We start from the raw sequence: 56,964 nt of genomic DNA, 5'->3' as shown, positions 1-56,964 counted from the left end.
CCAGGTAGGCCCAACCGGCGACGGCGAAACCGCCGATGGCGAGGTTCGCGGGCAGCAGCGAGATGAGGATGACGAGCACCATCACGCCCATCACGAACTCCGCCGGGTGCCACCCGGAATCGACGTAGTCCCGCACCCATCGACGCTGCGGGCCCTTGTCGCGGGGCGGCAGGAACTTCTCCTCGCCGGCCGCGAGACCGGCCTGGGCGCGATTGCGGCGCTCGTTGAGCTCGGCGCGAGCCGCGGCCTTCGCCTCTTTCGTGTTCGCCACCAGCGGGCGGCGGCGTGCCGCCTCCTGCTCCGCCCTGGACGGAGTCGCGCGTCCCTTGCCCGGCGCCGGCGTCTCCGGGGCGTCGTCGTTCGTCGGAGGGGAGACAGGGGTAGTGGCCACGAGGTTCCTCGGTTCGGTGAAGGCGGATCACCTTAAGATTACTCGCATGACATCTCCTGCCCACCCCGGTGACCAGAATCCGTCCGACTCCCGCGAGCCCGCGCTGCTCGAGGCGGCATCGACGGGCCTGCCCGCGGCGCTGAGCGATCTCGGCCGTCTCGTCCGCATCCCGGGCATGGCCTGGCCCGCGTTCGACCAGACCCAGCTCGAGCGCAGTGCCGAGGCCGTCGCGGCCCTCGCCACCGACACCGGGGTGTTCGACGACGTCCGGATCCTCCGCGCGGACATCCCCGGCACGGACGAGAAGGGCCAGCCCGCCGTCCTCGCGACGCGCGCCGCCCGCAACGGCAAGCCCAGGATCCTCCTGTACGCGCACCACGATGTGCAGCCTCCCGGCGACGACGAGCTGTGGGAGACCCCGCCGTTCGAGCCCACGGTCAGGGACGGCCGCATGTACGGCCGAGGCGCCGCGGACGACAAGGCCGGGATCATGGCGCACATCGCTGCCATCCGCGCGCTCGCAGAGGTGCGGGGCGACGATCTCGATCTGGGCATCGCCATGTTCATCGAGGGCGAAGAGGAGTACGGATCGCGCTCGTTCGCGCAGTTCCTCTCCGACAACAAGGACGCATTGCGCGCCGACGCGATCGTGGTCGCGGACTCCGGCAACTGGGACTCTGTCACTCCCGGCCTGACCGTGTCGTTGCGGGGCAACGCGCGGTTCACCGTGCGCGTGCGCACCCTCGACCATGCGTCCCACTCCGGGATGTTCGGGGGAGCGGTTCCCGACGCGATGATGACGACCGTCAAGATGCTCTCCACGCTCTGGAACGACGACGGGTCGGTCGCGGTGGAGGGCATGACCGAGCGCGACGCGCCCACGCCCGAGTACGGCGAGGAGACGCTGCGCGACGAGGCCGGACTGCTGCCGGGCACGACGCCGATCGGCGGCGGGACGATCCTCAGCCGCATCTGGAACAAGCCGTCGGTCACGGTCATCGGGATCGACGCGACGAGCGTCTCAGCGGCGTCGAACACGCTGCTGCCCGAGGCGACCGTCGTCATCAGCGCCAGGGTGGCGCCGGGGCAGTCCGCGGACGATGCGTACGCGGCGCTCGAGGCGCACCTGCGCGCGCACGCCCCGTTCGGCGCGGAGCTGACGTTCTCCGACGTCGACCTCGGCGACGGCTTCCTCGTCGACACCAGCGGATGGGCGGTGTCGCTGACCCGCGACGCGATGCGCGACGGGTACGGCGTGGCCCCGATCGACCTCGGCGTGGGGGGATCCATCCCCTTCATCTCCGATCTCGTGCGCGAGTTCCCCGCAGCCCAGATCCTCGTGACCGGGGTCGAGGATCCGCATTCGAGGGCCCACAGCCCGAACGAATCGCTGCATCTCGACACCTTCCGCCACGCGGTGGCGACCGAGGCCCTGCTGCTCTCTCGGATGAACGACACCAGCATCTGAGCCCGATCGTCCGGCCGGAGGGTAAAATCGAGATACCAGCCGTGTGATCACGGCCCGTCACAAGGAGCGACATGAGCGACACCACACTGACTGCAGCAGAGTCCACCCAGGCGCACGGCGTGAAGCTGACCGACGCCGCCGCGATCAAGGTGAAGAACCTCCTCGAGCAGGAAGGCCGCGACGACCTCCGTCTGCGCGTCGCCGTCCAGCCCGGCGGGTGCTCCGGCCTGATCTACCAGCTGTACTTCGACGAGCGCTATCTCGAGGGCGACGAGACCGTCGACTTCGACGGCGTCGAGGTCATCATCGACAACATGAGCGTCCCGTACCTCGACGGCGCATCGATCGACTTCAAGGACACGATCTCGGAGCAGGGCTTCACGATCGACAACCCGAACGCCGCCGGCAGCTGCGCCTGTGGAGACAGCTTCCACTGACCCCGTCCCCCTCGTGGCAACCTGCGTGGTTGGCATGAATCAGGTGTGAGGTTGCCCTAGACTTGGGTGTGCCCTGTCCGCAATCTGAAAGGTGCATCGTGCCCTCGAAACGCCGCCTTCGTTGGGCCGCTCTTCCCCTGGGAGTAGTGGCAGCCGTGGCCCTGGCGGGATGTACTGCCACCGAGCTGAACGGCTACCTGCCGGGCTTCGTGGAGGGTGAGCCTGCGGCCACCAACCAGACCGAGCGCGTCTCGTCGCTCTGGGTCAACTCGTGGATCGTCCTGCTCGCCGTCGGTGTGATCACCTGGGGCCTCATGGCCTGGGCCGCGATCGCCTACCGTCGCCGCAAGGGACAGACCGGTCTTCCGGTCCAGATGCGCTACAACATGCCGATCGAGATCTTCTACACGATCGTCCCGCTCATCCTGGTCCTCGGCATGTTCTTCTTCACCGCTCGGGACCAGACGGCGATCGAGGCGAAGTGGGATGAGCCCGACGTCGAGATCACCGCGATCGCGAAGCAGTGGGCATGGGACTTCCAGTACGACGGCGAGGAGGAGGACAACTCCGACGCCGTCTGGACCATGGGCATCCAGGCGCAGCCCGACGCCGCCGGCAACATCGACCAGGCGCAGCTGCCCACCCTCGTCCTCCCGGTTGATCAGAAGGTCACGATCAACCTGCAGTCGCGCGATGTCATCCACTCGTTCTGGATCATCGACTTCCTGTACAAGAAGGACATGTACATCGGGAAGGACAACTCCTGGTCGTTCATCCCGACCCGTGTCGGCGAGTACGCCGGCAAGTGCGCCGAGCTCTGCGGTGAATACCACTCGATGATGCTCTTCAACGTGAAGGTCGTCGAGCAGGACGAGTACGACGCGTACCTGCAGACGCTCGAAGAAGAGGGCAACACCGGTGACATCACCGATGCCTATGACCGTCTGGGCAACTACCCGGGCACCACTGCACCGACCGACTCCGAGGAAGGAGAGGAGTAAGCCATGTCGACCACTGAAGCACCCCGCACCGACGAGGCCCCCCGCTCCCGACCCACCGATCTGCCCGCCCGCCAGGCCGCTCTGATGAGCTCCTCGCGAGTGGAGCAGAAGGGCAACATCGTCGTCAAGTGGATCACCTCCACCGACCACAAGACGATCGGGTACATGTACCTCATCGCGTCGGTGCTGTTCTTCCTCCTCGGTGGTGTGATGGCTCTCGTCATCCGCGCGGAGCTGTTCGCTCCCGGGATGCAGATCATCCCGACGAAGGAGCAGTACAACCAGCTCTTCACGATGCACGGCACGATCATGCTGCTGATGTTCGCGACGCCGCTCTTCGCCGGCTTCGCGAACGCGATCCTGCCGCTGCAGCTCGGAGCCCCCGACGTCGCCTTCCCGCGTCTGAACGCGTTCGCCTTCTGGCTGTTCCTCTTCGGCTCCACGATCGCCGTCGCCGGCTTCCTCACCCCGCAGGGTGCGGCCTCGTTCGGCTGGTTCGCCTATCAGCCCCTTGCGAGCGCGTCGTTCTCGCCCGGTGCGGGTGGAAACCTGTGGATGGTCGGCCTCGGAATCTCGGGCTTCGGCACGATTCTCGGTGCGGTGAACTTCATCACGACGGTCATCACGATGCGCGCGCCCGGCATGACCATGTGGCGCATGCCGATCTTCTCGTGGAACACGCTCATCACGAGCCTCCTGATCCTGATGGCCTTCCCGGTGCTGGCGGCAGCGATCTTCGCCGCGGCCGCCGACCGAATCCTCGGCGCTCACATCTACGACCCGGCCAACGGCGGCGTCCTGCTCTGGCAGCACCTGTTCTGGTTCTTCGGTCACCCCGAGGTGTACATCATCGCCCTGCCGTTCTTCGGCATCGTCTCCGAGATCTTCCCGGTGTTCAGCCGCAAGCCGATCTTCGGATACAAGACGCTGGTCTACGCGACGATCGCGATCGCGGCGCTGTCCGTGGCGGTGTGGGCTCACCACATGTACGTGACCGGATCGGTCCTGCTGCCCTTCTTCGCCCTGATGACGATGCTCATCGCGGTTCCGACGGGTGTGAAGATCTTCAACTGGATCGGCACGCTGTGGCGAGGCTCCGTGACGTTCGAGACCCCGATGGTGTTCGCCCTCGGATTCCTGGTCTCCTTCGTGTTCGGTGGTCTGACCGGTGTCATCCTCGCGGCACCGCCTCTCGACTTCGCGCTGTCGGACTCGTACTTCGTCGTCGCGCACTTCCACTACGTGGTCTTCGGAACCGTGGTGTTCGCGATGTTCGCGGGCTTCTACTTCTGGTGGCCGAAGTGGACGGGACGCATGCTCAACGAGCGCCTCGGCTACGTCCACTTCTGGCTGCTGTTCATCGGCTTCCACATGACCTTCCTCATTCAGCACTGGCTGGGCGTCGACGGCATGGTGCGCCGATACGCGGACTACTCGGCAGCCGACGGGTGGACCTGGCAGAACCAGGTCTCCACGATCGGTGCGATCATCCTCGGCGCGTCGATGCTGCCGTTCTTCCTCAACGTGTGGATCACGGCTCGCAAGGCTCCGAAGGTCACGGTCAACGACCCCTGGGGTTACGGTGCATCGCTCGAGTGGGCGACCTCCTGCCCGCCGCCGCGGCACAACTTCACGTCGATCCCGCGCATCCGCAGCGAGCGTCCGGCATTCGACCTGAACCACCCGGAGGCGGCCGAGTTCACGCCCGCCGCGCCCGGCGAGCGAGAGGGCCACTGAGCCATGCGCGACAACGTCATCCTCTGGTGGGTCCTGACCGCCTTCTTCGCCCTGGTCGGCGTCGTCTACACCGGCTGGCACATCCTCGCCACGCCGTCGGACAACTTCGCTGAGCGCATCGAGTGGGTCGGAACGGTCGCGCTGTTCTTCGCGACCTTCATGGGGGCGATGATCGCCTTCTACCTCGACCGCACTCACAAGGCGCAGAACGGCGAGCTGCCCGAAGACATCCTGACCAGTGACATCGACGACGGAGATCCCGAGCTCGGCGAGTTCAGCCCGTGGTCCTGGTGGCCCCTGGTCCTCGCGGGGTCCGCAGCCGTGTTCGTGGTCGGGCTCGCCGTCGGTCACTTCCTGCTCCCGATCGGCCTGGCGATCTTCGTGGTCGCGATCGTCGGCTGGGTGTACGAGTACTACCGCGGTAACTTCGCACGCTGACCTGACAACGGAAGGGCCCCTGGGATGCATCCCAGGGGCCCTTCCTGTTCCGCGGGTGCGGGGGTGGAGCTCTGCGGACGCAGAGACCGCCCCGAGGCCTGCGGAGGCCCCAAGACGGGCGGAGGGTCAGAGCTCCACGGTCATCTGGATGCGACGGCCGTAGCGGTCGAGGTCGAGGCGTGCCTCTGTGTCGACGAGAGCGCGCTGGAACGACGTCTCGGGAATGCTCTCCAGAAAGCCGCAGCTCGCATAGAACGGCGCATTCCACGGGATCTCGGCGTACGTCCGCAGCGAGACCCGCGTGTAGCCACGTTCGCGTGCTTCCGCCAAGGCCGCCTCGACGAGCCGTCGACCGTGGCCCCGCCGTCCCGCGGAGGGCAGGACGGAAAGCTGCTCGAGGTGTGCGTGCCCTTCCGCGTCCAGGACGTGGACGAAGCCGACGGGAGAGGAATCATCTGGCGAGGAGCTGTCGGAGTCCTCGAGCACGAGGACGAAACCGGGCGCCGCGAGTCTCGACGCCCCGTCGGCGGCGGCGGGCCAGTGCGTCGCACCGATCCTGTCGATCAGAAGCGCATCGGCGTGGGCCTCGACGGCCTGCAGCGCTTCGGCATCGTCAGCGACCGCCGCACGGATGACGGCGCTCATACGCGCTGCTCCGCGACTGCCGCGATCGCCTCGATCTCGACCAGCTGGTCGTCGTAGCCGAGCACGGTGACGCCCAGCAGGGTGCTCGGTACGTCGTGGTCGCCGAACGCCTCATGGATGACGTCCCAGGCGGCCACCAGATCTCTCTGTGACGACGAGGCGACGAGCACCCGGGTGCTGATCACGTCGGTCAGCGCAGCCCCGCTCGCATCGAGCGCTGCCTTCAGAGTCTGCATGCAGCGGGCGGCCTGCGCGGCGTAGTCCCCGGGAGCGGTGGTGCTGCCGTCGTCTTCGAGAGGGCAGGCGCCGGCGAGGAAGATCAGCCGGGAGCCGGCGGGAGCTGTGGCCGCGTACGCGTAGGGTGCAGCGGCCAGGTCGGTGGAACGGATGAGATGGACTGCTGAGCTCATGGTTCGATCCTTCCATGACGACGTGAGAGGATCCCGGACATGAAGGAGGCCCTGTCCGAGAACGGACAGGGCCTCCTTCATGGGAGCGGCGATCTTACTCGCCGTCCTCCGACTTCTTCTTCGTGCGGGGCTTCTTCACCGGCTCGGTCGAGATGACCGAGCTGGGCGTGTTGGCCGTTTCGTCGACGTGCGTCTCGCTCGAGCTGAGCGGCGCATCAGGGGCGCCGGCACGCTCGTGGGCGCCCTGGATCTCGGCGGCCTCGGTCTCCTCGTTGTGAGCCTCGACGTGGTGCTGGTGAGCATCCGCAGCCTCGACCTCGGCCTGCGTGAGCGGGGCGAGACGGTCTTCGAAGAACCAGCGGGAGATCGACGAACGCATGTTCTCGGTCCACGAGATGCGGCCCTTCGCGTTCGGGCGGACGACGAGCGGCTCGTAACCGTCGACGTCGATGAGCTTCCAGCGGTCGTACTTGTCGACCGGCTGGTGCACCTCGATGAACTCGCCGCCGGGGAGGCGGACGATGCGGCCCGACTCGAAGCCGTGGAGGACGATCTCGCGGTCCTTCTTCTGCAGCGCCAGCGCGATGCGCTTGGCGACGAAGTACCCGAGCACCGGTCCGACGAACAGCAGAGCCTGGAGCGTGTGGATCACACCCTCCATCGTGAGCATGAAGTGCGTCGCGATGAGGTCGGACGAGGCAGCAGCCCAGAGCACCGCGTAGAAGATGACGCCGGCCACGCCGATGGCGGTGCGGGTCGCCGCGTTGCGGGGACGCTGAGCGATGTGGTGCTCGCGCTTGTCGCCGGTGATCCACGCCTCGATGAAGGGGTAGACGGCCACGAGAACGATGAACAGACCGAGCACGATCACCGGGAGCAGGATTCCGAACGACCACGTGTGGTCGAGGAACACGACGTCGAGGTTCGACGGCGCCAATCGCAGCGCGCCGTCCGCGAAGCCGATGTACCAGTCGGGCTGGGTACCGGCGGACACGGGGGAGGGGTCGTAGGGACCGTAGTTCCAGATCGGGTTGATCTGGAAGAACGTCGCGATCAGCACGATCGTGCCGAACACGATGAACAGGTATCCGCCCATCTTCGACATGTAGACCGGCATCATCGGGTAGCCCACGACGTTGTCGTTCGTGCGGCCGGGGCCGGCGAACTGCGTGTGCTTGTTCACGATCATGAGCATCAGGTGCACCGCGATCAGTCCGATGACCAGGAGCGGGAGCAGCAGGATGTGCAGCGTGTAGAGGCGGCCCACGATGTCGGTGCCGGGGAACTCGCCGCCGAACAGCAGGAACGAGATCCAGGTGCCGACGAGCGGGAAGCCCTTGATCATGCCGTCGATGATGCGCAGGCCGTTGCCCGACAGCAGGTCGTCAGGCAGCGAGTAGCCGGTGAAGCCCTCGGCCATCGCGAGGATGAAGAGGACGAATCCGATCACCCAGTTGAGTTCACGCGGCTTGCGGAACGCTCCGGTGAAGAAGACGCGCAGCATGTGCACGCCGATTCCTGCGACGAAGACGAGAGCTGCCCAGTGGTGGATCTGGCGGACCAGGAGACCACCGCGGAGGTCGAACGAGATGTGCAGCGACGACTCGAGGGCCGCAGACATCTCGATACCGCGCATCGGGGCGTACGCACCGGTGTAGTGGGTCTCGACCATGGAGGCCTGGAAGAAGAACGTCAGGAAGGTTCCGGACAGGAACACGACCACGAAGCTCCACAGCGCGATCTCGCCGAGCATGAACGACCAGTGGTCGGGGAAGATCTTGCGTCCGAGCTCCTTGACGAGTCCGGAGATGCTGGTGCGCTCATCGATGTAGTTCGACGCGGCGCCGACGAATCGGCCGCCGAGGGGCGCCTTGTTGTCCTTGTCCTCTTTGGACAGCGTTGCGGTGCTCAATGGCGCTCCCAGAAGCTCGGGCCGACGGGCTCGGTGAAGTCACTGCGTGCGACGAGGTAGCCCTCGTCGTCGACGGTGATGGGCAGCTGCGGCAGCGGGCGTGCGGCCGGGCCGAAGATGACCTTGGCGTGATCGGTCACGTCGAACTGCGACTGGTGGCAGGGGCACAGCAGGTGGTGCGTCTGCTGCTCGTACAGAGCGACAGGGCAGCCGACGTGGGTGCAGACCTTGGAGTACGCGACGATGCCGTCGTACGACCAGTCCTTGCGGTCCTCGGCCTCGGTGAGCTGCTCGGGACGGAGGCGCATCATCAGCACGATCGCCTTCGCCTTCTCCTCGAGGTAGCCGTCGTGGTGGCTGAGGTCTGCGAGGTCTTCAGGGATCACGTGGAACGCGGAGCCGATGGTGACGTCGGCAGCACGGATCGGCGTGCCGTCGGGGTCGCGCACCAGCCGCTGACCCTTCTCCCACATCGTCTGCTTGAGCAGCACGACCGGGTCGCCCGCGGTGGGGTCATCGGGGGTGCTGTGCGGAGCGAGACCGCGGAAGAGCGTCACGCCCGGGATGATCGAGGCGACGATCGCGGCGAACAGCGAGTTGCGGATCATCGTGCGGCGTCCGAACCCGGACTCCTCGTTCGCCGTGGCGAACGCCTCGACGACGGCCTCACGCGTCGAGTCCTTGCCCCGGGTGGGGTGGCGGTGCTCGATGTGCTCTTTGTCGCTCATCAGCGCCTTGGACCAGTGGATCGCGCCGATTCCGATGGACAGCAGTGCGAGCGCGATGCCGAGACCGATGAAGAGGTTGTTCTGTCGGATGTCGATGAGCGCGCCGCTCTCGATGGGGAAGAGCATGTAGGCGGCGACCGCCCAGATGCTTCCGGCCAGCGAGAGGTAGAACAGCGTGTAGACCGTGCGCTCCGCAGTCTTCTCAGTGCGCGGGTCCTTGTCGGTCATCCGCTCGCGGTGCGGCGGAAGACCGGGGTTCTGCACGGGATCGCTGACTGCGACACCCAGCCCCGGAGAGGGCTGGTAGGCCCTATCGAGAGCCTGCGAGTCGTCGTCGTGTGCCATGGTGCTCCTCGTACGTTCCTCTTCGATGATTAAGCGTCAGTTGGACTTCGCCGTGATCCACACGGTGATCGCGACGAGTGCGCCGATCCCGAAGATCCAGACGAACAGGCCCTCGGAGACGGGGCCGAGCGAACCGAGCGAGAACCCGCCGATCTGCACCGACTGCTGCTGGTAGAGCAGCGCCGAGATGATGTCGCGCTTGTCCTCGTCCGACAGGTTCATGTCGCCGAAGACAGGCATGTTCTGGGGACCGGTGACCATGGCCGCGTACATGTGCAGTGCGCTGGTCTCGGTCAGGGCGGGGGCGTACTTGCCCTCGGTGAGCGCTCCACCGGCTGCGGCGACGTTGTGGCACATGGCGCAGTTGACACGGAAGAGCTCGGCACCGTTGGCGACGTCGCCGCCGCCGTCGAGGAGGTGATCCTCCGGGAAGGTGGGGCCGGGGGCGGACTCCTGCACGAACGACGAGATCGCGAGGATCTGGTCTTCGGTGAACTGCGGCTCCTTCTGCGGCGCCTGCGGTCCCTGCATCTGCAGCGGCATGCGTCCGGTGGACATCTGGAACTCGACCGCCAGCTCGCCCACTCCGTACAGGCTGGGCCCGTTGGGCGTTCCCTGCAGGTCGAGACCGTGGCAGGTGGCGCAGTTCGCCGTGAACAGCTTCTCGCCGTCGTCGACGGTGAGCGTGCTGGACGCTGCGGTCTGCGTGTCGGTCGCGGCGAAGGCCGCCGACGTTCCGGCGTACACCGCACCGGTGATCATCAGGCCTGCGCCGATGAGTGCTGCGGCAGCCAGGGGACTGCGACGGCCGTTCGAACGGCGCTTCTTCTCTCGTGCCATCTCGGGGATCAGCTCCGCTCTTATTTCAGGAAGTAGATAACGACGAACAGCACGATCCAGACGACGTCGACGAAGTGCCAGTAGTAGGAGACGACGATCGAGGACGTCGCCTCCTTGTGCCGGAAGTTCTTGACGGCGTACGCGCGTCCGATGACGAGCAGGAAGGCGATGAGTCCGCCGGTGACGTGAAGGGCGTGGAAGCCCGTCGTCAGGTAGAACGCGGAGGCGTAGGAGTCCGCGCTGATGGGCATGCCCTCGGCGACGAGGGTGGCGTACTCCCACACCTGGCCGGAGACGAAGATCGCGCCGAGCGCGAAGGTGAGGAAGAACCACTCGACCATGCCCCAGCCGAACAGGCGGCGTCGGCCGGCACCGTTCTTCTGGCCCTTGCCGAGCTTGTACGGCTGCAGGTCTTCAGCAGCGAACACGCCCATCTGGCAGGTGAAGGACGAGAGCACCAGGATGGCCGTGTTCACGAAGGCGAACGGCACGTTCAGCAGCTCGGTGCGGTCGGCCCACAGCTCGGGGGAGGTGCTGCGGAGCGTGAAGTAGATCGCGAAGAGTCCCGCGAAGAACATCACCTCGCTGCCGAGCCACACAATGGTGCCGACAGCTACCGGGTTGGGGCGCTTGATCGTTCTTGCCGCCGGGGCATACGTCGCTGAGGTCGTCACCCTTCCATTATGGCCGATCCCGGGGCATGATTCTCGCATCGGGACCCTCGGATTCGCTGCCATCAGACTTAGGCGACCCTAAGAAGTCGCTGCGAATAGTCGGTGAATCCGCGGAAAAGGGCGTCCGTGGACGGCATCCGGTCATCCGTCTGGCGGTCTGCACGTTTTCCCGCGCCGATAGGATCGCACACATGGCTGATTCCGTGACCTGGTCCGACGTGCTCACCACCCTTCTGGAGCGCCGGGACCTCAGCGTCTGGGAGTCCACCTGGGCCATGCGCCAGATCATGCGGGGAGACGTGACCGAGGCGCAGCTCGCCGGGTTCCTCGTCGCGCTGCGGGCCAAGGGCGAGACGATCGACGAGATCGTCGGGTTCCGCGACGCCATCCTCGAAGCCGCCGTGCCTCTGCCGGTGTCGCCGGATGTCCTCGACATCGTGGGAACCGGCGGCGACCGCGTCGGCACGGTGAACGTGTCGACGACCGCCGCCGTGATCATCGGAGCGACGGGGGTGCCCGTCGTCAAGCACGGCAACCGTGCCGCGAGCTCGTCGTCCGGCTCATCCGACGTGCTGAGCGCACTCGGACTCGAACTCACGCTCGATCCGGCCGCCGTGTCGTCGATCCTCGATCGCACGGGCATCACCTTCGCCTGGGCCGGCGCCTTCCACCCGGGGTTCAAGCACGCGGCGAAGGTCCGCAGCGAGCTCGGGGTGCCCACCGTGTTCAACATGCTCGGGCCGCTCTGCAACCCCGCCCGTGCCGAGGCCAACGCCGTCGGCGTCGCGCAGCTCGAGCGCGTCCCGCTGATCACCGGCGTCTTCCGCACCCGAGGAGCGACGGCCCTGGTGTTCCGTGGCGACGACGGCCTCGATGAGCTGACGACGACCGGTCACAGCCGCATCTGGGAGGTCACCCGCGGTGACATCCACGAGCACGACCTCGACCCGCGCGACCTCGGCATCCCGATCGCCGACCTCTCGGATCTCCTCGGAGGGACCCCTGATCACAACGCCGCGATCCTCCGTCGCACTCTCGAGGGGGAGACCGGACCCGTGCGCGACATCGTGCTGCTCAATGCGGCGGCCGGCATCGTCGCCTTCGAGCTCTCGCAGGATGCTGCCCAGGTGCAGCGGCCCATCCTGGAGCGCCTGCGTGAGGGATACGAGAGCGCCGCACAGGCGATCGACGACGGCCGCGCCCTCGCGAAGCTCGACCAGTGGATCGGCGTGAGTCGCGAGCTGGCATCGGCATAGGTCCGAGATGGATCCCGTCGCAGCGCTGCTCGAGATCGCGTCTCTGCTCGAGCGCGAGCGCGCGTCGAGGTATCGGGCGAAGGCGTTCAGAGTGGCGGCCGCGGCTCTGCAGCAGCTTCCGGAAGACGTCAGGGCCGACCCCACCCGGCTCCGTGCCGCGAAGGGGATCGGCGACTCGACCTTCGGTGTGATCCGACAGGCGCAGGGCGGCGAGGTGCCGGACTACCTCGTCGAGCTCCGGGGCGAGGTCGAGCCCGAGCGCACGTCGGCACTGAGAGCACGGCTGCGGGGAGATCTGCACGCCCACACGGACTGGTCGGACGGCACGACGCCGATCCCGGTGATGGCCGCGGCCGCGCGAGCGCTGGGTCACGAGTATCAGGCCATCACCGATCATTCGCCGCGCCTGCGCGTCGCCCGCGGACTCTCGGCCGAGCGGCTGCGGGAGCAGATGCCGCTCGTGCGGGCCGAGTCCGGTGACGGCTTCACCCTGCTGACGGGCATCGAGGTCGACATCCTCGACGACGGCGCCCTCGATCAGGAGGAGCAGCTGCTGGGCGAACTGGACATCGTGGTCGCATCCGTCCACTCGAAGCTGCGGATGGACAGGCGGCCGATGACGGCGCGCATGCTCGCCGCGGTGGCGCATCCGCGCGTCAACGTGCTCGGACACTGCACCGGTCGCCTCGTCCAGGGCGAGCGCGGCACCCGCGCGGAGTCGCAGTTCGACGCCGAGGCGGTGTTCGCCGCCTGCGCCGAGAACGGTGTGGCCGTGGAGATCAATTCGCGTCCGGAGCGCCAGGATCCGCCGGACGAGCTGATCGCGATCGCGCTGGAGGCGGGCTGTCTCTTCTCCATCGACTCCGATGCGCATGCGCCGGGTCAGCTCTCGCTGCTCGATCACGGCGCGGAGCGTGCCGAACGGGCGGGCGTGCCCGCCGCGCGCATCATCACGACGTGGGGACTGGAACGGCTTCTCGCCTGGGCGCGGTGACCCGCCGTCAGCCCTGGCGGTCGATGCCGGCGATCGCCGTGATCGCCCTCGTCATCGACGACCCCAGGTTCCATCTCTCCGCGACGGCCGTCGCGGCGTCGACCTCGGCCGGGTCGAGGGGGCGCAGCGCATCGCCGGGTGCCTCGATGTCGAGATCGGGCGCGACGGCGACCACGGTCGGCGCGACGTCGAGGTAGTCCGTCGCGGCCAGGATCTTCGCGCGGACGCCCGCGCTCATCCCTTCTCCGGCAGCGGCGGCCGCACGGATGCCGTCGAGGTCGGCGTGGGCCTGCAGCAGCGTCGCCGCCGTCTTCTCGCCGACTCCGGTCACACCCGGAAGACCGTCGGAGGCGTCGCCGCGCATCGTCGCGAAGTCCGCGTACTGAGAGGGGAGCACGCCGTACTTCGCCACCACCACGGCATCCGTCACGATCTCGAGGTTGCTCATGCCCCGAGCGGTGTAGATGACGCGCACATCTCTGTCGTCGTCGACCAGCTGGAACAGATCCCTGTCTCCGGTCACGATGTCCACGGGCATCGTCGCGTGCGTGGCGAGCGTGCCGATCACGTCGTCGGCCTCGTGCTCGGCGACGCCGATGATCGGGATGCCGAGCAGCCGGAGGGTCTCGCGGATCAGAGGGATCTGCGCTTCGAGCGGATCGGGCACCTCTTCGACGTCCGGGCCGGCGGGGACGACCTCCACGACCCGGTGCGACTTGTAGCTCGGGATCAGATCGACCCGCCACTGCGGACGCCAGTCGTCGTCCCAGCAGGCGACCACGTGCGTGGGCTCGTACAGGGTCACCAGCTTCGCGATGATGTCGAGCAGCCCGCGCACGGCGTTGATGGGGGAGCCGTCGGGCGCCGTCACCTTGTCGGGGACACCGTAGAAAGCGCGGAAGTAGAGGCTGGCGGTGTCGAGCAGGAGCAGCTTGTCGGCGCGTGGCATGCACACAGTCTGTCAGCGCACTCTCTGCGGCGATATCTCGTCCGTCATATCCTCCCGGGATCTGATAGCCTTGACTGTCACTCGTGGCGTGCCTGTGCATGCCCGGGTGGCAGAAACCCACACCATCGCTGCAGAGCTCGAAGTCGGCCGTGCGCGGCCGGAGCCTTCAGCCCGAGTCTCCATTCACAAGGACAACCCACTACATGACTACCGCAACGACCGCCCCGGCCACCAAGCAGGTCGCCATCAACGACATCGGATCTGCTGAGGACTTCCTGGCCGCGGTCGAGAAGACCCTGAAGTTCTTCAACGACGGCGACATCATCGAAGGCACGATCGTCAAGATCGACCGCGATGAGGTTCTGCTCGACGTCGGATACAAGACCGAGGGTGTCATCCCCTCGCGCGAGCTCTCGATCAAGCACGACGTCGACCCGAACGAGGTCGTCAAGGTCGGCGACGAGGTCGAGGCCCTGGTTCTCCAGAAGGAGGACAAGGAAGGCCGTCTGATCCTCTCCAAGAAGCGTGCTCAGTACGAGCGTGCGTGGGGAGACGTCGAGAAGATCAAGGAGAACGACGGCGTCGTCACCGGTACGGTCATCGAGGTCGTCAAGGGTGGACTCATCGTCGACATCGGCCTCCGTGGCTTCCTGCCGGCCTCGCTCATCGAGCTGCGCCGCGTCCGCGACCTGACGCCGTACCTCGGCCAGGAGATCGAGGCCAAGATCCTCGAGCTCGACAAGAACCGCAACAACGTCGTCCTCAGCCGCCGCGCGCTGCTGGAGCAGACGCAGTCGGAGTCGCGCACCACGTTCCTGAACAACCTCCACAAGGGCCAGGTCCGCAAGGGTGTCGTGTCGTCGATCGTCAACTTCGGTGCGTTCGTCGACCTGGGTGGCGTGGACGGCCTCGTGCACGTCTCCGAGCTGTCCTGGAAGCACATCGAGCACGCCTCCGAGGTCGTCGAGGTGGGCCAGGAGGTCACCGTCGAGATCCTCGAGGTCGACCTCGACCGCGAGCGCGTCTCCCTGTCGCTGAAGGCGACGCAGGAGGACCCGTGGCAGGTCTTCGCCCGCACCCACGCGATCGGTCAGGTCACGCCGGGTAAGGTCACCAAGCTCGTTCCGTTCGGTGCGTTCGTTCGCGTCGCAGACGGCATCGAGGGCCTCGTCCACATCTCCGAGCTCTCCAGCAAGCACGTCGAGCTGGCCGAGCAGGTCGTGTCGGTCGGCGAAGAGGTCTTCGTCAAGGTCATCGACATCGACCTCGAGCGCCGCCGCATCTCGCTGTCGCTGAAGCAGGCGAACGAGGCCGTCGACGTCAACGGCACCGAGTTCGACCCGGCTCTGTACGGCATGCTCGCCGAGTACGACGAGGCCGGCGAGTACAAGTACCCGGAGGGCTTCGACCCCGAGACCGGTGCGTGGAAGGAAGGCTTCGACACGCAGCGCGAGGCATGGGAGCAGGAGTACGCTGCAGCCCAGTCCCGCTGGGAGGCCCACAAGGCTCAGGTTGCCAAGGCAGCCGAGGCCGAGGCAGCAGCCGGCGACGACTTCGGTGGCCAGGTCTTCTCGAGCGAGGCCGCAGGCGCGGGCACGCTGGCAGACGACGAGGCCCTCGCGGCACTCCGCGAGAAGCTGTCGGGCGGCAACGCTTAAGCATCACGCTCTGGAACGGGCCGTCATCCTTCGGGATGGCGGCCCGTTCCGCGTCTACGGCCGCTTCTGCTGTTCCGTGACGGCACATTACGTCGGCATTCGTCACAGTTCCGCGAGTTGGACAGCATGGGGCTATGACCTCCCTGCTCTCCGCGCCATCCACGGCACGCGTCCCGGCGATCGCCGGCACCGCCCAGCCCGTGCGCCTGCACGGCGTGGAGCGGAGCTTCCCGGTCGCCCGTGGTCGACGAGACGTTCTGCGCGGCGTCGACGTCGACGTCGCCGCCGGCGAGATCGTCGCGATCGTCGGTCCCTCGGGATGCGGAAAGTCCACGCTCCTGCGTCTGGTCGGCGGGCTGGACGCACCCACGAGCGGCAGCATCCTTCTCGATGAGACCGGTGTCGCCGATGTCGACGAGCGCACCGCGATCGCCTTCCAGGAGCCCCGGCTCCTGCCGTGGCGCACGATCGCGCAGAACGTCGAGCTCGGTCTTCCCCGCGGCATCGCCCGGCGCGAAGGCCGTGCACGCGTGCGCGAGCTGCTCGACCTGGTCGGTCTCGAGCAGGCGGCCGACCAGCGGCCGCGCGAGGTGTCCGGAGGCATGGCGCAGCGCGCCTCGCTCGCCCGTGCGCTCGCGCGCAACCCGGGAGTGCTGCTCCTCGACGAGCCGTTCGGCGCGCTGGACGCGCTCACGCGACTGCGGATGCACGATCTGCTGCTGAAGATCCATGCCGCCGAGCCCACCACGATCCTCCTCGTCACGCATGATGTCGAGGAAGCCCTCTATCTCGCCGATCGAGTGCTGCTGCTGCGCACGCTGAGCGGCGATGCGGAGACCGACGCGCCCTCCGTCGCGCGCACCCTCAGCGTGCCGGGGATCCGTCCCCGCGACCGGGCCGATCAGGGCCTCGCGAACCTCCGCGCCGACCTCCTCGAAGGACTCGGCGTCGACACCCATCACCGCACCGCACCCGAGGAGAACCGATGAGCACCATCACCCGCAGAATCATCCCCGCGATCGCCGTCGCCGGAACGATGATGCTCGTCGCCACCGGCTGTGTGGCCGGGGAGAACGCCACCGCGTCCGACACCTCGAAGGGTGACGCCGTCGCCTCCGGGGAGTGGTCGTCCGACACGCTGTCGATCGACTTCGCCACGTACAACCCGCTGAGCCTCGTGATCCGCGACCAGGGCATCCTCGAAGACATCCTGGGAGACGACGTCGACGTCGAGTGGGTGCAGTCCGCCGGCTCGAACAAGGCGAACGAGCTGCTGCGCTCCGGATCGATCGATGTGGGATCGACCGCCGGCTCCGCCGCGCTCCTCGCCCGTGCGAACGGCTCGCCGATCCGGGTCATCGACATCTTCTCGCAGCCCGAGTGGTCGGCGATCGTCGTCGGCCCCGACAGCGGCATCACCTCGGTCGAGGACCTCGCGGGCAAGTCGGTGGCGGCGACCAAGGGAACGGACCCCTACTTCTTCCTGCTGCAGTCGCTGGAAGAGGCCGGCCTCTCGGTCGATGACGTCGAGGTCCAGAACCTTCAGCATGCCGACGGACGTGCTGCCCTCGACGGCGGCTCCGTCGACGCCTGGGCAGGGCTCGACCCCATCATGGCCGCGGCCGAGGTCGAGTCGGGTGACCAGCTCATCTACCGCAACGTCGACTTCAACACCTACGGATTCCTCAACGCCACCGAAGACTTCATCGAGAACCACGCCGATCTCGCTCAGGCCGTGGTCGACGCGTACGAGCAGGCGCGCGAGTGGGCTCTCGAGAATCCCGACGAGACGGCTGCGCTGCTCGCCGAGGTCGCCGGCATCGACCCCGAGGTCGCGAAGACCGTCATCACCGAGCGCTCCAACCTCGATGTGAGCGGCATCCCGGGAGGCGACCAGATCGCGGTGCTCGAGAAGATCGCCCCGGTGCTCGTCGACTCCGGTGACGTGCAGGGCGGCAAGGACTCCGTCGACAAGGCGCTCGACTCGATCGTCGACGCCACGTTCGCGGAGAAGGCGGTCGGGGGCGAGTGATCCTTCCCGACCAGCGCGTGGTGGTGCCCGCGGACGCGCAGGATGCTCTCGACGCCGCTCGCGGAGTTCGGCGACGCCCTGAGGTGGGCGCACGGCAGGCCTGGGACCGTCCCGCAGTGCGCGTCATCGGCGGGTTCCTGCTGCCCGCACTGATCGTCGTCGCCTGGCAGGTGGTGACGACGACAGGTCTCGTCGCCCCCTACCTGCTCCCGTCTCCCGGCTCCGTGTTCTCGGCGGGCGTCGAGCTCGCGGAGCGCGGGGTGCTGGGCACCCACATCGCGATCTCCGTGCAGCGCGTGCTGCTCGGCTTCGCGATCGGATCCGTGATCGGACTCGCGGTCGCGGGGATCGTCGGGCTCTCGAAGATCGGCGACGTGCTGCTCAGCCCCACGCTCTCGGCCGTCCGCGCGGTCCCGTCGCTGGCCTGGGTGCCCCTCCTGATCCTCTGGATGCAGATCGGCGAGGAGTCCAAGGTGACCCTGATCGCCATCGGCGCGTTCTTCCCGGTCTACACGACCGTCGCCTCCGCTCTCCGCCACGTGGACCCTCAGCTCGTCGAGGCGGGACGCTCGTTCAGCCTCCGCGGATGGTCGCTGTTCCGCACCGTGCAGCTGCCTGCCGTCGTTCCCTCGGTCGTCGCCGGCCTTCGACTCGCACTCGCTCAGGCCTGGCTGTTCCTCGTCGCCGCCGAGCTGATCGCCTCGTCGATGGGCCTCGGATTCCTGCTCACGGACTCGCAGAACAGCGGACGCGTCGACAGGATCATCCTGTCGATCGTGCTGCTCGCGCTGCTCGGCACGATCACCAACGCTCTTCTCGTGCTCGTCGAGAAGTACCTGCTCCGACGGTGGGTGTGACGTGACAGAAGCACGTCTGCAGGAGACCCGCACGTATCCGGCGCGCGCCGGCTTCGCCGCGACCGCGAACGTCACCGCCGAGGCGTACGCGCGGGCGGCGTCGGATCCGACCCTCTTCTGGGAGCAGGCGGCCGAGCGCCTCGACTGGGCCGAGCCCTGGCACACCGCCCACGAATGGGATCCGCCTGCCGGTGACGCCGTACCCGCCGCGCGGTGGTTCGTCGGCGGACGCCTGAACGTCGCGTACAACTGCGTCGATCGACATGTCGACGCCGGGCGCGGTGACAGGGTCGCCCTGTATTTCGAGGGCGAGCCGGGCGACCGCGTCGCCGTGACGTACTCCGACCTGCAGGACAGGGTCTCGCGCGCGGCCAACGCGCTCATCGCACTCGGCATCCGGCCGGGCGACCGTGTGGTGATCTACCTCCCGGTGCTGATCGAGACGGTCGTGATCACCCTCGCGTGCGCGCGCATCGGAGCCGTGCACTCACTGGTGTTCGGTGGGTTCTCCGCCGAGGCGGTGCGATTCCGGCTCGCCGACACCGGAGCCACGCTGCTGGTGACGAGCGACGGCCAGTTCCGCCGCGGCGCCGCCACCGAGGTCAAGTCGACGGCCGACATCGCGGCCGCGGATCTTCCCGACCTCGAGCACGTCCTGGTGCTCCGGCGTACAGGGCAGGACGTTCCCTGGACCGAGGGACGCGACGTCTGGTGGCACGACGTCGTCGACACCGCCTCGTCCCGGCATGAGCCCCAGGCGTTCGATGCCGAGCATCCGCTCTTCATCATCTACACGTCCGGAACCACCGGGAAGCCGAAGGGGCTCGTCCACACATCCGGTGGGTACCTCACGCAGGCGAGCTGGGCGCACTGGGCGCATTTCGACGCGAAACCCGACGACGTGCACTGGTGCACGGCGGATCTCGCCTGGGTGACCGCCCACACGTACGAGATCTACGGCCCGCTCTCGAACGGACTGACGCAGGTCATCTACGAGGGGACGCCGGACACGCCCGACCGCGAGCGCCACCTCGAGATCATCGAGCGCTACGGCGTCACCGTCTACTACACCGCGCCCACGCTCATCCGCACCTTCATGACCTGGTTCGGCGCAGAGCTGCCGACGGGGCACGACCTGTCGACCCTGCGTCTGCTCGGAACGGTCGGTGAGGCGATCAACCCCGAAGCCTGGATCTGGTTCCGTCGTAATTTCGGGCGTGACGAGCTCCCGGTGATCGACACCTGGTGGCAGTCCGAGACCGGAGCCGCGATGATCGCGCCGCTTCCGGGAGTGACGACGCTCAAGCCCGGGTCCGCATCGGTGCCGCTGCCCGGTATCGACGCGACCGTGGTCGACGCGAACGGCGATGAGGTCGCGCCCGGAAGATCCGGAACCCTCGTGGTGCGGCGTCCGTGGCCGGGAATGGCGCGCACCGTGTGGGGCGACCCGCAGCGCTACCGCGATGCGTACTGGTCGGCGTACGCCGGACACGGTGAGCACGGCGGATACTACGTCGCCGGCGATGGGGCGACGCGCGATGCCGACGGCCACATCTGGATCCTCGGCCGCCTCGACGACGTCGTGAATGTGTCCGGCCACAGGCTCTCGACGATCGAGATCGAATCGGCGCTCGTGGCGCACGACACGGTGGGGGAGGCCGGCACCGCGGGCGTCGCAGACCCGGTCACCGGGCAGGCCGTCGTCGCATTCGTCACCGCGTCAGGACGTGCAGAGGTCTCGACTTCGCAGCTGCGACGACAGGTCGCCACCGCGATCGGCCCGGTCGCGAAGCCGAGGCACATCGTCGTGGTGCCCGACCTGCCCAAGACCCGCTCCGGCAAGATCATGCGACGCCTGCTCGCACAGCTGTGGGAGGCCGAGCAGGATCGTCGCGCCGGTCGCACGCCCGCACCGCTGGGCGACACGACCTCGCTGCAGAACCCCTGGGCCGTCGACGACATCGCCGCCGTGCTCGAGACCGCCGAACTGAGGACATCATGACGCAAGAACACCGCTTCGGGTTCCGAACGAGAGCTCTCCATGCCGGCGGTACACCGGACGCGGCGACGGGCGCCCGCGCGGTGCCGATCTACCAGACGACGTCCTTCGTGTTCGAGGATGCGACGGATGCCGGCAACCTCTTCGCGCTGCAGAAGTACGGCAACATCTACTCGCGGATCGGCAACCCCACCGTCGCCGCGCTCGAGGAACGGCTGGCATCGCTCGAGGGCGGGATCGGCGCGGTCGCGACCGCGTCGGGCATGAGCGCCGAGTTCATCACGTTCGCCGCGCTCGTCGGAGCGGGTGACCACGTCGTCGCCTCGGCGCAGCTCTACGGCGGTACCGTGACCCAGCTCGACGTGACGCTGCGTCGGTTCGGCGTCGAGACCACGTTCGTCGCGTCCACGGATCCGGACGATTACGCGGCGGCTATCCGCCCTGAGACGAAGGTCGTCTACGTCGAGATGATCGGCAATCCGTCCGGTGAGATCGCCGACATCGAGGGCCTCGCGGAGGTCGCACATGCCGCCGGCGTGCCGCTCGTCGTCGACGCGACACTGGCCACGCCGTATCTCGCGCGTCCGCTCGAGCACGGCGCCGACATCGTCATCCACTCGGTGACGAAGTTCCTCGGCGGTCACGGGACGACGCTCGGCGGCGTCGTGATCGAGAAGGGCACGTTCGACTGGGGCAACGGGCGCTTCCCGCAGATGACGGAGCCCGTCGAGTCGTACGGCGGGATCGCGTGGTGGGGCAACTTCGGCGAGTACGGGTTCCTCACCAAGCTCCGCACCGAGCAGCTGCGTGATATCGGGCCGGCGCTGAGTCCGCAGTCCGCCTTCAACCTGCTGCAGGGTGTCGAGACTCTTCCGCAGCGCATCGACGCCCATCTCGCCAACGCGCGCGTCGTCGCGGACTGGCTGGCGTCTGACCCCCGCGTGGCCTACGTGACCTGGGCGGGGCTCGAGGGCCACCCGCATCACGCGCGCGCCGCGAAGTACCTGCCGCTCGGGCCGGGGTCGGTCTTCGCCTTCGGAGTCAAGGCCGAAGACGGCCGCGCGGCGGGGGAGACGCTGATCGAGAACCTGCAGCTCGCCTCGCACCTCGCGAACATCGGTGACGCGCGCACGCTCGTCATCCACCCGGCATCCACCACGCATCGTCAGCTCTCCGAATCGCAGCTCGTGGCGGCGGGAGTGCGCCCCGACCTCATCCGGATCTCGGTGGGCCTCGAAGACGCGGACGACATCATCTGGGACCTGGACCAGGCACTCAGCACGGCGACGGGAGCGAACCGATGAGCGACACGAACGTCGCCGGGGCAGACGCCTGCGCTCTCCCCGCGCCTCAGGAGGCTGCAGCATGCGCGCTTCCCGGAGCCGCCCCGCTGCACCCTGAGCGTACGGGTGAAGGGCCGAGCCAGCAGCAGCGATTCGGCATCCTCCGACGCGCGAAGTCCGTCGCGATCGTCGGCGCATCGAACAACCCGGCCCGCGCGTCGTACTTCGTCGCGACCTATCTGCTCTCGAGCACCGCATACGACGTCTACCTCGTCAATCCGCGGGAGTCGTCCATCCTCGGGCAGCCCGTCTATGCGTCGCTCGCCGACCTTCCCGTCGTCCCCGACATCGTCGACGTGTTCCGTCGGCACGAGGATCTTCCCGGCGTCGCGCAGGAGGCGATCGATCTCGGAGCGCAGACGCTGTGGCTGCAGCTGGGGTCATGGAACGAGGAGGCCGCGGCTCTCGCGGAGGCGGCAGGGCTCTCGGTGGTGATGGATCGCTGCATCAAGATCGAGCACGCGCGGTTCCACGGCGGACTGCACCTCGCCGGCTTCGACACGGGCGTGATCAGCTCCCGGCGTCAGCTTCTCGGACGCTGAGCACGGCCGGGGCGAAGCCTAGACTGGCCGCATGGCTCTCATCGCGCTCACGGGCGGCATCGCCTCCGGGAAGTCGACCATCGCACGACGACTGGCGGAGAGCGGAGCAGTCGTCGTCGACGCCGATCGGATCGTCCGCGACGTGCAGGCACCGGGGACTCCGGTGCTCGCAGCCATCGCCGAGACGTTCGGTGCAGAGGTCATCGCCGCTGACGGCTCGCTCGATCGCGCCGCTCTCGGTGCGAAGGTCTTCGGGGACGCCGATCACCTCGCGCAGCTGAACGCGATCGTGCATCCTGCGGTCCGCGCCGAGTCCCAGCGTCGGTTCGACGAGGCGATGTCCGCCGACCCCGAGGCGGTCGTCGTGTACGACGTCCCGCTCCTGGTCGAAGCGCGGGTCGACGATCCGTGGGACCTGATCGTCGTCGCGCACGCGCCTGTGGAGGAGCGCAGGCGTCGGCTCGTGGAGATCCGCGGGATGGCGGAGCGGGCCGCGCAGGAGCGGATCGACGCCCAGGTCTCCGATGAGCGCCGCCTGGCGATCGCCGACGTGGTCATCGACACGTCCGGATCGCTGGAGCAGACGCTCGCGCAGACGGATGATCTCTGGGAGCGGATCAGCACGTCGTGACCTTCACCGGTCACGCACCCGGATCACTCGTATACCGACGCCTGATCATCGGTCTGTTCTTCGCGGGCATCGCGACGTTCGCGCAGCTCTATTCACCGCAGGCCGTGCTGCCGCAGCTGGCGAGCGATCTCGGGATCTCGCCGGCCAGCGCCGCGCTGAGCGTGTCGGCGGCGACGCTCGGGCTGGCGGCCGCCGTCATCCCCTGGTCGATGGTGGCCGATCGCATCGGCCGGGTGCAGGCGATGGCGATCGGCGTGCTCACGGCGACGGTGCTGGGGCTCCTGGCCCCGCTCAGTGCAGGGATGGAGATGCTCCTGACGCTGCGCCTGCTCGAAGGAGTCGCGCTCGGGGCTGTCCCTGCGGTCGCGCTCGCGTACCTGAGTGAAGAGGTCAGCCCGCGGAACGCCGCCGCCGCAGCGGGCAGCTATATCGCGGGAACGACGGTGGGCGGGCTCGCGGGTCGGGTCGTGTCGGGCATCGTGGGGGAGCAGGTGCAGTGGCGCGCGGGCATGTGGACGGTCGCGGGGCTGTGCGCGGTGGCGGCCGTGCTGTTCCTGTGGCTGACCCCGAAGGCGCGGGGATTCGTGCCCGGACGGTTCCGTGACGACGCCGGACCGGGGATGCTCACGCGCCTGCTGGCGCCGCTCCGCTCGGGAGGTCAGCTCGCACTGTACGCCCAGGGCTTCCTGCTCATGGGAGCGTTCGTGGCCGTGTACAACTATCTCGGATTCCACCTCGCCGAGCCGCCCTTCGAGCTGCCGGCCTGGGTGGTCACTCTGCTCTTCCTCGCCTACCTCGCCGGCACCGTCTCGTCGCCCTGGGCCGGTTCTCTGGCCTCGCGATTCGGGCGATACCCCGTGCTGCTGGGCGCGATCGCCGTGATGGCCGCGGGAGCGGCCGCGATGCTCGCTCAGGCCACTCCGATCGTGCTGATCGGGCTGCTTCTCTTCACCGGGGGCTTCTTCGGGGCGCACGCGGTGGCATCGGGGTGGGCGCCGGTGGCGGCAGGCCCCGACAGCAGAGCGCAGGCCTCGTCGCTCTACTACTTCGGCTACTACGCGGGATCGAGCCTGTTCGGCTGGGCGCTCGGCATCGTGTTCGGCGAGGCGGACTGGGTGTGGTTCATCGTCGCTGTCCTCGTGATGTGTGCTCTCGCGGCGGCTGTGGCCGTCGTGAGGCTGCGTGCATCGGCGGGCACCCGTTCCACCTGAGCGGCGCTCCTCACGCCCGGAGTTCTTCGGCGGACGACGGAGCCGTCCGATCGCGGCGCCGCCGCGCGCGTCGCCGAAGGATCACGACGATCGCGACGGCGAGTCCGATGAGCAGCAGCGCGGCGACGACCGGCACGACGATCGCCGCGGCGGCGAGGGCGAAGGAGGCGCCGTCCTCGGCGCTGCTCAGCACCGGAGCCGCCAGCCCGCCGGTCGTCGCGTTCGCGGCCACGCGAGCCGTCGCCTTGATGACATGCACCACCAGTGCGATCACGACGCCGGTCACCACGGGAACCCAGGTGTTGTCGGTGAAGAACGCCGCGGGATCGTCGACGGCGATCGTCTGGGCGCCCGAGCCCGCCCCGAACGCGATGCCGCCCGACGCGGGACGCAGGATGCTCTGGATGACGTCGTTCACGGAGTCGACCGCGGGGATCTTGTCGGCGACGATCTCGAGGGCGAGCAGGCCGCCGAGGATCCACAGGGCGATGTCGCCCGACAACCAGGACCAGGAGGCGGGCAGCGTCACCGCGGGGAGTATGCGGTCGGCGAGGCCGAGGAGGAACAGCGGCATCCACGCATTCAGGCCCGCCGAGGCCGCGAGGCTGGTGCCGATGATGAACTCGATCACGCCCCCACTCTAGGGGCACGTTCGACGCGCGACCCCGGTGTCGGTGGCCCGGCATACGCTGGAGGTATGCAACCCACGCGCAGCGTCCGCCCCTTCGAGGTCATCAGCGAGTACGCGCCGGCCGGCGACCAGCCGAAGGCGATCGCCGAGCTCGCCTCGCGCATCAACGCCGGTGAGACCGACGTGGTGCTTCTGGGTGCCACCGGTACCGGAAAGTCGGCCACGACCGCCTGGCTGGTCGAGCAGGTGCAGCGCCCGACACTCGTGCTCGCCCACAACAAGACGCTCGCCGCGCAGCTCGCCAACGAGTTCCGCGAGCTGATGCCGAACAACGCGGTCGAGTACTTCGTCTCGTACTACGACTACTACCAGCCCGAGGCCTACGTCCCGCAGACCGACACCTTCATCGAGAAGGACTCGTCGATCAACTCCGAGGTCGAGCGACTGCGGCACTCGACCACGAACTCGCTGCTCAGCCGGCGAGATGTGATCGTGGTCTCGACCGTGTCGTGCATCTACGGACTCGGGGCGCCGGAGGAGTACCTGCGCGCGATGGTCGCGCTGCAGGTGGGCGAGCGCTACGACCGGGATGCACTGATCCGTCAGTTCATCGCCATGCAGTACAACCGCAACGACGTCGACTTCTCCCGCGGCAACTTCCGTGTCCGCGGCGACACCATCGAGATCATCCCGGTGTACGAAGAGAACGCGATCCGCATCGAACTGTTCGGCGACGAGATCGAGGGGCTGTACTACCTGCATCCGCTGACCGGCGAGATCATCGAGAAGCTCGACTCCGTGCCCATCTTCCCGGCCTCGCACTATGTGGCGGGCACCGACGTCATCCAGCGCTCCATCGGCACGATCGAACACGAGCTCGAAGAGCGGCTGAAGGAGTTCGAGCGGCAGGGCAAGCTGCTCGAGGCGCAGCGTCTGCGGATGCGCACCACCTTCGACCTCGAGATGATGCAGCAGCTCGGGTTCTGCTCGGGCATCGAGAACTACTCGCGTCATATGGACGGACGCATGCCGGGCGAGCCGCCGCACACCCTTCTCGACTTCTTCCCCGACGACTTCCTGCTCGTGATCGACGAGTCGCACGTCACGGTGCCGCAGATCGGTGCGATGTACGAGGGCGACGCGTCGCGCAAGCGCACTCTCGTCGATCACGGCTTCCGTCTGCCGAGCGCGATGGACAACCGACCGCTGCGCTGGGACGAGTTCAAGAACCGCGTCGGGCAGACCGTCTACCTGTCGGCGACGCCCGGCAAGTACGAGATGGGGATCGCCGACGGGGTGGTCGAGCAGATCATCCGCCCGACCGGCCTCGTCGACCCGCAGATTATCGTCAAGCCGTCCAAGGGGCAGATCGACGACCTCCTCGAGGAGATCCGCGTGCGCGTCGAACGCGATGAGCGCGTGCTCGTGACCACGCTGACGAAGAAGATGTCCGAGGAGCTCACCGACTTCCTCGGCGAGCACGGCGTTCGTGTGCGGTATCTGCACTCCGACGTCGACACGCTTCGTCGCGTCGAACTGCTCAGCGAACTGCGCTCGGGCGTGTACGACGTGCTGGTCGGCATCAACCTGCTCCGCGAAGGCCTCGATCTTCCCGAGGTGTCGCTCGTCGCCATCCTCGATGCCGACAAAGAGGGCTTCCTGCGCTCGGGCACCTCGCTCATCCAGACGATCGGACGTGCAGCGCGAAACGTGTCGGGTGAGGTCCACATGTACGCCGACAAGATGACCGATTCGATGGCCAAGGCGATCGACGAGACCGACAGACGCCGTGAGAAGCAGGTCGCGTACAACCTCGAGAACGGCATCGACCCGCAGCCGCTGCGCAAGCGGATCGCCGACATCACCGAGGTGCTGGCACGTGAGGGTGCCGACACTGCCGAGATGATGTCAGGTCGTGGGCGCGCCACAGGCAAGGGCAAAGGCAAGTCCCCGACCCCGAACCTCCGCCGCACGGGCATCGCCGCGGAAGGCGCGCAGCAGCTGGAGGCGATCATCCAGGATCTCTCCGACCAGATGCTGGCGGCCGCATCCGAGCTCAAGTTCGAGCTGGCCGGTCGTCTGCGCGACGAGGTCCAGGACATGAAGAAGGAGCTGCGTGCCATGGAGAAGGCCGGGCACGCCTGATCCGGAGGAGGCCATGATGGACGTGCCAGGAGACGAGCTCGCCGATCGAGTGCGAGCGATGCTGACCCTCGACGGCGAGATCGAAGAGAAGCGCATGTTCGGTACCCGCGCGTTCCTGCTCGACGGTCACATCCTGGTCGGGGCGCGCAAAGGGGGCGTCCTCCTCGTGCGCGTCGATGAAGAGCGCGGGGCCGTCCTCACCACACGCCCCGGCGTCGCCACGGCGGTGATGGGCCCTCGCACCATGGGGACCGGGTGGCTCGACGTCGCATCCGAGGTTCTCGCGTCCGACGACGAGCTGGCTTTCTGGCTCGACGTCGCTCGGGAGGATGCGGCAGCTCGCGAGCACTGACTTCGCGGGCTTCAGGGGCAGTGCATCATGGTCCGCGGACCGGAGCGGTCGATCTCGTGGTCGCTCATGGGTGCACCGCAGAGCGGGCAGGCGCGCTCTGCGCGCTGCTCCGCGCTCGGAGGCGGGGTCTTCTCGTACGGGCCGACCGATGCCGGGCCGGCGAACCGGATGAGGTTCGTGTTGATCCACGCGTAGAGCCCACCGGCGGCGCGGACGCGCGATCGGAGGGGAGGTCGGTCATCGGAGCGTGCCATGTTCCTTAGTGTACTAACTATTAGCGTCGTCGTATAGTCGAACCGTGACCGCGACGGATGATCTGCTCAAGCTGGACAATCAACTCTGCTTCGCCCTGGTGACTGCCGCCCGCAACGTCGTCGGCATCTACCGGCCGATCCTCGAGCCCCTCGGCCTCACGCATCCGCAGTACCTCGTCATGCTCGCCCTCTGGGAGAGGGCGCCGCGGCAGCTCAGCGATCTCGCGGCCGACCTCGCTCTCGAGCCCGCCACCGCATCGCCGTTGGTCAAGCGCCTCGAAGCTGACGGTCTGGTCGCCCGGCAGCGCAGCGTGGAGGACGAGCGTCGCCTCGACATCACCCTCACGGATGCGGGCCGCGCGCTCCGCGAGCGTGCGCTCGACGTTCCCCGCCAGGTCATGGCGGCCGTGGGAATGGACCTCGAGCAGATCGCGACCCTGCGCGACGGACTCTCGGCCTTCGCGGGTCGCCGCTCGACCACGGAGTGACCGCGGCATAGGGTGTGGGGATGCCGAGTGACCACCCGACAGCCGACGCGCGTCGGGGTGTTCGTCGGCTCGGACTCGTGAGTGCGGTCGCCGTGCTCTTCCTCATCGTGATGATCGCCGCCGCGATCCAGGGGACGCCGACGTTCCGACCGTCGGACCCGGTGCCGCCCCCGTCGGCGCAGCCGGTTCCCACGACGATGCCCGGACCGACCGGGCTCCCGGAGGGCATCGAGATCGACCCTGCAAGCTCCGCGGTCCTGCGGGCAGCCGCCGGGATCCTGGTGCTCCTCGTGGCCGCCGGCGTCATCGTGCTCCTCGTGATCATCACCCGGGCTCTCCTGCGGGCCTGGCGCAACAGGCCGACGGAGCGGCGTGAGGGAGCCGAGGTCGCTGCCGAGGTCTCCGGGGCGCCCGCGGTTCCTGAACCGCAGGTGGTGGTCGACGCCATCCGGCGCGGTATCGCCGGGGCGCTGCAGGCCATCGATGACAGAGCGCTGCCCGCTGACGCCGTCATCGCGGCGTGGGTCGGGCTGGAGGAGAGCGCGGCAGATGCGGGCGTCGCACGCGCTCCGAGCGAGACGCCGGGGGAACTGGCCCTCAGGATCATCACGCGGCGCTCCGGCATCGAGGCGGAGGCGTCCGAGCTGCTGACGCTGTTCGAGCGCGTGCGCTTCGGCGCCCACGAGGCCACCGAGGCCGAGCGGCGCGCCGCACGCTCCGCTCTGCGCCGGATCGAAGAGGTGTGGCGATGAGCGGGGGGCGCACCGTCATGGCCGCGGCGGCCGCGGTGATCGCAGCACTGGTGCTCCTGGGCTTCGGCTTCACCTGGCCGTTCGTGATCGGATGGGGTCTTCTCGTGGGGGCGCTCGCGCTTCTCGCGCAGCTCGCGGTGCCACTCGAACCGAGCGTCGACGCCCCGCGCATCGCGGTGGAGCCCGATCGCCGGCCGACGGAGATCTCCCGCATGGCGTGGGCTCTGAACACGCACACGGGACTCGCCGGCATGCAGATCACGCGTCGTGTGCGGGAGGTTCTCCGGCAGCGGCTGCGACGCCGAGGAGCGGACCCCGCAGACCCGATGCATCGCCAGAAGGTCATCGCGCTGATCGGCCCCGACCTGTGGGATCGACTGGAGGGCCCGGGGACGACGATCGGGGATGTCGAGCGAGCGCTCGACGCGATCGACGCTCTGGGTTCCGGGGCGTCCGCAGAGGACGCCCCCACGCCACCCCGCGCATCGGCCGCATCCACGGGCCGTGTGTCGCTGTTCCCGAGATACAGGAGATGACATGACGAAATCCCCCGAGATCGCCGAGGTCGGCGCTCGAATCCTGGCCGCCGTGCGTACCGTCGTCGTCGGGATGGATGACCCGCTCGAGATCGCGCTCGCCGCTGTCCTCGCGGGAGGGCACGTGCTGTTCGAGGACGTGCCGGGGTTGGGCAAGACCCTCGCCGCACGCAGCCTCGCATCGGCGTTGGGGCTGTCGTTCCGCAGGCTTCAGTGCACCCCCGACATGCTCCCGGGCGATGTCACCGGGTCGTACGTCTACGCGCCCGACTCCTCGGACTTCGTCTTCCGCCCCGGGCCGATCTTCACCGGCCTGCTCCTGGCCGATGAGATCAACCGCACCACGCCGAAGACGCAGTCGGCGATGCTCGAGGCGATGGCTGAACGGCAGGTCACCGTCGAGGGCAACAGCTTCGCGCTGCCCGCGCCGTTCCACGTGATCGCCACGTCGAACCCCATCGAGTACGAGGGCACCTACGCGCTGCCCGAGGCGCAGCTCGACCGATTCATGGTCCGGCTCTCGGTCGGGTATCCGGATGTGGCGGGTGAGGCGCGGATCCTGCAGAACCGCGTCGACCGGCGGCAGGAGGCCACCCACGTCGACGCGGTCATCGATGCCGCACGTCTCGTCGAGCTGCAGGCTGTGGTCGAGAGCATCCATGTCGACGAGGACATCGCGCGCTACTGCGTCGAGATCGCTCGCGAGACGCGCACGGCGCCGAATGTCGAGGTCGGTGCATCGCCGCGCGGCTCGCTCGGCCTTCTGCTGCTCGGTCGCGCCCTCGCCGCGCTCGACGGTCGTGACTTCGTGCGACCGGACGACATCAAGCGGATCGCCGTCCCGGTGCTCGCCCACCGCCTCACCCTGACCCCGCAGGCCTGGGCACAGGGAGCGTCGGCCGCCGACGTCGTGCGTGCGGTCGTCGATCGGGTGCCCGTTCCCCCGACGGTGAAGGAGCGCGTGTGACGAGACCATCGATGCCCGGTCGTTGGAGCCCGGCGCTCGCCCTCGCGATCGCCGGCTCGATCGTGCTCGCCGTTCTCGGACTGCTGTTCTCGCGTCCTGACGTCGTCGCCATGGGGCTTCCCCTCGCGCTGTGGAGCGCCCTCGCTCTCGGCCGGGGGACCTCGGGCGTGGACGCCCGGCCGAGCGCCGCGCCACGCTCCAGCGCCGACGGGGAGCTGCGCACCGAGATCTCGGTCGAGAGCGACGCCGAGATGGTCGAACTGCTCGTCGTGCTCTCCGAGCGCAGAAGCCGACGCGCGATCGTTCCCGGTTCCGGTTCCGATGCCGCGGTCGTCGCACGGAGCCGCGTCCTCCATTCCGGCCCTGCTCTGCCGGTGCAGGTGGCGGCGCGCGGCCTCGCGCTCGACGGTGCTGTGCTCGCGACGCCGTCCGAGGTCGTCGTGAGCAGACGTCAGGTGGCTCCGACGCCCCGCACAGCAGGGATGCTGCCGCTGCCGAGACGGCTGACCGGCCTGCACGGTTCGCACGAGGGGCGGCGCCCTGGGCAGGGCGGAGACTTCCGCGACATCCATCCGTTCGCTCCTGGAGACGAACTGCGCCGTGTCGACTGGCGCGCGACGGCGCGCATGGCGCGGAGGCCGGGAGAGCTGCTCGTGCGGCGCACCCACACGCTCAGCGACGCATCCGTCGTGATCGCTATGGACACGTCGGAGGATCTCGGCGAGATGGTCTCGTCATGGGGGAGCGGCGACGTAGAACGCAGTGGTGTGACGTCACTGGACAACGCGCGGGAGGCCGCTCGGGGACTTGCCATCGCCGCCGTCGATGCCGGTGATCGCGTCGCCCTGCACGTCCTCGTGCACGGTGGGCGTTCGCTGCGCAGCGGCTCGGGTGCCCGCCATCTCGCACGTCTCGAGGCGGCGATCGCGGCGACGGGACAGGCTCGCGACGACGCGTCGTTCCGCAGGACCCCGCATGTCCCGCACGGTTCGGTCGTCCTCGTCCTGTCCACGTTCTTCCAGGGTGCCGCCGCGCAGACCGCGCTGATGTGGCGGGCGAGCGGGCACCGGGTCGTCGCGATCGACGTTCTGCCGCGGCTCGATCGCTCGCGTCTCAGCCGCCCTCAGCTCATCGCTCTGCGGACGGTGCTGGCGGAGAGGGGGAACGTCTTCGCCGACCTGCACGGCGCAGGCGTCGATGTGGTGACATGGGCAGAGGATCCGTCCTCCGCCCTGCGTGAGATCGCGAGGGCTCGGCGATGAGAGCGCCGAACGACACGTTGCAGACCGCGCCCGCCGTCTCCTGGATCGTGATGCGGATGGCGCTGATCGCCGTGGTCGCGGTCGGGGCGTTCGCGCTCAATCCGCTCGTCGGGTGGCAGTGGGTCGCCGTCATCCTGGCGGTGACCGCGGCCGTGCTCCCGCAGACCTTCGCCGCGTGGGGCGGCGCGGCATGCATCGTGATCGGGATGCTGGTGTCCGAGCCGGACATCGGTCGGGCGATGCTCGCCGTGCTCCTCGTGCATGCGATCCACGTCCTGACATCGCTGACTCTCGTCATTCCGGCCGGATCCCGGGTCGTTCTCTCCGCACTGCGGCCGACAGTCATCCGGTTCGTCCTGGTGCAGGCGATCGCCCAGCCGCTCACCGTCGTCGTCATGCTCGGCATGGGCGCCCTCGAGGGCACCGCGTCATGGGCCGTCGTCGCCGGCGGCGGTGCCGTCGTCGCGGCCACGGCGGTGTTGCTGCTGGCCGCGGGTCGGAGCGTGTCGGCGGCGCGGCGCAGAGGGTGAGCACCTTCCTGTGAGCCCTCACGGAGCCAATGTCCGTGGCCCCTCGTAGACTTGATCGGTGCCTATCGTCCCGGTTGCAACCCCAGGAAAACTCAGTGTTCGCGGTGCCCGCGTCCACAATCTCAAGAATGTCGACATCGACATCCCACGCGACTCCCTCGTCGTGTTCACCGGCTTGTCCGGATCGGGAAAGTCCAGTCTCGCGTTCGACACCATCTTCGCCGAAGGGCAGCGCCGCTATGTCGAATCGCTGAGTGCCTACGCCCGGCAGTTCCTCGGTCAGGTCGACCGCCCCGACGTCGATTTCATCGAGGGTCTGAGCCCCGCGGTCTCTATCGACCAGAAGTCGACCAACCGCAACCCGAGGTCGACCGTCGGCACGATCACCGAGATCTACGACTACATGCGCCTGCTGTGGGCGCGCATCGGCATCCCGCACTGCCCCGAATGCGGTGAGCGCATTCAGCGGCAGACCGTGCAGCAGATCGCCGACCAGCTCATGGAGCTCCCCGAGCGCACCCGCTATCAGATCGTCGCGCCCATCGTCTCGCAGAAGAAGGGCGAGTTCGTCGACCTCTTCCGTGAGCTCGGCGCCAAGGGGTATTCCCGGGCGATCGTCGACGGCGACCTCGTCCAGCTCGCCGAGCCGCCGACGCTGAAGAAGAGCTACAAGCACGACATCGCGGTGGTCGTCGACCGCCTCGTCGCGGCCGACGACATCCTGGGCAGGGTCACCGACTCCGTCGAGACCGCTCTCGGTCTCGCGGGCGGCGTCGTGCAGGTGAACTTCGTCGACGAAGAGGGCGATGATGCCTGGCAGTCCTTCTCCGAGAAGCTCGCGTGCCCGAACGGCCACGCCCTCTCTCTCACCGAGATCGAGCCCCGCACCTTCTCGTTCAACGCGCCGTTCGGCGCCTGCCCCGCCTGCTCGGGTCTCGGCACCCGCATGTCGGTGGACGTCGACCTGATGCTCGGCGACGAGGAGCTCTCCATCCGCGAGGGCGCGATCGTCCCGTGGACCACGCAGGGCAAGGGGCTCTTCCAGTACTATGAGCGTCTGCTCGAGGGGCTGGCCGACGATCTCAAGTTCTCGCTGGACACCCCGTGGCAGGACCTCCGCGTCGACGTGCAGGATGCGATCCTGCGTGGCGACAACTACAAGGTCACCGTCAAGTTCAAGAACCGGTACGGCCGTGAGATGCGCTACGCCTCGGGCTTCGAGGGCGTCGTTCCCTACATCGAGCGTCAGTACGCGCAGGCGGAATCCGACACCCAGCGCGCGCGGTGGGGCGAATACCTGCGGGAGGTGCCGTGTCCCGTGTGCGAGGGCAACCGCCTCAAGCCCGAGGTGCTCGCCGTCCAGGTGCACGGGCGCTCCATCGCCGAGGTGTCGCACCTGAGTCTCTCCGACGCCCGCGCCTTCATGGAGACACTCTCGCTCACCGACCGCGAGGCGAAGATCGCGGCCCAGGTGCTCCGAGAGATCCGGCTCCGCCTCGACTTCCTGCTGCAGGTCGGTCTCTCCTACCTCAACCTCAGTCGTGCGGCGGGCTCGCTCTCGGGTGGTGAGGCTCAGCGCATCCGTCTGGCCACGCAGATCGGTTCCGGCCTCACCGGGGTGCTGTACGTGCTCGACGAGCCGTCCATCGGATTGCACCAGCGTGACAACCGTCGACTGATCGACACGCTGCTCAAGCTGCGCGACCTCGGCAACACGCTCATCGTCGTCGAGCACGACGAAGAGACCATCGAGGCGGCAGACTGGGTCGTCGACATCGGACCCGGCGCAGGTGTGAACGGCGGCGACGTCGTGCACTCGGGCCCGTACTCGGCGCTCCTCAGCGAGCCGGCCTCGATGACGGGGGAGTACCTCTCCGGACGCCGAGAGATCCCCACCCCGAAGAAGCGACGCAAGCTCGACAAGAAGCGGATGCTGAGCGTCGTCGGCGCGCGGGAGAACAACCTCAAGAACGTGAGCGTCAACTTCCCGCTCGGCGTGCTGACCGCGGTCACCGGCGTCTCGGGTTCGGGAAAGTCGTCGCTCGTGAACGACATCCTCTATCAGGTGCTCGCGTCGCGCCTCAACGGCGCCCGCACCGTGCCGGGCAAGCACACCCGCGTCTCCGGACTCGACAACCTCGACAAGGTCGTGCACGTCGATCAGGCGCCGATCGGCCGCACCCCGCGCTCGAACCCGGCCACCTACACGGGGGTGTTCGATCGCATCCGCTCGCTGTTCAGCGACACCCCTGAGGCGAAGGTGCGCGGCTACCAGCCGGGCCGCTTCAGCTTCAACGTCAAGGGCGGACGCTGCGAGGCCTGCTCGGGCGACGGCACGATCAAGATCGAGATGAACTTCCTGCCCGACGTCTACGTCGACTGCGAGGTCTGCCACGGCAAGCGCTACAACCGCGACACGCTGTCAGTGCACTACAAGGGCAAGAACATCGCCGAAGTCCTAGAGATGCCGATCGCCGAGGCCGCGGAGTTCTTCGAGCCGATCCAGGCGATCCACCGGTACATGAAGACCCTCGTCGACGTCGGTCTCGGGTACGTGCGTCTGGGGCAGTCGGCGACCACGCTCTCGGGAGGAGAGGCGCAGCGCGTCAAGCTCGCCACCGAGCTCCAGCGCCGCAGCAACGGTCGCAGCATCTACGTCCTCGACGAGCCGACGACGGGTCTGCACTTCGAAGACGTGCGAAAGCTGCTCGAGGTGCTCAACGGGCTCGTCGACAAGGGCAACACGGTCATCGTCATCGAGCACAACCTCGACGTGATCAAGTCCGCGGACTGGGTCATCGATCTCGGCCCCGAGGGCGGTTCGGGCGGTGGTGAGATCCTGGCCACCGGCACCCCCGAGCAGATCGCGCGGGTCGAGGAGAGTCACACCGGCCAGTTCCTCGCCGAGATCCTGACTGAGGGGCGCGCCGCGAAGAAGGCCAGCTGATGGCCGACGTCCTCGCATACAAGCCCAGGCCGGGGGAGATCCCGACCAACCCCGGCGTGTATCGCTTCCGTGATGCCGACGGGCGGGTGCTGTACGTCGGCAAGGCGAAGAACCTCCGCCAGCGTCTGTCGAACTACTTCGCACCGCTGCGCACACTGCACGAACGCACGCGGCGCATGGTGACCACGGCGGCATCGGTGGAGTGGACCGTCGTTCCGACGGACGTCGATTCGCTGCAGCTGGAGTACATGTGGATCAAGGAGTTCGATCCGCCCTTCAACGTCCGCTACAAGGATGACAAGTCCTACCCGTTCATGGCGGTGACCCTCGGAGACGAGGCGCCCCGCGTCATCGTGACCAGGAATCGCAAGATCCCGGGAGCCCGCTACTTCGGCCCCTATCCCAAGGTCTGGGCGGTCCACGAGACGATCGACCTCATGGTCAAGGCGTTCCCGATCCGCACCTGCAGCGACTCCAGCTACAAGCGCGCCATGCAGACGGGACGGCCGTGCTTCCCCGGCCAGATCGGCAAGTGCGGCGGGCCGTGCTCGATGACGGTGACGATCGACGAGCACCGCGCCATGGTCGACGATTTCGTCGCCTTCATGTCCGGTGGAGACGAGAGGTTCACGCGCGAGCTGACCACGCGGATGCTGGCCGCATCCGCCGCCATGGACTACGAGGCGGCCGCGAAGTACCGCGACAAGCTCAGCGCGATCGAGGCCGTGCTCGGAAAGAGCGCGCTGGTGCTGGCATCCGATGAGGATGCCGATCTCTTCGGCATCGCCGAAGACGAGCTGGCCGCCGCAGTGCAGCACTTCGTGATCCGCGGTGGTCGGGTGCGCGGTGTCCGCGCCCTCACCATCGAGAAGGAGATCGACATCTCGGGCGCCGACCTGGTCGACCAGGTCCTGCAGCGCGCCTACGGTGATGCGCAGGATGTGCCGCGGCGCATCATCGTCCCGTCTCTTCCCGACGACGCGGCGGAACTCGAGGTGTGGCTGCGCGAGCGTCGCGGCAAGAAGGTCGAGATCGCCGTCGCTCAGCGCGGCCAGCGCGCCGATCTCATGCGCACCGCGACTCTCAACGCACAACAGGCGCTCATCCGCTACAAGACGCGGCGCACCAGTGACTACGTCGCGCGGACCCAGGCGCTCACCGACCTGCAGGATGCGCTGGGTATGAGCGAGGCGCCGCTGCGCATCGAGTGCTTCGACATCTCCCACCTCGGCGGGACCAACGTGGTCGCCTCGATGGTCGTCTTCGAAGACGGACTGCCGCGCAAAGACCAGTACCGCTCGTTCAACATCCCCGAGACCACCGACGACACGGATTCGATGTACCAGGTGCTGCGTCGACGACTCGCCTATCTCGACCGTCCCGACGAGGCCGATGACCGTCTGCCGACGGTGCTGCCCACGGTGCCGGTGTCGGGCGAGATCGACATCGACGCCGAGGTCGTCGAGGTCAAGCGCAAGCCGCGTTTCGCATATCCGCCTCAGCTCCTTCTCGTCGACGGCGGGCAGCCGCAGGTCGAGGCCGCGGCTCGCGCTCTGCGCGACGCCGGGCACACCGAGATCGCGGTGTGCGGTATCGCGAAGCGCCTCGAGGAGATCTGGCTTCCGGGCGAGGACTTCCCGGTGATCCTGCCTCGGACCAGCGAGTCGCTCTACCTGCTGCAGCGGCTGCGTGATGAGGCGCACCGCTTCGCGATCACGCATCAGCGCAAGCGGCGCAGAAATGACATCTCCTCCGTCCTCTCCGAGGTTCCCGGCCTCGGCGCATCGCGGATCAAGGTCCTCCTCAAGCACTTCGGTTCCGTGACCGCACTCCGCGGCGCCGCCCCGAGCGAGATCGAAGAGGTGCAGGGGATCGGGCCGGTGCTCGCCCAGAACATCCACACCCATCTCTCCACTCGCTAGGCTGGTGTCGGCGGGGGAGAGGGAGACACGATGGCTGACGGGGACAAAGGCGAGTTCCTCATCGTCACGGGCATGTCGGGCGCCGGGCGCACGACGGTCGCGAACGCGCTCGAGGACCTCGGGTGGTACGTCGTCGACAACCTCCCGCCGCAGATCCTGCGTCCTCTGCTCGACCTCACCGACATGGGCGGAACGGCCCTCCCCAAGGTGGCGGCCGTCGTCGACGTCCGTGGCCGGAACCTCTTCGACGACTTCCCCGGTGTCGCCAGGGCACTGCGTTCACGCGGATCCGTCAGGGTGCTCTTCCTCGACGCCTCCGACGACGTGCTCGTCAGGCGTTTCGAGTCCGTGCGTCGACCGCATCCGCTCCAGGGCGACGGCACGCTGCTCGACGGCATCCGCATCGAGCGCCAGCGGCTCGCGCCGATCCGGGAGTCCGCGGATCTGGTGATCGACACCTCTGCGCTCAACATCCATCAGCTCGCCACCCAGGTCTCCGACCTGTTCGCCGAGGAGGGCGCCGCCCGCCACCGCGTCACCCTGATGAGCTTCGGGTTCAAGTACGGTCTGCCGACCGATGTCGACCTCGTCGCCGACATGCGTTTCCTGCCCAACCCGTTCTGGAACGAAGAACTGCGCGGTCTCACGGGCAAGGACGAGCCGGTGCGCGACTACGTGCTCTCCCGTGAGGGCGCCGCCGAATTCCTCGAGGCGTACACGGCCGCGCTCACCCCCGTGCTCGAGGGCTATCAGCGCGAGAACAAGAGTCATTCGACGGTCGCGATCGGCTGCACCGGCGGCAAGCACCGTTCGGTCGCCATGGTGGAGGAGTTCGCCCGACGTCTGGCCGCGGTGCCGGGAGTCGCCGTGAACGTGCGCCATAGGGACCTCGGCAGGGAATAGCAGGAGCCTCCGTCAGAGTAGGCTGGAGGTTTGCGCCGCGATCCGGCGCGTGAGCGTAGAGGAGTGTCGTGGCACTAACGACCGACGTCAAGGCTGAGCTGGTCAGCATCCGTAATGCACCCCCGACGGTGCGCGTCGCAGAGGTCACATCGATCCTCCGATTCGCCGGCGGACTGCATTCCATCGCCGGCCGGGTCGCCGTCGAGGCCGAGGTCGATGCCGAGATCCTCGCGCAGCGCGTCGCTCGCGATCTCGCCGAGATCTACGGTGTCAGGCCGGAGATCGCCCAGGTGCAGTCGAGCACGTCCAACGACGGTGCCCGGTGGGCCGTCCGAGTGATCGCCTCGGGTGAGACCCTGGCCCGTCAGACGGGACTGCTCGACCAGCGTCGTCGCCCCGTGCGCGGGCTGCCGAACCGCCTGACGACCGGCTCTCGCGCCGAGATCGCCGGTCTGTGGCGCGGCGCCTTCCTCGCCGCAGGAACGCTCAGCGAGCCCGGCAGGTCGGCCATGCTCGAGGTGGCGTGCCCGTCATCCGAGGCCGCGATGGCCCTGGTCGGTGCCGCGCACCGACTCGGTGTCGCCGCCAAGGCCCGTGAAGTCCGCGGCATGCCGCGGGTGGTCGTGCGCGAGGGCGAGGCGATCCGCACCATCCTCAGTGAGATGGGCGCGCAGAAGACCGCCGTGACGTGGGAGGAGATGCGTCAGCGGCGCGAAGTGCGCGCGGGCGTGAACCGCCTCGTGAATTTCGACGATGCGAACCTTCGACGCTCGGCGCAGGCGGCGGTCGCGGCCTGCGCGCGCGTCGAGCGTGCACTCGAGATCCTCGCCGACGAGGTGCCCGACCATCTGAAGGTCGCCGGTGAGCTTCGTCTCGCACACCGTGACGCGAGCCTTGACGAGCTGGGACACCACGCCGATCCGCCGATGACGAAGGATGCCGTGGCCGGCCGCATCCGCCGTCTGCTCGCGATGGCCGACAAGCGCGCGCAGCAGGAGGGCATCCCCGGCACCGAGGCGGCCGTGCCCGCAGGCCTCGACGTCTGAGACCACCCGAGAACGACACCATGAGGCGACCCCGAACGGGGTCGCCTCATGTCGTCATTCGACGGAAGGATCCGGGACACTCGAGTGTTGTCTCGGTAGGATGAGTTACGTCCGCTCCACGCCGCACATCGGCGGCGCGGAGGACCGACAAGCGCCGCGGCGCGGCGCGGATTGGATGAAAGCGACATGGCGACATACACGCTCCCCGACCTTCCCTACGACTTCGCAGCCCTCGAGCCGCACATCAGCGGCAAGATCATGGAGCTGCACCATGACAAGCACCACGCGACCTACGTCGCCGGCGCGAACACGGCACTCGAGGGCCTCGCCGAAGCGCGCGAGAGCGGAAACCTCGCGAACGTGAACAAGCTCGAGAAGGACCTCGCCTTCAACCTCGGCGGTCACGTCAACCACTCCATCTTCTGGACGAACCTCTCGCCGAACGGCGGCGGCGAGCCCGAGGGCGAGCTGAAGGCTGCCATCGACGAGTTCTTCGGCTCCTTCGAGAAGTTCCAGGCGCACTTCACCGCGAACGCGCTCGGCATCCAGGGCTCGGGCTGGTCGGTGCTCAGCTGGGACTCCATCGGTCAGCGACTGATCATCCAGCAGCTGTTCGACCAGCAGTCGAACACCGCGCAGGGCACGGTGCCGCTGTTCCAGCTCGACATGTGGGAGCACGCCTTCTACCTCGACTACCTGAACGTCAAGGCCGACTACGTCAAGGCCGCGTGGAACATCGCCAACTGGGAGAACGTCGCCCAGCGCCTCGAGGTGGCCCGCGAGAAGACGAACGGCCTGCTGGTACTGTCGTAATCGGGTCGCGTCCCGACGGGCCTTGTCTCGTCGGGACGCCATCTCAGCCAAAAAACCCCGCGCATCGCGTACGCACTTTTGCCGCGCACCGCGCACGAGAAACAGGGAGACCTGAGTGTCTGTCAAGATCGGTATCAACGGCTTCGGCCGTATCGGGCGCAACTACTTCCGCGCGGCTCTCGCGCAGGGAGCGGACATCGAGATCGTCGCGGTCAACGACCTCACCGATAACAAGACCCTTGCCCACCTTCTGAAGTACGACTCCGTCGGCGGCGTCCTCGATGCTGACATCAGCTTCGACGACGACAGCATCACGGTCAACGGCAAGGCGATCAAGGCGTTCGCAGAGCGCGACCCCGCCAATCTCCCCTGGGGTGAGCTGGGCGTCGACATCGTCATCGAGTCGACCGGCTTCTTCACCAAGGCGGACCTGGCCAAGAAGCACATCGAGGCCGGCGCGAAGAAGGTCCTCATCTCGGCTCCGGGCACCGGCGTCGACGGCACGTTCGTCATGGGTGTGAACGAGGACACGTACAACCCGGAGACGCACCACATCATCTCCAACGCGTCGTGCACCACGAACTGCCTCGCCCCGCTGGCGCAGGTCTTCAACGACGCGTTCGGCATCGACCGCGGCTTCATGATGACCGCTCACGCCTACACGGCCGACCAGAACCTCCAGGACGGCCCGCACAGCGACCTGCGTCGCGCCCGTGCCGCAGCGATCAACATCACCCCGGCCTCGACCGGCGCGGCGAAGGCCATCGGCGAGGTCCTTCCCGAACTGCAGGGCAAGCTCAGCGGCTCGTCGTACCGCGTTCCGGTTCCCACCGGTTCGATCGTCGACCTGACGCTGATCACCGACCGCGAGAACCTCACGGTCGACGAGGTCAACGAGGCGTACAAGAAGGCTGCGGCCGACGGCCGTCTCGCCGGCTTCCTGCAGTACAACGAAGACCAGATCGTCTCGAGCGACATCGTGCACAACCCGCACTCGTCGATCTTCGACTCGACGCTGACCAACGTCAGCGGCAACCTGGTCAAGGTCTCCAGCTGGTACGACAACGAGTGGGGCTACTCCAACCGTCTCGTCGACCTGACCGAGTACGTGGCAGAGCGTCTCTGAGACACCTCCCATGACTCTGCGCACCCTGGATTCACTGGGTTCGCTCGAGGGCACGCGCGTCATCGTCCGTTGTGATCTCAACGTCCCGCTCCGGGACGGGATCATCACGGACGATGGCCGTGTGCGCGCCTCGCTGCCGACCCTCAACGCACTGATCAACGCGGGTGCCCGCGTCGTCGTGTGCTCGCACCTCGGACGTCCCGACGGGGCGCCCGACCCGCAGTACAGCCTCGCCCCGGTCGCCCAGCGGCTGTCCGAGCTGCTCGGCAAGCCGGTCGCGTTCGCGCGCGACACCGTCGGCGAGTCCGCGCACGAGGCCGTGTCCTCGCTGGAGGACGGCGGTGTCGTCGTCATCGAGAACCTGCGGTTCAACCCGGGGGAGACCTCGAAGGATGACGCGGAGCGGGGAGCGTTCGCCGCTCAGCTCGCAGAGCTCGGCGATGTGCTGGTCTCCGACGGGTTCGGTGTCGTCCACCGCAAGCAGGCGAGCGTCTACGACCTCGCCGAGCTGCTGCCCTCGGCAGCCGGACTCCTCATCGCGACCGAGCTCGACGTGCTCGACCGCCTCACCGAGAATCCGGAGCGCCCGTACGCGGTCGTGCTCGGAGGATCCAAGGTGAGCGACAAGCTCGGTGTGATCTCGCATCTGCTGCCTCGCGTGGATCGCATCCTCGTCGGCGGCGGCATGCTGTTCACCTTCCTGAAGGCGCAGGGCCACGCCGTGGCCTCCAGCCTCCTCGAAGAGGATCAGCTCGACACCGTGCGCGGGTACATCGCGGAGGCGAAGGAGCGTGGCGTGGAGCTCGTGCTGCCGACCGATGTCATCGTCGCCTCGTCGTTCTCGGCCGACGCCGAGCATGAGGTGACGGCCGCCGATGCGATCGAGAGCACTGCTTTCGGTGCCTCCGGCATCGGCCTCGACATCGGCCCGGAGACCGCTGCGCGGTTCGCCGAGGTGATCCGCAGCTCCCAGACCGTGTTCTGGAACGGCCCGATGGGTGTGTTCGAGTTCCCGGCCTTCGCGGGCGGCACCAAAGCCGTCGCGCAGTCGCTCACCGAGGTCGAAGGCCTCAGCGTCGTCGGCGGGGGCGATTCGGCCGCGGCCGTTCGTCAGCTCGGTTTCACCGACGACCAGTTCGGTCACATCTCGACCGGTGGCGGCGCCAGCCTCGAGTTCCTCGAGGGCAAGAAACTACCCGGCCTGGAGGTGCTCGGATGGGTGTGAACACCCGTACCCCGCTGATCGCGGGAAACTGGAAGATGAACCTCGACCACCTGCAGGCGGTCGCCTTCGTGCAGAAGCTGCACTGGACGCTGAAGGACGCCAAGCACGAGGACGGTTCGGTCGAGGTCGCGGTGTTCCCGCCCTTCACCGACATCCGCAGCGTGCAGACGCTGATCGACGCCGACAAGATCCCGTTCGCCCTCGGCGCGCAGGACATCTCGGCGCACGATTCCGGTGCCTACACCGGCGAGGTGTCGGGTGCGTTCCTCGCGAAGCTCGACGCGAGGTACGTCATCATCGGCCACTCGGAGCGCCGTGAGTATCACGCCGAGTCCGACGAGGTCGTCGCCGCGAAGACCAAGGCCGCGCTGAAGCACGGACTCTCGCCCGTCATCTGCGTGGGAGAGACGGCGGAGGATCTCGAGAAGTTCGGCGCCAGCGCGGTGCCGGCCGGTCAGCTCGAGGTCGCCCTGCAGGGTCTCCCCAAGGATGCGGACATCGTCGTGGCATACGAGCCGGTCTGGGCCATCGGCTCGGGACAGGCGGCGACGCCGCAGCAGGCGCAGGACGTCTGCGCCGCGCTGCGCACCGTCATCGCCAGGGTGCTGGGAGACGATGCCGCGGCGCGCACCCGCATCCTCTACGGCGGATCGGTCAAGGCAGCGAACATCGCCAGCTTCATGCGCGAGCCCGATGTCGATGGCGCACTCGTCGGAGGCGCGAGCCTCGTGGTCGACGAATTCGCCGCGATCATCCGCTTCGAGAAGCACGTAGGCGTGTGAGTGTGGCGGGGCTGCGGCCCCGCCACACCGTATACTTGACCGTTACCGGGGCAGACCTGCCCCAGCGAAAGGCTCTCTCCTCGTGGATATTCTCGAGTTCGTCCTGCAGGTGGTGCTGGGTATCACCAGCGTCCTGCTGACTCTCCTCATCCTGCTCCACAAGGGTCGCGGTGGCGGCCTGTCGGACATGTTCGGCGGCGGCATGTCGTCGGCCGTCGGGTCGTCGGGTCTCGCAGAGCGCAACCTGAACCGCTTCACGGTCATCCTCGCTCTCGCGTGGTTCGTGGCGATCGTCGCGCTCGGTCTCATCACGAAGTTCGAGGTTATCTGATGGCTACTGGCGGCAACGCGATCCGAGGGACCCGTGTGGGTTCCGGCCCGATGGGCGAGCAGGACCACGGGTACCACGCGGATCGCATCCGCGTGTCCTACTGGGACGGTCTCGGCAACGAGACGGTGCGGTTCTTCGCGGCGGGGCTTCCCGAAGAGGAGATCCCCGATACGATCGACCACCCGCAGTCCGGTCTCCCGGCCGGTCGCGACAAGGCGAACCCGCCGGCGCTCGCGAAGCCGGAGCCCTACAAGACGCACCTCGCCTATGTGAAGGAGCGGCGTACCGACGAAGAGGCCGTCCAGCTTCTCGAGGACGCGCTCACACAGCTGCGCGAGCGTCGGGGTCAGTGACCTCGACCTGAACACACGACGAAGCCGCCGCGATCCGATCGCGGCGGCTTCTTCGTATCCTGGCGGTGCGCGGGGGAGCGGCGCTCAGCGACAGGCCAGGGCGGCGTCGATGTAGGACTGCGGCGGGTAGCCGTACGCCGACACGCCGTTCGCGTCGTCGGAGAACCCCATGCCGATCGCCCAGGCGGTCGCCCACTTCTCGATGCTGTCCTGCGTCGATGCGTCGTACATGCCCTCGCACTTGACGCTGATCGCGTGCCCGACCTCGTGCGCGACGAGAGCCCTGCTGCGTTCTGCGGGCCACTGCGCGGCCACCGAGTCCGAGAGCTCGATCAGCGCACGGTCGGGTTCGTCCCACCACCAGGTGGTCAGCCCGCCCATGCTGCCGTTGTACCCCGCGCCGTTGACGACAGGGCTCCAGTCGAACTCGAGCAGCACGCCCGGTGCCAGCGAGCGCGCGAAGGCCTCGACCTCGAGTCGGACCCCCTGAAGGGGCCCCGCCTTCTCCGCCAGCTCCGCACTCTCGGACGCGACGACCTGCCCGGCGGCGTTCTGCAGAGCGGTGAAGCTGCTCACGCTCCGCTCATCGAGGGTGGTGAGCTCCGACACCGACGCTGCGGCGTTCCGCAGCGCGATCACGTCATCGTTCTTCGCCGAGATGTGCGCGGTCTCGAACGGGGCCGCGGTGTCGGCGGCGGATCCGAGGAACGCGAGGCCGGATTCGGTGAGATCCGATGCCGCGGCATCGAGGGCGGGGGGCTCCTGGGCGAGCTCCGCGTCGAGCGTCGCGACGACCTCCGCGTCGCTCTTCAGCGCCGTCGCCGCCGCGAAGAGCTCCCAGAAGACGACGGGCTTCGCCTCGGCATCCGGAAGGTCCTCGTCGAGGAGATCCCCGGTGTTCGACGTGGTCTCGCTCGCGGATGCCACGGAGGCGGCGAGTCGCTCCTTCGTCTGCGGATCCGTGAGCATCCCCGAATCGATCTCGACGAGCTGACTCGCCGCGTCCGTGGTCGAGATCAGCTCGTCTGTCGTCCGACGGATCTCGGCCGCTCGTGCGTCGGCGGCGCTGAGAGCCTCAGTGAATCGATCGCGCGAATCGTCGTAGCCCAGGCTGGCGGTGAGCTGCAGTCCGCCCAGCCCGCCGACGACGAGGAGTGCACCCAGAAGAGCGAGGACGACTCCGCGGCGCGGCCTGCGGCGGGGCACCGTCGGCCTCGGTCCGGCGAGGCGGGCAGGGAGGAGATGACCACCGGGTTCGGGGGCGGTGAGGCGGGTCATTCGTGCGGGACCTCCGGTCGGAGTCCGCGTTCCTCGACACCGTCGACTCTGCCTGAAGGATACGCGGCCGAGCTGAGTGCGGCCACCGGGAGAACGTCGAAGGCCCCCGCATCTCTGCGGGGGCCTTCGGAGTGAGGGGCTGACGAGAATCGAACTCGCATCATCTGTTTGGAAGACAGAGGCTTTACCACTAAGCTACAGCCCCGGTGTCAGCAGGTTCCTCGCGGTGCATGCCGACTCATCGATCATAGCGGACTGACGGGAGTGCTCGTGTCCGTTAGACTCGGTGGGGCTGAATCTGCATGCGGATTCCCCGGGGCGTAGCTCAGTTTGGTAGAGCGCCCGCTTTGGGAGCGGGAGGTCGCAGGTTCAACTCCTGTCGCCCCGACACGGCTTCAACGGCCTGACAGCCGCGATTCAGCGCGGAAATCACAAGGAGAGCACACCAGAATGGCGAACAGCACCGTCGAGAAGCTGACCCCGACCCGGGTCAAGCTCAGCATCACGGTCACCCCCGACGACCTCAAGCCCAGCATCGCGCACGCGTACGAGCACATCGCTCAGGACGTGCAGATCCCCGGCTTCCGCAAGGGCAAGGTCCCGGCTCCGATCATCGACCAGCGCATCGGGCGCGGCGCGGTCATCGAGCACGCGGTCAACGAGGGCCTCGACAAGTTCTTCCGCGAGGCGACCGTCGAGCACAAGCTCCGTGTCGTCGGCCGTCCGGCCGCCGACATCACGCAGTGGCCGAACGAGAAGGACTTCTCGGGCGACCTGCTCGTGGACATCGAGGTCGACGTCCGTCCGGAGATCGAGATCCCCGCGTACGACGGCATCACCCTGACCGTCGACGCGATCGAGGCCGATGAGTCTGCGATCGATGCAGAGGTCGAGAACCTCCGCGCGCGCTTCGGCACGCTCGTTCCCGTCGACCGCCCGGCAGCCAAGGGCGACTTCGTCGAGCTCGACCTCGTCGCCACCATCGACGGCGCCGAGATCGACCGCGCCGAGGGCGTCTCCTACGAGGTCGGCTCCGGCGAGCTGCTCGAGGGCATCGACGACGCGATCGAGTCGCTCACCGCCGGTGAGGACACGACCTTCCGCTCCGCGCTCGTCGGCGGCGACCACGCCGGCTCCGAGGCCGAGGTCTCGGTGTCCGTCAAGGCCGTCAAGGAGCGCGAGCTCCCCGAGGCCGACGACGACTTCGCGCAGATCGCCAGCGAGTTCGACACGATCGCCGAGCTCCGCGCAAGCCTCGTCGAGCGTGTGTCGCAGCAGGGTGTCTTCACCCAGGGTTCCGCGGCTCGCGACAAGCTCGTCGAGACGCTGCTCGAGCAGATCGACATCCCGGTGCCCCCGAAGCTCATCGAGGACGAGGTGCACAACCACCTCGAGGGCGAGAACCGCCTCGAGGACGACGTGCACCGTGCCGAGGTGACCGAGGCCAGCGAGAAGCAGTTCCGCACGCAGGTGCTCCTCGACACGATCGCCGAGCAGGCCGACGTGCAGGTCTCGCAGGAGGAGCTCTCGCAGTACCTCATCCAGTCCGCGTCGCAGTACGGCATGGCTCCGCAGGAGTTCGTCGAGGCGCTGCAGTCGTCGAACCAGCTCCCCGCGCTCGTCGGCGAGGTCGCCCGTAACAAGGCGCTCGCGATCGCGCTCGGCAAGGTCAAGGTCGTCGACACCAACGGCAAGCCCGTCGACCTGTCCGACTTCGTCGTGACCGACGACGAGGCAGCGGACGAGGCTGCGGCTGACGAGGAGCCCGCCAAGAAGGCTCCGGCCAAGAAGGCGGCCGCGAAGAAGGCTGACGACACGGACGCCGCTGAGAAGCCGGCCGCGAAGAAGCCTGCGGCGAAGAAGGCCCCTGCCAAGAAGGCCCCTGCCAAGAAGGCCGACGACGCCGAGGCTGCGGAGAAGCCGGCCGCGAAGAAGCCCGCCGCCAAGCGCCGCACTGAGCCTGCCGAAGAGAAGGCTCCGGCCAAGAAGGCTCCGGCCAAGAAGGCGGCCGACAAGGCCGAGTGATCGGACACGATCTCTGAGAGAGGGGCGGATGCTGCGGCATCCGCCCCTTTCTCGTCGCACGACGCAGAGAAGGAGCAGGGGATGACGAAGACGTGGGAAGAGCGGATCGACGAGGTGTGGGCGGATGCCTCCGGGGAGGAGGTCGGGGATGACACGATCTCCCGCATCGATGCCCTCGCGGCGGAACGCGGCACGGATGATGCGCGCGCGGAATTCGAACGCGCGGGCGCCCGCGACTCCGCCGGCCGCCCCGCCGAGGCCGTGGAGCTGTACCGGCGTGCGCTCGCGCTGGGTCTCGACGAGGAGCACCGTCCGCAGTGCGTCATCCAGCTGGCGAGTTCGCTGCGCAACCTCGGCGACCACGACGATGCCCTCGCCGTCATCCGCGCCGAGGAGGAGCTCTCGGCGGACGGCCCGTATCGGGACGCCGTGGCGACCGTGCACGCGCTGATCCTGGCGAGCGCGGGTCGTCCCGCGCAGGGCCTTTCCGTGGCGCTGCTCGCGCTCGTCCCGCATCTGCCCCGCTACCACCGCTCGATGACCGCGTACGCGCATGAGATCGCGGAGCTCGACGGCTGATATGCCGACGGCGAACACGGCCTGAGCGCCGCGTCGTCGCCGGTAGATTCGAATCACTGAAACACGGAATCAGGAGCTGACATGGCTGCAGAACCCCTCCTCGCTACGAGCGTCTTCGACAGGCTGTTGAAGGACCGCATCATCTGGCTGGGATCGGAGGTGCGCGACGAGAACGCCAATGAGATCTGCGCGAAGATCCTCCTTCTCGCCGCGGAAGACTCCGACAAGGACATCTACCTCTACATCAACTCGCCCGGTGGGTCGATCACGGCCGGCATGGCGATCTACGACACGATGCAGTTCGTGCCGAACGACATCGTCACGGTCGGCATCGGCATGGCGGCGTCCATGGGACAGCTGCTGCTGACCGCGGGCACCAAGGGCAAGCGATACATCACCCCGAACGCCCGCGTGCTGCTGCACCAGCCGCACGGTGGCTTCGGCGGAACGTCGAGCGACATCCAGACGCAGGCGCAGCTGATCACGTCGATGAAGAACCGGCTCGCCGAGATCACCGCGGCGCAGACCGGCAAGTCGGTCGAGCAGATCAACGCCGACGGTGACCGCGACCGCTGGTTCACCGCCGACGAGGCGCTCGAGTACGGCTTCGTCGACCACATCCGCGACTCGGCCACCGACGTCATCGGCGGCGGCGGAACCGACCAGGACAACAAGTAACGGAAAGCGAAAGGACTCTCATGTACTCACCCACCTTCCGCTCTGCCGGCGACCTGCCCTCCAGCCGCTATGTGCTTCCTCAGTTCGAGGAGCGCACGGCCTACGGCTTCAAGCGTCAGGATCCGTACAACAAGCTGTTCGAAGATCGCGTGATCTTCCTCGGCGTGCAGGTCGACGACGCGTCGGCCGACGACGTGATGGCGCAGCTGCTTGTTCTCGAGAGCCAGGACTCCGAGCGCGACATCACGATGTACATCAACTCGCCCGGTGGTTCGTTCACCGCGATGACGGCGATCTACGACACGATGCAGTATGTCGCGCCGCAGATCCAGACAGTGGTGCTCGGCCAGGCGGCGTCGGCTGCCTCCGTGCTGCTCGCGGGCGGTCACCCCGGCAAGCGTCTCGCACTGCCCAACGCCCGCGTGCTCATGCACCAGCCGGCGATGGGCGAGGCCGGGCACGGCCAGGCCTCCGACATCGAGATCCAGGCCGCGGAGATCCTCCGGATGCGCACCTGGCTCGAGGAGACCATGGCTCGCCACACCGGCAAGCCCGTCGAGCAGGTCAACCGCGACATCGACCGCGACAAGATCCTCTCGGCCGCTGAGGCGCTCGACTACGGCATCGTCGACCAGGTGCTCACCTCGCGCAAGCGCGCCTGATCACTGCGATCGGACAGGACGTCGGCCTTCGGGCCGGCGTCCTTTCTTCGTATGCGGGACTCGATTCGACGGATGTGCGCGCCGACAGGCAGTACTTGCTCATATGAGCGGGAGGGTGCGCGAACGGTGTTCCGGTCATACACTGGAGCATGAAGGAGGATGCCGTGGAAGACGAACTCACCATGGTCCGCGTCGCAGAGCTCTACTACGACGAGGACAAGACACAGGACGAGATCGGCGCCCTCCTCGGGCTCTCGCGCTGGAAGGTGGGACGCCTGCTGACGCAGGCGCGTGAGCGCGGCATCGTCCGGATCGAGATCGTGCACCCGCGCGCCCGTCGGCTCGGGTTGGAGCGTCAGCTCGTCGAGCGACACGGGCTGACCGCGGCCATCGTGGTTCCCGCACCGGACGGCGACGACGGCACCCTCGAGAGGGTCGCCCAGGCCGCGGCCGATTTCCTCACCGCGATGCGACCCGTTCCCCGCACGCTCGGCGTCAGCTGGGGACGCACGCTCCGTGCGGTCGCCGAAGCGCTGCCGGAAGGCTGGGCCACCGGGGTGACCGTCGTGCAGCTCAACGGAGGCGTGAGCCTGAACCGGCGTTCCGGCGGGGCCGCCGGCCTCGCCGTGACGATCGCGCAGCGCGCATCCGGGCACGTCTCGCTGCTTCCCAGCCCCGCGATCCTGGAACGGGTCGAGACCAAGCAGGCCATCGAATCCGACCGCACCGTCGCGGCGGTTCTCGAGGAGGCCGCCGAGGCCCAGGCCTTCCTCTTCACCGCAGGGCCCTGCGACGCCACCTCCGCGCACGTGGAGAACGGATACCTCACGGCATCCGACGTCGAGGAGCTCGCCCGACGCGGCGCCGTCGGCGACGTGCTCGGGAGGTACATCGACGCCGACGGCAACGTCGTCGACCCGCAGCTCGACGCCCGCACGGTCGGGGTGGAGCTCAGCCGGCTCCGCGGCGCCGAGCGCTCGATCTTCGTCACCGCCGGTGACGCCAAACACGACATCGCACGCACGGTCGTCTCCAGCGGCCTGTGCAGCGTCCTCGTGACCGATGAGACCACAGCACGAGCATTGTTGGAGGAACAGTGACGACCCAAGAACTCAGCCGCAGAGCGGCGGTGGACGTCCTCGGCGGTGAGCCGGACGACGCCACACTCCGCAGATTCCTGCACGGCCTCCCCGGCGTCGACGCCGTGGGACTCGAGCAGCGCGCCGCGGGCCTCGGAACGCGGTCCATCAAGACCACGTCCAAGGCGTGGGCGCTGGACACCATCATCAAGCTGATCGACCTCACGACCCTCGAGGGCTCGGACACGCCCGGCAAGGTGCGCTCGCTGGTCGCAAAGGCGAAGAACCCGGATGCCGCGGATCCGTCGACCCCCCGGGTCGCCGCCGTCTGCGTGTACGGCGACATGGTGGGCGACGCCGTCGCCGCCCTCGGCGACCTGCATGGCGACCCCGACGACGGTCTCATCTCGGTGGCCGCCGTGGCCACGGCGTTCCCGAGCGGACGGTCGTCGCTGGCGATCAAGCTCGCGGACACCGCCGAGGCCGTGGCCGCCGGGGCGGACGAGATCGACATGGTGATCGACCGGGGCGCGTTCCTGTCGGGCCGCTACGGTCTCGTCTACGACCAGATCGCACAGGTCAAGGAGGCGTGCCGCCGAGCCGACGGGTCCTACGCCTCGCTCAAGGTCATCCTCGAGACGGGCGAGCTCAACACGTACGACAACATCAAGCGGGCCTCGTGGCTCGGCATCCTGGCGGGTGGCGATTTCATCAAGACGTCGACCGGCAAGGTGCAGCCCGCCGCCACTCTTCCCACCACGCTGCTCATGCTCGAGACCGTGCGCGACTGGCATCGTGGCACCGGGGAGCGCATCGGGGTCAAGCCCGCCGGGGGGATCCGCGCCTCGAAGGACGCGGTGAAGTACCTCGTCACCGTCGCCGAGACCGTGGGCGAGGAGTGGCTCCAGCCGCACCTGTTCCGCTTCGGCGCCTCCAGCCTTCTGAACGACGTGCTGCTGCAGCGTCAGAAGCTCACCACCGGACACTACTCCGGCCCCGACTACGTCACGATCGACTAGGAACCCTCATATGTCATTCCTGGAATACGCTCCGGCACCGGAGTCGAAGGCAGTCCTCAACCTCAAGGACAGCTACGGGCTGTTCATCGACGGCGAGTTCGTCGACGGCTCGGGCTCGAGCTTCGCCACCATCTCACCCGCCGACGAGAGCCGCATCGCGGAGATCGCCTCGGCGTCCGATGAGGACGTCGACCGCGCCGTCGCCGCCGCCCGTCGTGCATACGAGAAGACCTGGTCGAAGATGAGCGGTCGCGATCGAGGAAAGTACCTGTTCCGCATCGCCCGTCTCGTGCAGGAGCGTGCTCGCGAGCTCGCGGTCGCCGAGAGCCTCGACAACGGCAAGCCGATCAAGGAGAGCCGTGACGTCGACGTGCCTCTCGTCGCATCCTGGTTCTTCTACTACGCGGGCTGGGCGGACAAGCTCGACCACGCGGGCCTCGGTGCAGACCCCCGCGCGCTCGGCGTCGCGGGGCAGATCATCCCGTGGAACTTCCCGCTGCTGATGCTGGCGTGGAAGGTCGCTCCCGCTCTGGCGGCCGGCAACACGGTCGTGCTCAAGCCCGCCGAGACGACCCCGCTCACCGCGCTCATCTTCGCCGAGATCCTGCAGCAGGCCGACCTGCCCGCGGGCGTCGTGAACATCATCACGGGCGCCGGTGCGACGGGGGCCACCCTCGTGCGCCACCCGGACGTCGACAAGGTCGCGTTCACCGGCTCGACCGGAGTGGGCCGCGACATCGCGAGGGCCGTCGCGGGAACGAACAAGAAGCTCACGCTCGAGCTCGGCGGCAAGGCCGCGAACATCGTGTTCGATGACGCGCCGATCGACCAGGCGGTCGAGGGGATCGTCAACGGCATCTTCTTCAACCAGGGGCACGTGTGCTGCGCCGGAAGCCGTCTGCTCGTGCAGGAGTCGATCCACGACGAGGTCATCGATCGTCTGAAGAACCGCCTGTCGACGCTGCGTCTCGGCGACCCGCTCGACAAGAACACCGACATCGGTGCGATCAACTCGTCGGCGCAGCTCGCCCGCATCCGTGAGCTCAGCGACATCGGCGAGGCCGAGGGTGCGGAGCGCTGGACGGCGGACTGCGCGATTCCCGACAAGGGGTTCTGGTTCGCGCCGACGATCTTCACCGGCGTCGAGGCCTCGCATCGGATCGCACGCGACGAGGTGTTCGGACCCGTGCTGTCGGTGCTGACCTTCCGCACCCCCGCAGAGGCCATCGCCAAGGCCAACAACACGCCGTACGGCCTGTCGGCGGGCATCTGGTCGGACAAGGGGTCGCGGATCCTCGCGGTCGCCGACCGCCTGCGCGCGGGCGTCATCTGGGCCAACACGTTCAACCGCTTCGATCCGTCGAGCCCGTTCGGCGGCTACAAGGAGTCCGGATACGGCCGCGAGGGCGGACGCCAGGGCCTCACCGCCTACCTGAAGGGATCCGCAGCATGAGCAAGAGACTGACTGTTCCGAAGACGTACAAGCTCGCCATCGGCGGAGCCTTCCCGCGCAGCGAGTCCGGGCGCACCTACGAGGTGCTGTCCGCCAAGGGCGCGTTCCTCGCGAACGCCGCCCAGGGCTCCCGCAAGGACGCCCGTGACGCGGTCGTCGCCGCCCGCTCCGCGGTCAAGGGCTGGTCGGGAGCGACCGCCTACAACCGGGGACAGGTGCTCTACCGGGTCGCCGAGGTGCTCGAGGGCCGCCGCGCGCAGTTCATCGACGAGATCACCGCGCAGGAGGGCGTGTCGGCATCGGCGGCCGCCGCGCAGGTCGACGAGGCCATCGATCTCTGGGTCTGGTACGCCGGGTGGTGCGACAAGTACGCACAGGTCGCGGGCAACGCGAACCCCGTCTCCGGCCCGTACTTCAACATCTCGGTTCCCGAGCCGACCGGCGTCGTCGCGATCGTGGCACCCCAGGACTCGGCGCTCCTCGGGCTGGTGTCGGTCGTGGCGCCTGCGCTCGTCGCGGGCAACACCGTCGTCGTGATCGCGAGCGAGCGGCATCCGCTCTCCGCGATCAGCCTCGCAGAGGTGCTCGCCACGAGCGACGTGCCGGGGGGAGTGGTCAACGTGCTCACGGGTTCTCCCGCCGAGATGGCGCCGTGGCTCGCCTCGCACCAGGACGTCAACGCCCTCGACCTGGCCGGGGCCGGTGATCTCGACTGGATCGACATGCAGATCGCCGCCGCCGAGACGCTGACGCGCGTGCTCACCCCCGGGCCGGTGACCGCATCGCCCGAGCGGATCGGCGCGTTCACCGAGATGAAGACGGTCTGGCACACCAAGAGCATGGTCTGAGTCGATCGACAGCACGGCCCGTCGCGCAGATCCTGCGCGACGGGCCTTCGTCGTCTCGGTGGCGATGTCGATACGGACTCGAGATCTGCGCCGATGCTCCAATGCGTCCCGGTGTCGGATGCACCGGTTAGGCTCAGTAGACGATCTCTGGATCCCCCTAGGAGGACGCGCATGGCCCGTATCGGTGAAAGCGCTGACCTGTTCAAGTGCTCATTCTGCGGAAAGAGTCAGAAGCAGGTGCAGCAGCTCATCGCTGGCCCCGGTGTGTACATCTGCGACGAGTGCGTCGAGCTGTGCAACGAGATCATCGAGGAGCGGATGGCGGAGTCCTCCGCCGAGGGAACGGCGGACTTCGAACTCCCCAAGCCCCGCGAGATCTTCTCGTTCCTCGAGGAGTACGTGGTCGGGCAGGAGCCCGCGAAGAAGGCCCTGTCGGTCGCCGTCTACAACCACTACAAGCGCATCCGTGCCCACAGCACGCTGCAGTCGGCCGAGCAGAAGGCCGAGAGCATCGAGATCGCCAAGAGCAACATCCTGCTCATCGGTCCCACCGGCTGCGGCAAGACCTATCTCGCCCAGACGCTCGCGAAGCGACTGAACGTGCCGTTCGCCGTCGCCGATGCCACCGCGCTCACCGAGGCCGGGTACGTCGGTGAAGACGTCGAGAACATCCTGCTCAAGCTGATCCAGGCGGCGGACTACGACGTCAAGCGCGCCGAGCAGGGCATCATCTACATCGACGAGGTCGACAAGATCGCCCGCAAGGCGGAGAACCCCTCGATCACCCGCGACGTCTCGGGCGAGGGCGTGCAGCAGGCGCTGCTCAAGATCATCGAGGGCACGGTCGCCTCGGTGCCGCCGCAGGGCGGGCGCAAGCACCCGCACCAGGAGTTCCTGCAGATCGACACCTCGAACGTGCTCTTCATCGTTGCCGGTGCATTCGCCGGCCTCGAGGACATCGTGTCGGCCCGCGTGGGCAAGCACGGCATCGGCTTCGGTGCCCCGCTGCACGACAAGGGCAAAGACCTCGACCTCTTCAGCGAGGTGCTGCCCGAAGACCTGCACAAGTTCGGGCTCATCCCCGAGTTCATCGGCCGTCTGCCCGTCGTCACCAACGTCTCGCCGCTCGACCAGGATGCGCTGATCGACATCCTCACCGGTCCCCGCAACGCCCTCGTCAAGCAGTATCAGCGCATGTTCGAGCTCGACGGCGTCGAGCTCGAGTTCGAGAAGGACGCACTGCGCTCCATCGCCGATCTGGCCGTCGAGCGCAAGACGGGTGCTCGCGGACTGCGAGCGATCCTCGAAGACGTGCTCGGTCCGATCATGTTCGAGATCCCCTCGGCCGAAGACGTCGCCAAGGTCATCGTGACCCGTGCCGCCGTCGACGAGGGTGCGCCTCCCACGATCGTGATGGAGCGCACGCGCAAGAGCGCGTGAGCCGGCCTCCCGCTCCCTGGCGGGTCGTCGACAGCGAGATCGTCGTCGCCGACCGCTGGATCCGCGTGCGAGCCGACGATTGCCGTGATGCGGAGGATCTCCGGATCGCGCCCTACTACGTGCTCGAGTACGGGGACTGGATCTCCGTGCTCGCACTGGACGTCGACGGCAACGCGATCGTCGTCGAGGAATACCGTCACGGAGCGGGGATCATCGCCGTGGGGACGATCGGGGGCGGCGTCGAAGCCGGCGAAGCGTCGATCGCGGCAGCGGCGCGGGAGCTGCGCGAAGAGACGGGGTTCGAGGCGCAAGAGATCGTCGGACTCGGATCCACCTGGGCGAACTTCGGCAACCACACCAACCGCGTGCATCACTTTCTCGCGCGCGGCTGCGTCCGCGTCTCGGACCAGACGCTCGACGAGAGCGAGGCGATTGCCGTGCACATCGTCTCCGTCGACGGCCTCGGCGAGCACCTCGCCCAGAGCTATCACCAGCTCACCTGGTACAAGGCGATGGAGCTGATGGGCCGCTGAGCGCCCGCGGCGGACGGGAACCGCGCCGCGGGCGGACGGTCAGGCCTCGAGACCTCGCCGTTTCAGCAGGGGGGCGATGTCCGCGGAGCGGCCACGGAAGTCGTGGTACGCCTCGAGCGGGTCCTTCGAGCCGCCGACGCCGAGCAGGCGTGCCCGGAACCGGTCACCGTTCTCGCGGGTGAGCCCGCCGTTGTCGCGGAACCACTCGACGGTGTCGGCGTCGAGCACCTCGCTCCAGATGTAGGAGTAGTACCCGGCGCTGTATCCGCCCGAGAACACGTGGGCGAAGTAGGTCGACGAGTAACGGGTCGGCACGACGGGGTTGTCGAGCCCGATGTCCGCGAGTGCCGCGGCCTCGAACTCCGCGACGTCGGCGATCTCGACATCCACACCGATGCGATGCCATGCCTGGTCGAGCCACGCGGCGGCGAGGTACTCGCTGGTGGCATGGCCCTGATCGAAGGTCTCGGTGGCCCGCAGGCGCTCCACGACGGCCGGGTCGAGCGGCTCACCGCTCACGTGATGACGCGCGTAGTTGTCGAGCACCTCCGGCCACAGGATCCACATCTCGTTCACCTGGCTGGGGAACTCGACGAAGTCGCGGAAGACGTTGGTTCCGGCGAAGTGCGGATACGTCACCTCCGCGAACAGGCCGTGCAGGGCATGCCCGAACTCGTGGAACAGCGTGGTGACCTCGTCGAGTGTCAGCAGGGTCGGTTCTCCGTCGCCGGGGAGCGGGACGTTGAGGTTGTTGACCACGACCGGAGATGTGGCCCGGAGACGCGACTGGCTGACGATCGGGTTCATCCAGGCGCCACCGCGCTTCGAGTCGCGCGTGTAGAGGTCGAGCACGTACAGACCGAGCTCGCTCCCGTCGGCGTTGCGCACCTCGAACACCCGGGCTCCCGGGTGATAGGCGACCAGGTCGTGCCGCTCGCTGAAGGTGACGCCGTAGAGCCGCGTGGCGGCGAAGAAGACGCCGTCCTGCAGCACCCGCTCGGCCTCGAACCAGGGCCGCAGTGCGCTGGTGTCGATGTCATACCTCGCCGTGCGGACCTTCTCGGTGTAGAACGCCCAGTCGTGCGCCTCGACGGTGAAGGGGTCGGCCTCGGTCTCGTCGACGATCGACTGCAGCTCCGCCTGCTCCGCTCGCGCGTTGCGGGCCGAGGGGGCGGCGAGAGCACGGAGCATGTCCTCGACGGCATCCGGGGTGCCTGCGGTCTCGTCGGCGGTGACGTACGCGGCGTGGGAGGAGAACCCGAGCAGCGCGGCGCGCTCGGCGCGCAGGCGCACGATCTCCCGCAGGACGGGGCGGTTGTCGTGCGCGTTGTCACGCGAGCCACGGGCGCGCGATGCGTCGAGGATACGGCGCCGCGACGTGCGATCGCACAGCTGGGCCAGGTAGGGGTGCCCGGTGAACAGAGGCAGCGCGATGAGGTACCCGTCGATGTCCCTGTCGGCGGCGGCTCGACGCGCGGCCGAGAGCTCGCCGGAGCTGAGACCTGCG

56 protein-coding genes and 2 tRNA genes (2 of these 58 only partly in view) are annotated in these 56,964 nt (G+C 67.9%); 45 read left to right on the top strand and 13 right to left on the bottom strand.

Annotated elements, in window-relative coordinates; translation table 11 throughout:
• Positions 1–391, bottom strand: the 5' portion of a protein-coding gene (locus DXT68_RS10435; protein WP_045253744.1) for a DUF3043 domain-containing protein. The gene continues 197 nt to the left of window position 1, outside the view; only the first 391 of its 588 coding nucleotides appear in the window; it begins with the start codon at positions 389–391; the stop codon falls past the left edge of the window.
• A 46-nt stretch (positions 392–437) separates the two neighbouring features.
• On the opposite strand from DXT68_RS10435, the gene DXT68_RS10430 reads away from it, so the two are divergent.
• From DXT68_RS10430 to DXT68_RS10410, 5 genes are all read left to right on the top strand, one after another.
• Complete coding sequence (locus DXT68_RS10430; protein ID WP_045253745.1) at positions 438–1,859, top strand: dipeptidase; 1,422 nt, start codon at positions 438–440, stop codon at positions 1,857–1,859.
• 71 nt (positions 1,860–1,930) lie between these two features.
• Positions 1,931–2,296 (top strand): iron-sulfur cluster insertion protein ErpA, encoded by a 366-nt coding sequence (erpA, locus tag DXT68_RS10425; RefSeq protein WP_045253746.1) that lies wholly within the window; start codon positions 1,931–1,933, stop codon positions 2,294–2,296.
• Positions 2,297–2,394: 98 nt separating this feature from the next.
• Positions 2,395–3,297 carry an aa3-type cytochrome oxidase subunit II gene (gene ctaC / locus DXT68_RS10420; RefSeq protein WP_045253747.1) on the top strand — a complete coding sequence of 301 codons (903 nt, stop codon included), beginning with the start codon at positions 2,395–2,397 and terminating at the stop codon, positions 3,295–3,297.
• A 3-nt stretch (positions 3,298–3,300) separates the two neighbouring features.
• Positions 3,301–5,034 carry an aa3-type cytochrome oxidase subunit I gene (gene ctaD, locus DXT68_RS10415; RefSeq protein WP_045253748.1) on the top strand — a complete coding sequence of 578 codons (1,734 nt, stop codon included), beginning with the start codon at positions 3,301–3,303 and terminating at the stop codon, positions 5,032–5,034.
• 3 nt (positions 5,035–5,037) lie between these two features.
• Positions 5,038–5,472, top strand: a complete 435-nt coding sequence (locus DXT68_RS10410; RefSeq protein ID WP_045253749.1) for a cytochrome c oxidase subunit 4 — start codon at positions 5,038–5,040, stop codon at positions 5,470–5,472.
• A gap of 126 nt (positions 5,473–5,598) precedes the next feature.
• Here the strand turns inward: DXT68_RS10410 and DXT68_RS10405 are convergent, their stop codons facing one another.
• The 6 genes from DXT68_RS10405 to ctaE all read right to left on the bottom strand — a co-directional run bounded on the left by DXT68_RS10405 (position 5,599) and on the right by ctaE (position 11,065).
• Positions 5,599–6,117: a GNAT family N-acetyltransferase gene (locus DXT68_RS10405; protein ID WP_045253750.1), complete on the bottom strand. Its 519-nt coding sequence runs from the start codon at positions 6,115–6,117 to the stop codon at positions 5,599–5,601.
• Positions 6,114–6,527 (bottom strand): RidA family protein, encoded by a 414-nt coding sequence (locus tag DXT68_RS10400; RefSeq protein ID WP_045253751.1) that lies wholly within the window; start codon positions 6,525–6,527, stop codon positions 6,114–6,116. The genes DXT68_RS10405 and DXT68_RS10400 overlap by 4 nt, the downstream gene beginning before the upstream one ends.
• Positions 6,528–6,621: 94 nt before the next feature.
• Positions 6,622–8,439 carry a cytochrome bc1 complex cytochrome b subunit gene (qcrB, locus tag DXT68_RS10395; protein WP_045253752.1) on the bottom strand — a complete coding sequence of 606 codons (1,818 nt, stop codon included), beginning with the start codon at positions 8,437–8,439 and terminating at the stop codon, positions 6,622–6,624.
• Positions 8,436–9,512, bottom strand: a complete 1,077-nt coding sequence (gene qcrA / locus DXT68_RS10390) for a cytochrome bc1 complex Rieske iron-sulfur subunit (RefSeq protein WP_045253753.1) — start codon at positions 9,510–9,512, stop codon at positions 8,436–8,438. The genes qcrB and qcrA overlap by 4 nt, the downstream gene beginning before the upstream one ends.
• Positions 9,513–9,548: 36 nt before the next feature.
• The gene (gene qcrC, locus DXT68_RS10385; protein ID WP_045253754.1) at positions 9,549–10,352 is read right to left on the bottom strand and encodes a cytochrome bc1 complex diheme cytochrome c subunit; all 804 of its coding nucleotides are present in this window, start codon (positions 10,350–10,352) and stop codon (positions 9,549–9,551) included.
• 20 nt (positions 10,353–10,372) lie between these two features.
• Positions 10,373–11,065, bottom strand: a complete 693-nt coding sequence (gene ctaE, locus DXT68_RS10380; protein WP_082068893.1) for an aa3-type cytochrome oxidase subunit III — start codon at positions 11,063–11,065, stop codon at positions 10,373–10,375.
• A 152-nt stretch (positions 11,066–11,217) separates the two neighbouring features.
• On the opposite strand from ctaE, the gene trpD reads away from it, so the two are divergent.
• Positions 11,218–12,282, top strand: a complete 1,065-nt coding sequence (gene trpD, locus DXT68_RS10375) for an anthranilate phosphoribosyltransferase (protein ID WP_045253756.1) — start codon at positions 11,218–11,220, stop codon at positions 12,280–12,282.
• Positions 12,283–12,289: 7 nt separating this feature from the next.
• Positions 12,290–13,276: a PHP domain-containing protein gene (locus tag DXT68_RS10370; RefSeq protein WP_045253757.1), complete on the top strand. Its 987-nt coding sequence runs from the start codon at positions 12,290–12,292 to the stop codon at positions 13,274–13,276.
• A 7-nt stretch (positions 13,277–13,283) separates the two neighbouring features.
• Here the strand turns inward: DXT68_RS10370 and DXT68_RS10365 are convergent, their stop codons facing one another.
• A complete protein-coding gene (locus tag DXT68_RS10365) occupies positions 13,284–14,225 on the bottom strand; it encodes a 5'-3' exonuclease (RefSeq protein WP_045253809.1) in 942 nt (313 codons plus the stop codon).
• A gap of 203 nt (positions 14,226–14,428) precedes the next feature.
• Here DXT68_RS10365 and rpsA point away from each other — a divergent pair, with 203 nt between their 5' ends.
• The 9 genes from rpsA (at position 14,429) to DXT68_RS10320 (ending at position 24,498) form a co-directional block, all read left to right on the top strand.
• Positions 14,429–15,883 carry a 30S ribosomal protein S1 gene (gene rpsA, locus DXT68_RS10360; protein WP_045253758.1) on the top strand — a complete coding sequence of 485 codons (1,455 nt, stop codon included), beginning with the start codon at positions 14,429–14,431 and terminating at the stop codon, positions 15,881–15,883.
• A gap of 134 nt (positions 15,884–16,017) precedes the next feature.
• Entirely contained in the window at positions 16,018–16,872 is an 855-nt protein-coding gene (locus DXT68_RS10355) for an ABC transporter ATP-binding protein (RefSeq protein WP_045253759.1), read from the top strand.
• Positions 16,869–17,915 carry an aliphatic sulfonate ABC transporter substrate-binding protein gene (locus DXT68_RS10350; RefSeq protein WP_045253760.1) on the top strand — a complete coding sequence of 349 codons (1,047 nt, stop codon included), beginning with the start codon at positions 16,869–16,871 and terminating at the stop codon, positions 17,913–17,915. The genes DXT68_RS10355 and DXT68_RS10350 overlap by 4 nt, the downstream gene beginning before the upstream one ends.
• Positions 17,912–18,772, top strand: a complete 861-nt coding sequence (locus DXT68_RS10345) for an ABC transporter permease (protein ID WP_052677681.1) — start codon at positions 17,912–17,914, stop codon at positions 18,770–18,772. The genes DXT68_RS10350 and DXT68_RS10345 overlap by 4 nt, the downstream gene beginning before the upstream one ends.
• Before the next feature lies 1 nt (position 18,773).
• Complete coding sequence (gene acs, locus DXT68_RS10340) at positions 18,774–20,774, top strand: acetate--CoA ligase (protein ID WP_045253761.1); 2,001 nt, start codon at positions 18,774–18,776, stop codon at positions 20,772–20,774.
• The gene (locus tag DXT68_RS10335) at positions 20,771–22,075 is read left to right on the top strand and encodes an O-acetylhomoserine aminocarboxypropyltransferase/cysteine synthase family protein (protein WP_045253762.1); all 1,305 of its coding nucleotides are present in this window, start codon (positions 20,771–20,773) and stop codon (positions 22,073–22,075) included. Before acs ends, DXT68_RS10335 begins: the two co-directional genes overlap by 4 nt.
• Positions 22,072–22,656, top strand: coding sequence for a CoA-binding protein (locus DXT68_RS10330; RefSeq protein ID WP_045253763.1), 585 nt, complete (start codon positions 22,072–22,074; stop codon positions 22,654–22,656). Before DXT68_RS10335 ends, DXT68_RS10330 begins: the two co-directional genes overlap by 4 nt.
• A 31-nt stretch (positions 22,657–22,687) precedes the next feature.
• Positions 22,688–23,287, top strand: a complete 600-nt coding sequence (gene coaE, locus DXT68_RS10325; protein WP_045253764.1) for a dephospho-CoA kinase — start codon at positions 22,688–22,690, stop codon at positions 23,285–23,287.
• Positions 23,284–24,498: an MFS transporter gene (locus DXT68_RS10320; protein WP_082068894.1), complete on the top strand. Its 1,215-nt coding sequence runs from the start codon at positions 23,284–23,286 to the stop codon at positions 24,496–24,498. The genes coaE and DXT68_RS10320 overlap by 4 nt, the downstream gene beginning before the upstream one ends.
• Positions 24,499–24,508: 10 nt before the next feature.
• Here DXT68_RS10320 and DXT68_RS10315 read toward each other — a convergent pair whose 3' ends face one another.
• The gene (locus DXT68_RS10315) at positions 24,509–25,129 is read right to left on the bottom strand and encodes a DUF4126 domain-containing protein (protein WP_045253766.1); all 621 of its coding nucleotides are present in this window, start codon (positions 25,127–25,129) and stop codon (positions 24,509–24,511) included.
• A gap of 66 nt (positions 25,130–25,195) precedes the next feature.
• On the opposite strand from DXT68_RS10315, the gene uvrB reads away from it, so the two are divergent.
• Positions 25,196–27,274 carry an excinuclease ABC subunit UvrB gene (gene uvrB, locus DXT68_RS10310; protein ID WP_045253767.1) on the top strand — a complete coding sequence of 693 codons (2,079 nt, stop codon included), beginning with the start codon at positions 25,196–25,198 and terminating at the stop codon, positions 27,272–27,274.
• A 16-nt stretch (positions 27,275–27,290) separates the two neighbouring features.
• Positions 27,291–27,626 carry a TfoX/Sxy family protein gene (locus DXT68_RS10305; protein ID WP_115760491.1) on the top strand — a complete coding sequence of 112 codons (336 nt, stop codon included), beginning with the start codon at positions 27,291–27,293 and terminating at the stop codon, positions 27,624–27,626.
• An 11-nt stretch (positions 27,627–27,637) separates the two neighbouring features.
• On the opposite strand, the gene DXT68_RS10300 is transcribed toward DXT68_RS10305, so the two are convergent.
• Positions 27,638–27,880 (bottom strand): hypothetical protein, encoded by a 243-nt coding sequence (locus tag DXT68_RS10300; RefSeq protein ID WP_045253768.1) that lies wholly within the window; start codon positions 27,878–27,880, stop codon positions 27,638–27,640.
• A 44-nt stretch (positions 27,881–27,924) separates the two neighbouring features.
• Here DXT68_RS10300 and DXT68_RS10295 point away from each other — a divergent pair, with 44 nt between their 5' ends.
• The 16 genes from DXT68_RS10295 (at position 27,925) to DXT68_RS10220 (ending at position 43,863) form a co-directional block, all read left to right on the top strand.
• Positions 27,925–28,368, top strand: coding sequence for a MarR family winged helix-turn-helix transcriptional regulator (locus tag DXT68_RS10295; protein ID WP_045253769.1), 444 nt, complete (start codon positions 27,925–27,927; stop codon positions 28,366–28,368).
• A 20-nt stretch (positions 28,369–28,388) separates the two neighbouring features.
• The gene (locus DXT68_RS10290; protein ID WP_045253770.1) at positions 28,389–29,120 is read left to right on the top strand and encodes a DUF4129 domain-containing protein; all 732 of its coding nucleotides are present in this window, start codon (positions 28,389–28,391) and stop codon (positions 29,118–29,120) included.
• Positions 29,117–29,656 (top strand): hypothetical protein, encoded by a 540-nt coding sequence (locus DXT68_RS10285; protein WP_156149274.1) that lies wholly within the window; start codon positions 29,117–29,119, stop codon positions 29,654–29,656. Before DXT68_RS10290 ends, DXT68_RS10285 begins: the two co-directional genes overlap by 4 nt.
• A 1-nt stretch (position 29,657) precedes the next feature.
• Positions 29,658–30,623, top strand: a complete 966-nt coding sequence (locus DXT68_RS10280) for an AAA family ATPase (protein ID WP_045253772.1) — start codon at positions 29,658–29,660, stop codon at positions 30,621–30,623.
• The gene (locus DXT68_RS10275) at positions 30,620–31,885 is read left to right on the top strand and encodes a DUF58 domain-containing protein (protein WP_244268164.1); all 1,266 of its coding nucleotides are present in this window, start codon (positions 30,620–30,622) and stop codon (positions 31,883–31,885) included. Before DXT68_RS10280 ends, DXT68_RS10275 begins: the two co-directional genes overlap by 4 nt.
• Complete coding sequence (locus DXT68_RS10270; protein WP_045253774.1) at positions 31,882–32,415, top strand: hypothetical protein; 534 nt, start codon at positions 31,882–31,884, stop codon at positions 32,413–32,415. The genes DXT68_RS10275 and DXT68_RS10270 overlap by 4 nt, the downstream gene beginning before the upstream one ends.
• 58 nt (positions 32,416–32,473) lie before the next feature.
• Positions 32,474–35,362, top strand: coding sequence for an excinuclease ABC subunit UvrA (gene uvrA, locus DXT68_RS10265; RefSeq protein ID WP_045253775.1), 2,889 nt, complete (start codon positions 32,474–32,476; stop codon positions 35,360–35,362).
• A complete protein-coding gene (gene uvrC, locus DXT68_RS10260; RefSeq protein WP_045253776.1) occupies positions 35,362–37,284 on the top strand; it encodes an excinuclease ABC subunit UvrC in 1,923 nt (640 codons plus the stop codon). The genes uvrA and uvrC overlap by 1 nt, the downstream gene beginning before the upstream one ends.
• A 30-nt stretch (positions 37,285–37,314) precedes the next feature.
• Positions 37,315–38,187 (top strand): RNase adapter RapZ, encoded by an 873-nt coding sequence (gene rapZ / locus DXT68_RS10255; protein ID WP_045253777.1) that lies wholly within the window; start codon positions 37,315–37,317, stop codon positions 38,185–38,187.
• A gap of 68 nt (positions 38,188–38,255) precedes the next feature.
• Entirely contained in the window at positions 38,256–39,233 is a 978-nt protein-coding gene (gene whiA, locus DXT68_RS10250; protein ID WP_045253778.1) for a DNA-binding protein WhiA, read from the top strand.
• Positions 39,234–39,419: 186 nt separating this feature from the next.
• Positions 39,420–40,046, top strand: coding sequence for a superoxide dismutase (locus DXT68_RS10245; RefSeq protein WP_045253779.1), 627 nt, complete (start codon positions 39,420–39,422; stop codon positions 40,044–40,046).
• 115 nt (positions 40,047–40,161) lie between these two features.
• Positions 40,162–41,172, top strand: a complete 1,011-nt coding sequence (gene gap, locus DXT68_RS10240; protein ID WP_045253780.1) for a type I glyceraldehyde-3-phosphate dehydrogenase — start codon at positions 40,162–40,164, stop codon at positions 41,170–41,172.
• Positions 41,173–41,182: 10 nt separating this feature from the next.
• Positions 41,183–42,397, top strand: coding sequence for a phosphoglycerate kinase (locus DXT68_RS10235; protein WP_045253781.1), 1,215 nt, complete (start codon positions 41,183–41,185; stop codon positions 42,395–42,397).
• Positions 42,388–43,179, top strand: coding sequence for a triose-phosphate isomerase (gene tpiA, locus DXT68_RS10230; protein ID WP_045253782.1), 792 nt, complete (start codon positions 42,388–42,390; stop codon positions 43,177–43,179). Before DXT68_RS10235 ends, tpiA begins: the two co-directional genes overlap by 10 nt.
• Positions 43,180–43,261: 82 nt before the next feature.
• Positions 43,262–43,510, top strand: a complete 249-nt coding sequence (secG, locus tag DXT68_RS10225) for a preprotein translocase subunit SecG (protein WP_045253783.1) — start codon at positions 43,262–43,264, stop codon at positions 43,508–43,510.
• Entirely contained in the window at positions 43,510–43,863 is a 354-nt protein-coding gene (locus DXT68_RS10220) for an RNA polymerase-binding protein RbpA (protein ID WP_045253784.1), read from the top strand. The genes secG and DXT68_RS10220 overlap by 1 nt, the downstream gene beginning before the upstream one ends.
• Positions 43,864–43,947: 84 nt before the next feature.
• Here the strand turns inward: DXT68_RS10220 and DXT68_RS10215 are convergent, their stop codons facing one another.
• Both DXT68_RS10215 and DXT68_RS10210 read right to left on the bottom strand, forming a co-directional pair.
• Complete coding sequence (locus DXT68_RS10215; RefSeq protein WP_052677682.1) at positions 43,948–45,141, bottom strand: zinc metalloprotease; 1,194 nt, start codon at positions 45,139–45,141, stop codon at positions 43,948–43,950.
• A 134-nt stretch (positions 45,142–45,275) separates the two neighbouring features.
• Positions 45,276–45,346, bottom strand: a tRNA-Gly gene (locus DXT68_RS10210).
• A gap of 109 nt (positions 45,347–45,455) precedes the next feature.
• On the opposite strand from DXT68_RS10210, the gene DXT68_RS10205 reads away from it, so the two are divergent.
• From DXT68_RS10205 to DXT68_RS10155, 11 genes are all read left to right on the top strand, one after another.
• A tRNA-Pro gene (locus DXT68_RS10205) sits at positions 45,456–45,529 on the top strand.
• 62 nt (positions 45,530–45,591) lie between these two features.
• Positions 45,592–47,166, top strand: coding sequence for a trigger factor (gene tig / locus DXT68_RS10200; protein ID WP_045253787.1), 1,575 nt, complete (start codon positions 45,592–45,594; stop codon positions 47,164–47,166).
• Positions 47,167–47,247: 81 nt separating this feature from the next.
• Positions 47,248–47,745 carry a tetratricopeptide repeat protein gene (locus tag DXT68_RS10195; protein ID WP_045253788.1) on the top strand — a complete coding sequence of 166 codons (498 nt, stop codon included), beginning with the start codon at positions 47,248–47,250 and terminating at the stop codon, positions 47,743–47,745.
• Positions 47,746–47,826: 81 nt separating this feature from the next.
• Positions 47,827–48,423 (top strand): ATP-dependent Clp protease proteolytic subunit, encoded by a 597-nt coding sequence (locus DXT68_RS10190; RefSeq protein WP_045253789.1) that lies wholly within the window; start codon positions 47,827–47,829, stop codon positions 48,421–48,423.
• Positions 48,424–48,443: 20 nt separating this feature from the next.
• Positions 48,444–49,085, top strand: coding sequence for an ATP-dependent Clp protease proteolytic subunit (locus DXT68_RS10185; RefSeq protein WP_045253790.1), 642 nt, complete (start codon positions 48,444–48,446; stop codon positions 49,083–49,085).
• Between the two features lie 164 nt (positions 49,086–49,249).
• A complete protein-coding gene (locus DXT68_RS10180; RefSeq protein ID WP_230111684.1) occupies positions 49,250–50,185 on the top strand; it encodes a sugar-binding transcriptional regulator in 936 nt (311 codons plus the stop codon).
• Positions 50,182–51,183 carry a deoxyribose-phosphate aldolase gene (gene deoC, locus DXT68_RS10175; protein WP_115760490.1) on the top strand — a complete coding sequence of 334 codons (1,002 nt, stop codon included), beginning with the start codon at positions 50,182–50,184 and terminating at the stop codon, positions 51,181–51,183. The genes DXT68_RS10180 and deoC overlap by 4 nt, the downstream gene beginning before the upstream one ends.
• Positions 51,184–51,193: 10 nt before the next feature.
• The gene (locus DXT68_RS10170; RefSeq protein ID WP_045253792.1) at positions 51,194–52,636 is read left to right on the top strand and encodes an aldehyde dehydrogenase family protein; all 1,443 of its coding nucleotides are present in this window, start codon (positions 51,194–51,196) and stop codon (positions 52,634–52,636) included.
• The gene (locus DXT68_RS10165; RefSeq protein ID WP_045253793.1) at positions 52,633–53,484 is read left to right on the top strand and encodes an aldehyde dehydrogenase family protein; all 852 of its coding nucleotides are present in this window, start codon (positions 52,633–52,635) and stop codon (positions 53,482–53,484) included. The genes DXT68_RS10170 and DXT68_RS10165 overlap by 4 nt, the downstream gene beginning before the upstream one ends.
• Positions 53,485–53,655: 171 nt before the next feature.
• The gene (gene clpX / locus DXT68_RS10160) at positions 53,656–54,924 is read left to right on the top strand and encodes an ATP-dependent Clp protease ATP-binding subunit ClpX (RefSeq protein ID WP_045253794.1); all 1,269 of its coding nucleotides are present in this window, start codon (positions 53,656–53,658) and stop codon (positions 54,922–54,924) included.
• Positions 54,921–55,457 (top strand): NUDIX hydrolase, encoded by a 537-nt coding sequence (locus DXT68_RS10155; protein ID WP_052677683.1) that lies wholly within the window; start codon positions 54,921–54,923, stop codon positions 55,455–55,457. The genes clpX and DXT68_RS10155 overlap by 4 nt, the downstream gene beginning before the upstream one ends.
• A gap of 39 nt (positions 55,458–55,496) precedes the next feature.
• Here DXT68_RS10155 and DXT68_RS10150 read toward each other — a convergent pair whose 3' ends face one another.
• Positions 55,497–56,964 carry the 3' portion of a M3 family metallopeptidase gene (locus DXT68_RS10150; RefSeq protein ID WP_045253795.1) on the bottom strand. 581 nt of this gene lie beyond the right edge of the window, so the window shows 1,468 of its 2,049 coding nt (coding positions 582–2,049); its start codon lies beyond the right edge, outside the window; it ends in the stop codon at positions 55,497–55,499.

Source organism: Microbacterium foliorum (genome assembly GCF_003367705.1).
GTDB lineage: Bacteria > Actinomycetota > Actinomycetes > Actinomycetales > Microbacteriaceae > Microbacterium > Microbacterium foliorum.
Note: the sequence above shows the minus strand (reverse complement) of the source record. Positions and strands in the feature narration are given on the sequence as shown.

Coding starts and splice junctions, on each gene's coding strand:
- DXT68_RS10370 (WP_045253757.1), top strand. CDS start 12,290: ATGGATCCCGTCGCAGCGCTGCTCGAGATCGCGTCTCTGCTCGAGCGC.
- DXT68_RS10355 (WP_045253759.1), top strand. CDS start 16,018: ATGACCTCCCTGCTCTCCGCGCCATCCACGGCACGCGTCCCGGCGATC.
- DXT68_RS10270 (WP_045253774.1), top strand. CDS start 31,882: ATGAGAGCGCCGAACGACACGTTGCAGACCGCGCCCGCCGTCTCCTGG.
- trpD (WP_045253756.1), top strand. CDS start 11,218: ATGGCTGATTCCGTGACCTGGTCCGACGTGCTCACCACCCTTCTGGAG.
- DXT68_RS10330 (WP_045253763.1), top strand. CDS start 22,072: ATGAGCGACACGAACGTCGCCGGGGCAGACGCCTGCGCTCTCCCCGCG.
- tpiA (WP_045253782.1), top strand. CDS start 42,388: ATGGGTGTGAACACCCGTACCCCGCTGATCGCGGGAAACTGGAAGATG.
- DXT68_RS10235 (WP_045253781.1), top strand. CDS start 41,183: ATGACTCTGCGCACCCTGGATTCACTGGGTTCGCTCGAGGGCACGCGC.
- DXT68_RS10165 (WP_045253793.1), top strand. CDS start 52,633: ATGAGCAAGAGACTGACTGTTCCGAAGACGTACAAGCTCGCCATCGGC.
- DXT68_RS10195 (WP_045253788.1), top strand. CDS start 47,248: ATGACGAAGACGTGGGAAGAGCGGATCGACGAGGTGTGGGCGGATGCC.
- DXT68_RS10190 (WP_045253789.1), top strand. CDS start 47,827: ATGGCTGCAGAACCCCTCCTCGCTACGAGCGTCTTCGACAGGCTGTTG.
- DXT68_RS10215 (WP_052677682.1), bottom strand. CDS start 45,141: ATGACCCGCCTCACCGCCCCCGAACCCGGTGGTCATCTCCTCCCTGCC.
- DXT68_RS10185 (WP_045253790.1), top strand. CDS start 48,444: ATGTACTCACCCACCTTCCGCTCTGCCGGCGACCTGCCCTCCAGCCGC.
- DXT68_RS10365 (WP_045253809.1), bottom strand. CDS start 14,225: ATGCCACGCGCCGACAAGCTGCTCCTGCTCGACACCGCCAGCCTCTAC.
- DXT68_RS10245 (WP_045253779.1), top strand. CDS start 39,420: ATGGCGACATACACGCTCCCCGACCTTCCCTACGACTTCGCAGCCCTC.
- tig (WP_045253787.1), top strand. CDS start 45,592: ATGGCGAACAGCACCGTCGAGAAGCTGACCCCGACCCGGGTCAAGCTC.
- DXT68_RS10170 (WP_045253792.1), top strand. CDS start 51,194: ATGTCATTCCTGGAATACGCTCCGGCACCGGAGTCGAAGGCAGTCCTC.
- DXT68_RS10220 (WP_045253784.1), top strand. CDS start 43,510: ATGGCTACTGGCGGCAACGCGATCCGAGGGACCCGTGTGGGTTCCGGC.
- uvrB (WP_045253767.1), top strand. CDS start 25,196: ATGCAACCCACGCGCAGCGTCCGCCCCTTCGAGGTCATCAGCGAGTAC.
- DXT68_RS10405 (WP_045253750.1), bottom strand. CDS start 6,117: ATGAGCGCCGTCATCCGTGCGGCGGTCGCTGACGATGCCGAAGCGCTG.
- DXT68_RS10300 (WP_045253768.1), bottom strand. CDS start 27,880: ATGGCACGCTCCGATGACCGACCTCCCCTCCGATCGCGCGTCCGCGCC.
- qcrC (WP_045253754.1), bottom strand. CDS start 10,352: ATGGCACGAGAGAAGAAGCGCCGTTCGAACGGCCGTCGCAGTCCCCTG.
- erpA (WP_045253746.1), top strand. CDS start 1,931: ATGAGCGACACCACACTGACTGCAGCAGAGTCCACCCAGGCGCACGGC.
- DXT68_RS10280 (WP_045253772.1), top strand. CDS start 29,658: ATGACGAAATCCCCCGAGATCGCCGAGGTCGGCGCTCGAATCCTGGCC.
- ctaE (WP_082068893.1), bottom strand. CDS start 11,065: ATGCGAGAATCATGCCCCGGGATCGGCCATAATGGAAGGGTGACGACC.
- DXT68_RS10305 (WP_115760491.1), top strand. CDS start 27,291: ATGGACGTGCCAGGAGACGAGCTCGCCGATCGAGTGCGAGCGATGCTG.
- DXT68_RS10350 (WP_045253760.1), top strand. CDS start 16,869: ATGAGCACCATCACCCGCAGAATCATCCCCGCGATCGCCGTCGCCGGA.
- qcrA (WP_045253753.1), bottom strand. CDS start 9,512: ATGGCACACGACGACGACTCGCAGGCTCTCGATAGGGCCTACCAGCCC.
- DXT68_RS10410 (WP_045253749.1), top strand. CDS start 5,038: ATGCGCGACAACGTCATCCTCTGGTGGGTCCTGACCGCCTTCTTCGCC.
- DXT68_RS10335 (WP_045253762.1), top strand. CDS start 20,771: ATGACGCAAGAACACCGCTTCGGGTTCCGAACGAGAGCTCTCCATGCC.
- clpX (WP_045253794.1), top strand. CDS start 53,656: ATGGCCCGTATCGGTGAAAGCGCTGACCTGTTCAAGTGCTCATTCTGC.
- uvrC (WP_045253776.1), top strand. CDS start 35,362: ATGGCCGACGTCCTCGCATACAAGCCCAGGCCGGGGGAGATCCCGACC.
- rpsA (WP_045253758.1), top strand. CDS start 14,429: ATGACTACCGCAACGACCGCCCCGGCCACCAAGCAGGTCGCCATCAAC.
- coaE (WP_045253764.1), top strand. CDS start 22,688: ATGGCTCTCATCGCGCTCACGGGCGGCATCGCCTCCGGGAAGTCGACC.
- DXT68_RS10400 (WP_045253751.1), bottom strand. CDS start 6,527: ATGAGCTCAGCAGTCCATCTCATCCGTTCCACCGACCTGGCCGCTGCA.
- DXT68_RS10290 (WP_045253770.1), top strand. CDS start 28,389: ATGCCGAGTGACCACCCGACAGCCGACGCGCGTCGGGGTGTTCGTCGG.
- DXT68_RS10285 (WP_156149274.1), top strand. CDS start 29,117: ATGAGCGGGGGGCGCACCGTCATGGCCGCGGCGGCCGCGGTGATCGCA.
- rapZ (WP_045253777.1), top strand. CDS start 37,315: ATGGCTGACGGGGACAAAGGCGAGTTCCTCATCGTCACGGGCATGTCG.
- ctaD (WP_045253748.1), top strand. CDS start 3,301: ATGTCGACCACTGAAGCACCCCGCACCGACGAGGCCCCCCGCTCCCGA.
- DXT68_RS10430 (WP_045253745.1), top strand. CDS start 438: ATGACATCTCCTGCCCACCCCGGTGACCAGAATCCGTCCGACTCCCGC.